Genomic DNA, 57,671 nt, shown 5'->3' with positions numbered 1-57,671 from the left:
CTACCTCGCCGCCCGGGCACGGCACCAGGCTGCCGGATATCCGCCCACGGTTCCCGTGGAGACCGAGTGGGTGAGTATCAACCGGTTGCGTCAGCCTGACGCGAGGGGGGTCGAGCAATACGAACAAACCGCCTGGGGCCGACGGTACGCCACCAAAGACGGTTTGGTGCGGGAAATTTGGATTCCCTCCATCGGCTCGGCCAAGAAGGACCGCTCAGAGGCAGAGATCGCGGCCGCCGCCGCGATTGCTGCGACCGGCGTCCCGGCACGGGCGGCGTTCGGCGAGCCATACCGGAAGGTCGAAGCCGATGCGGTCAAGCCGCAGCGAGTCCGTGTCATCGGTGTCGGCCTCGGCGACGGCGAACCCCGCGTCCTAGCGGACTGGGACGCTGAAGAGGCAGTGCGGCGGTTCGAGGAGCACGCGAAGAAGCGGTACGCCGCCGTCCTCGACGGCCGGGGGCTGCGCCCGGGCACGGACTGCACCGCCTGTGAAGGGCTTCTCGGCTGCACCGCGCTTCCCAGCATCCCAGGGCTGCTCGGTGTGCCCGCTCCCCACCGTCCCCGCAAGCGACGCAGTGTCTCCATCAGCGACCTGCGTGTCTACGCGTCCTGTCCGGCGCGATTCCATTTGACCCGGACGCTGTGGATCAAGGACGGCCGGGCCGAGAGCGAGGCGATCCGTCGTGGCCGCGCCGTGGACGCCTGGCTGAACGACCGGCACAGCAGTCATCCCCGAATCCCTTGTGGGAACGTTCCGCTGCCAACCGAGCTGCCGGGGTTGACCGGGGATGAACTGGGGCCCGCCGTCCGCATGGTGAAAAAGCATCACACCATCTGCCCGCTCGACGGGCTGCCGGAGACCGAACTCCTCCGCTCCCAGTGGCGCTTGGCCGCCTACGACCCGGTCGTGGACGTGGTCGTCATCGCCGACCCCGACCTGCTCTATACCGACGCGGACGGCTGGGTGTGGCGTGAGACGAAGACCGCATCGCGGCGCACCTGGGAAGGCCGCTCCCTACTTCGCGAATTTCCCCAGCTCGCGCTGGCCGTCCTGCTGATGGCTGCCGGTGTCCCTGCAGGCGATCCGCGCCGCTCGCGGATCGAACTGGAGATTCTCCGGGAGAGCGGATCGGCCTGCGAGGAGATCGACCCGTTCGACCAGGCGACATGGGACGAGGCGCGTGACATCGTCGCCGGACTCGCCTCCCGATGGGCGAACGATGAGACGTACTCCCCCAATCCCGGCGACCATTGTGCTGATTGCGAAGTCCGCCGCTGGTGCGCCGTCTCAGGAGAGTCCCGATGACCACCGGCACGCTGCCTGACGCCGCTTCGGACTGGGCCGCCCACAAGGGAGTCCCGCTGGTCCGCACCCTGGCCGGCGCCATGCTCGCACTCGACGCGCAGACCCGCCTCGACGCGTTCACCCTGCCCTATCCGCCGGAGGCTCAGCGGGCTCTGGACCGCACGGTCCTCGCCTGCCTGCTAAAGGAAGCCACGCCCCCGGCGAGCCTGCCCGAACTCGTGACGTGGTGCAAGGATGTCCCGCTCGTCGACTGGCCGGTCGACCTGCCCGCGGACGTGGTCGGCCCGGAGGACCGGCTGCTGGACGCGGACTCCGGGCGACCGACCGAGCTGTGCCACGAATGGGCCGAGCGCACCCGCGACAGTGCGCTGGTCTTCCGCGACCGCGAGATCATCCACACGGCCCTAAGCCTGTGCCGGGCGTTCGGCGAGGAGGACGCCTACACGGCCTTCCGCGGGCTCCTCGTCAACCGCCCGGTCCTGACCGCAGCGGAAAGCTTCGAGGTCCTCAACGACCTGATGCTGGAGCCGGTGCACGAACTGATCCGCCGCATCTACCTCCCGGTTCCCGACAGTTATCTGTACGACGGTGAATACGTCTGCTGCGGGCGTTGTCTCACGCTGCTCACCCCCGTACATGACGGGGAGTGGTGGTGCGAGCGCGACCGCTGCCGCCGCCAAGGGCCGGCTCCCCTGGGCAGACGCCTGCGCTTGGAGGACACGGGCGAGGTGCACCAGGTCGAACGGCCGCTACGGCAGTTCGTTACGGGTCCGGGACGTGCCGAAGCGGCGCTTGAGCAGGATTTGTCGGTGTTGGGGCTGACCGTGCAGATGTGGCCCGGCTATGACTCTTACGACCTGCTCGTCACCTTCCCCGGCGGCCAGCGCTGGGCGATCGACGTGAAGGACTGGGCGAGCCCGCTCTTCCTCGGCCGTTCGGCCCGCTCCGTGCCTCAGGAGCCTCAATACGACGAGGCCTTCTGGGTCGTTCCGCACCATCGGGTGGCGGCCAGGCAGGACTACATCTCGGTGTACGAGCGCAACCGCCCGCCCCATGCCCGCGATCTGCCCCTCCTCACCGACACCGAACTGGTCGGACGGGTCAAGGCCCGGATCCGCAAGCAGAAGGGGAATAAACGTGCGTGACCGCGAGAGCTGGCACCGCCCGGTCAGCCGCGAGCTCGGGCGGGTCTGGAACGGCCTCCCTGCCGCGTTGCAAGGCATGAAGCCGATCCACCTGTGCCAGGTCGAACTCGCCATACGGCTCTTGCAGCGCCTGGCCCCGAGGGAGCCGGCCGAGGGCGCCCACACTCTGCTCGGCGGCTATCCCTTCGCCCGCGCCGCCGGCCTGGTGCGAACCATTGAGCACGACACGATGCTCATCGCCGCCCGTCACCTGCTCTGGACGCTGCGCCGGCGCCGTGCCTGGCACCAGGCGCTGGAGCTGTATCGCCAGGTGCCGGCGAGGTTGCGCGCCTACGAGGTCCCGGAGGACAACAGCCCGGTCCTCGCGCTGACCCCAACGGTCGCATCCGACCGCATCGCGTTCTACGATGACGCGCTCGCCCGGTTGCCGCAGCACGCGCGTAAGCCGCTTCCCCTCGCCCCCGCCGGGCGGAGCGGCTTCATGGATCGCCGCCGCCCGACCTCCGTCACGATCCCCGAGGAGCTGATCTTCGATCCCGCCACTGGTCACGACCTGGCGAAGGGACGGCCGGGTGGGAGTGCCCCGCTGACGATCGAACGTGCCGAGCTGCTCGCCACCGCCATCTGGATGGATCAGCGAGAACGCGAGCTGGATGTGGAACGGCCGGGTAACTGGGAGGACAGGCTCAGCGAGCTACGCTTCGCGCCTCGCGACGCCGACGGCCGGAACTTCAGCGAACGCGACGACATCCACCTGAACGGGCTCATGCACCTGGTCGGCATGGTGGGCGCGGGCAAGAGCACACTGATGGTGCTCGTGGCGGTCTACGCCGCCCGGCGAGACCTGCGCGTCACCCTCGTCGTCGGCGACGTCGCCGAGCAGCTGCGGCTCTGCGAACTGCTGAGCAATCTGGATCTGCCCGCCGTGCCGGTCCTGGGTCCCACCACACGCGAAACCCACGTACAGCGGCTGCACCGCCGGCTCGCCTCGCGCGGTCTGGACAATCTCCTCGACCATGACGCGACGGGCTTCGACGACCTCAGCACGGCGTGCGTGGTCGATGCGCTACGGAGCACGGAGGCGATTCAGCCCCTCCGGTACGCCGACGCGCCATGCACCGCTCTCTATCCGGAAAAGCGAAAGGTCCAGCGCGGTGCGGAAATCGCCCTTCCCGAGCCGTACCAGCCGGGTGAGGCCGCGCAGGAGCGGGCGGCCGATGAGCTCCGGGGCGCCCAGCACGGCTGCCCGGTGTGGGCGAGATGTCCGCGCCACCGCGCGGCGCGCAATCTCGTGCAAGGGCTGATCTGGGTCGCCAACCCGGCGAGTCTCGTCCAAAGCGCCGTCCCGCAGCACCTGAACGAGGAGCAGCTGCGCTATCTCGAGCTCGCCTGCCTGCTCAGCGACATCGTCATCGTCGACGAGGCCGATTCGGTCCAGATGAAGCTGGACGAGATCTTCGCCCCCTCGGCGACGCTTGTCCGCCCGGGTCCCGAATCCTGGCTCGACCAATTGCACACCCACAAGATCGAGGAGCTCTCCAGACGGGGCCGACTACCCCTTACGGACCAGGAGATCGAGCGGTGGAACTCGGCACTGACCGTCGTCTCCGCCGCCACCGACCGGCTCTACCGGCTGCTGATCGCGGAAGAGGAGCTGCGCGACTGGGCGGACATCGAATACTTCAGCCCGTGGACTCTGCAAGAGAAACTGCTCGGGGACTGGTTCGACGAACAGCACTTGGGCGCCGAAGGCGTGCCCGACGAGCGGCAACTGTACGAGCCGTACGACGGCGATCCCCCAGAGGTTGACGAAAGTTCGACGTCCCTGGACTCCCTGCGTTCAAGGCTCAGGGAACTCCTGGACACCTTCCGCGACGATCCGCTGGGCGACTCAGGCCCGTACGACACGATGACCGATGACTTGGTCGACACCACGCGAGACCTTCTACACACCCTCCACACCGCACGTACCCGTGCTCGAGTCAGGGCTTTGCTGGACAAGCTGATCGAGGGCACGCCCGCCTCCGCCAAGGACGACCGCTGGCGTGACCTGACCTGCCGGCGGCTCGAGTTCCTGCTCGTGCTGTCGGCTCTCCACCAGCGGCTGGAACGCCTGACATTCCTCTGGCCTCAGGTGGAGGCGGCCCTGCGGCTGGACTCCACCGGTAACGAACTGGCCCGGCGGCCGCCGCTCGACTACGCACCGCTCATTCCCGAGGCGCCGATGGGCAACGTCCTTGGCTTCCAGTACCTGCCCGATGAGCGGGAGCGCGACGAGGACGGCAACAACAGCGGCACCCTGCGCTTCTTCCGGTGCGCTGGCGTGGGCCGGGAGTTGCTGCTCTCCCTCCACGAACTGGGCGCGGACCCGGGCCAGGGACGGCCGGGCCCGCATGTAGTGCTGATGTCGGGTACCAGCTGGTCCGGAGCGTCTACTCGGGCTCACGTCTTGGCATCGGTGGCCGCCGTACTCATGCCGTCGGAACGTTCGCTCAATGCGGTTGGGAAGTCACGGTTCGCCACACGCTTTCTCTACGACGCCGACGGGGCTCCGATGAGGCTCTCCGGCACCGACCCCAGGGTCAGGCCCGCAGCCGCCAGAGCTCTCGCCATGCGCTTGGGCAGCCCTGGACGAGGCGGCGGCGCGAGCCCGTTGGAGGAGGAGCTTGCCCTCGTCAGGGACGACAACCGGCGCCGGGCGATCCTGCTCGTCGGCAGCTACAAGGAGGCGAACACCGTCGCCGACACCTTGCACGGTCTGGACCGCTGGCGGGGCAGGGTGCGCGTGCTGGCCGCCGACGACGCCGATCTCGACCATTCCGTACGCGGCACGGATGCGGCGGGCGCGGAGCACGCCGTTACGTTGCGGCGGGGTGACCTCGCCATGTTCGCCGAGGACCCAGATGCCGAACTGCTGGTGGCGCCGTTACTGGCAGTCGAGCGCGGGCACAACATCCTCAATATCGAACGCAACGCGGCTTTTGGCACCGCCCTGTTCCTGGCCCGGCCGCATCCTCGTCCCGATGACCTGACACTGGCGATCTTCGCTGTGAACGACTGGGTCTGCCGCTTCGTCCGCGACCAGAAGCGGCCCGACAACCGCGAGGGTCCGGCCACGTTCAGCGAACTCGTCGCCAAGGCCACCGGACTCGACCGGGCTGGGCTCGACTTCCGCCACGAGGCACGGCAGGAGTGGCGCCGCCTACTATCCCGGCGCTACGTCTACTCACGGCTGTCACCCTGGGAGAAGCACGCCTTCGCCTGGGATCAGCTGGTCACCATGTGGCAGGTCATCGGCCGACTCGTCCGGGGCGGGGTGCCTGCCCGGGTCGTCTTCGTCGACGCCAGCTTCGCCCCGCGGCTGGCCCGCGCGCTGTCCCCCGGCTCCGCAGGACCTGCTCCCCTCGAAGACGGCCTCCTGGCCGCCCTCCGCTCCATCCTCGTCCCCTACTTCGCTACCGGAGCCGACCCGGCGAGCTTCCCGGACCCGGCGGACCCGGCCCTTGCCCAGCTGCTCTACAAGCCGCTGTACAACGCTCTGTCCAATCTCGAACACCACCGCTGAGGACTACCCGTGCCCGTCAGTTACGAGTTCATCCGCACAGCCTCCTGGCAACCCGTCTCGCAAGACGCCACCGTGGTAGCCCACTACCGCGCGCTGCGCTTCCCCGAGGCGTGGCGCGAGGCGATTCTCGCGCTCTGCAACCTGGGCCGCCCCGACGGGGCCGAGCCCTACCGCACGGTGCCCACCTACCGCTTCGAGCAGGTGATCCAGGCCTTCGCTCCCGATCTCCTGGTGCTTCCCCGCCCATCGGAGCACTGGCTGTATGTGCCCGAGGAGGTCGCGGATCCGCTGCCCGGCCCCGTGCTCCGCTCCCTGGTGGACCGGTGGCTGGGAGATCTGCGGCCGGAGCCAGAGCACCGTGCCTTTCTCAAGGATGTCCGCGCCGAGCTGTCGACATCCCCGCCCGTCTGGGAGCGGGTCGAAGCGGAGCTGCTCCGCTGCCCCACGACGCTGGGGGGTGGCACGGCCGCACCCTTTGAGCACCAGTTCCCACTCAGCCCCGACTGGCTTGCCAGGCGCGTGCTGGCCCTCGGCCCGTATGAGCATGCCGCCGGGCGGCTCCATTTCCGTGCCGTGCCCCGCGGTCCTCGCGACAAGGGCGCCGAGTTGGTCTCTCAACCGCTGCCGTTCCCGTCCGGCACGCGGACCTGGTGGTATTCAGTCGTCCTCAATATCACCCTCCACACCGTCCCCTTCGACCCTCTCCCCCGCTTCCATCTGCACTTCGGCATCCGCCGCTGGGCGACTCGTGTCAGCTCGACGACCGGCAAGGTCCGCCTGCCGTACCGGCGGAAGGCGACTGTGGTGTTGCGGCCCCGGGTGCCGTACCTGCCCGGTGCACCGCTCAGCGAGCGCTACGCATTGGCGAGGATGGAACGCCGATGGGACAGGGAGAAGGAGGAGTGGACGACCGACTGGGTGAACGGTGGCCCGGCCAGCATCCTGCGAGGCATCTCCCTGGCCGAGACCCTTCCTGGCGCGGACGAAATCCTCTCCAGCCCGGAGGAGTGGCTGGAGCAGGGGCTCCGGGCGGGCATCGTGTACAGCACGGCCATGGGTGGTCACGAGGTCAAGGCGGGCCTCATGTCACATCAGCGTTCTAAGCTCACCGAGTGGGCCGAGCAGGCCCTGCCCGCCGAACTGCGGGCGACCCCTGCCCTCGTCCGCACCCGGCGGTCGAAGTCTTCGAAGCCCCTCAATGCTCCTCCCGCCAGCGTGAAGAAGGAGGACAAGCCAGAAGAGAGCGCCCGCAGGGCGGCGGAACGCCGGGCCGGCGCTGCCTACGCGGTCTCCTGCCTGACCCCGGACGCGGATCCGGAAACGCTTCCCACGCTGGAGGCACGGCTTCTCTGGCAGACCCGGGAGCTACGGGAGGCCGGGGTCTCTCAGCTCGTCGAACATCTTGGGCTGAAGGGCGATGGCGGCGCCTTCACTGAGGCGCAGTATGAGGCCGCGCGTCCCGGCGACCCGGTGGTCCTGGAGTGGCAGTGCGCGGAGCTCACCGTACGGCTTCGCTGCATCAAGCTGACGGCCGGCCTCGGAGAGGGCCTCTCTCTTCCTCCGAAGGGCACTCGGCGCACGTCATCGGCGATCAGCGCTGCCGTGCATGATCGGCGTACCAACGCCCGCTCCTGGCTCGCGCAAGACATCACAGACAAAGCCCCCACGCTGGCAGTGGTGGAACTCGACCGGCGGGCCGACTTCGAAACTGGCGATCATGACCCCAAATTCGCGCTCAGGCTCGGCTTCGCGGACGCCGGCGCGATTACCCAGTTCGCGACGGTTCCCAAGAAGGACGGGCGATACGACTCATTGAAGAACCTCGACCACCGTGTCTCGATGGCTTGGGACGATGGTCTGCGTCAGCTCGGCATCCGTGTGCATCCCACGCACAGCCTCGGCGACAAGATTCCCGCCGGGCTGCGGTACGCCGCCGTCTGGCTCGTCAGGAAGAACCGCACAGCACGCAACCGGTGGGCGGCGTACGTTCCGATCGCTGTGCTGGTGACACCGCAGGACTTCGGCAGCGGCATCGCCAGAGTTCAGGGATGGGACCCCGAGGCGAACAAATGGATTCCATACCCTGCGTTGCTGCTAAAGCTGACGCGGCTCGCGGAGGTCTCCGTCGCCGACGCCGATAATGGCGGACGAGGCAGCTACTACCGCGACATGAACGAGCAGCGGCGCAACACGGAAGAGTGGCTGCAGAAGATGCTGCGCTCCCTACGTGGCACCCCAACGCTGCTCCTCGCCCATGGACAGAACGCCCGCTCACACTGGACGTGGCTTCAGGACGGCCGCGTGGAAGCAGACCGCATCCGTGACGGGCATGCGCTGGCTCGCAGGCTGCACCCCGATCTGAGGCTTGTTCGTGTGAGAACTGGGCGGGACCGAGAGACGGCTCAGTGGTGGGGGCTCAACCCGAAAGAAGAGGCGAACGGACTGCCGTCCCACCTGTGGGTCCCAGAGAGCGGCGGCGTCAGCCGCGTCTTCTATAGCACCACGCCCAAGCCTGCGCAGTTCAAGACGTCAGCCATAGAGGCCGACAAACTCGCCCCACGCCCCCGTCGCGCTGGAGAGCGCAAGGGCGAGACCACGATCGACACCAACATCCCGGGCTGGAATCCCGGTCTCGTGGAGATCGCTGTTCTCGGCTGTCACAAGAACGACGGCGACGATCCAGAATCGCTGGCACTCGCCGTGCATCAGCTGCGTCAACCACCGGACTACCCGCAGGCCCTCGCTCTACCCCTTCCGCTACATCTGGCAGGGCTTGGCCAGGAGTACGTCCTGCCGACGCTCGCGGAGGAGGTTGAGGACGAAGCTACCGCTGTCGCGGATCTGCATTCCATAGATGCCAGCGTGGTTTCAGCGGGTGACGGCGACCCGGACCCAGCTATGGCGGCAGGACTCTTTACGGAGCAAGATCCCGAGGAGGATCACGAGTCCACCCGTGTAGACGGCCTCCCAGAACCGACCCCACCGATGCCCCACGACTACGGTCGAATCCCGAACAGGTAGGTCAGCCGTGCTCGGTCCGTGCTCGTCCGTCCCGGAACGGGGCGTCAGGAGGCGTCACAGGCGGACACCTAAACATGCCCTACACGGGACGGACTGACACCAACTGACACGTCGCAACACTAAAAGATCTTGCTTCTAATCCGACGGTCGGGGGGTCGAATCCCTCAGGGCGCGCTTAGATCATGGCGTTGACCTGCGAAACGTGCGCCGCAATCACACTTAGAATATTATTCTAGTCGGGTCGTGCTCGCGCCGTGCTCGCCCGCACCTACCCCGCACACACCATGATCATCAGCGTCGCTGATCAACGACGGCTGGTGCTTCAGCCTATTTTCGACGAACACGCCGTACGTGATCACATCCCGATCAACATCACGGTGCCTCTCGCACCCCACTTAGTGATCTTGGAACGACCGTGACTATTGGGCGGTGGCGAGGCATAACTGAGTGTTTGAGAAGGGTGGATAACGGTCCGGACATTCGGTCACCACCCCGGACCGATGCCGGGCGATCATGGCAGGGTGCCGCGTGATCGCCGCTATCCCTCCGATCTGACCGACGCCCAGTGGGCGCTGATCGAGCCGCTGTTACCCGCGCCCAACAGCGGCGGACGGCCAGAGAAGCACCCCCGCCGCGACATCGTCGACGCCATCTTGTACGTGGTGCGCACCGGCTGCGCCTGGCGGCAACTGCCCTTCGACTTCCCGCCCTGGCAGACCGTGTACTGGTACTTCGCCCGCTGGGAGGAGGCCAAGGTCACCGAGCAGATCCTCGCTGTGCTACGCCGCCGCGTCCGCGCGCAGCAGGGCCGGGAAGACGAACCCTCGGCCGCCATCATCGACTCCCAGAGCGTGAAGGGTGCCGACACCGTCGGCCTCGACTCGCGCGGCTACGACGCGAACAAGAAGATCAACGGGCGGAAGCGGTTCATCGTCACCGACACCCTGGGCTTGCTGCTGGTGGTCTGCGTGATGGCCGCCTCGGTGCAGGACCGCGACGGGGCCAAGACCACCTTGCTGTCGCTGTACCTGGTCACGCCGGTCCGGTTCGTCTACGCCGACGCCGGCTTCGCCGGGATGCTGGTGGATTGGGCGCAGCGGATCTTGCGGACCACGCTGCACATCGTCCGCAAAGCGCCAGGCCAGGTCGGGTTCGCCGTGATCGCCCGCCGCTGGGTGGTGGAACGCTCGCTGGCCTGGCTGACCGCTCACCGCCGTCTGGCCCGCGACTACGAACGTCATCCGGCCACGTCCGAGGCGATGATCCGCTGGGCCGCGATCTCCGGTATGGCACGCCGTCTCACCCGCGGACATGCCGCCAGACGCCAGCAAAAGCTGACGCTCAACCCGTCAACGTGATCTTCTCAAACACTCACTAAGAAGTCGGCAAGATCATTCCGGCGGACGCTCCCGCATCGCAGCTAATGGGGCCAGGGTGTCCAGTTGTGCTCTTGTTGTAGCTGAATCTCAATTGCCGCCTCTATTGCATCGTTCGATGTCCTCATAGAGCATATGCATCACATTGCCCAGTATTCTCATGGATGACGTCGGTGCGTTCGTACTCATGGTGGCAGGATCGACTTGCGGAGCGGTTCTTCGGGTCTAACCAGGCTGGCCGTCCGCTCCTCTTCTTCGTGGATGACGACGAGGCTGCGCGCCTGCATCGCGAGGCCTCTGGAGACGAGCAAATCCATGATCTCTGTATGACGGTGGCAAGTGCGATCCATTGGGGGCGTGGCGCTTACGACGGAATCTATCGACAGGTGGTGTCCTGGCGTAAAACTGAGCGCGAGGACCCACTGCCCTGTCTTCCTCTCCTCGCGGTTGCTGTTCTCGCTGCGACCAGGATGAAGGGATCCGGCGGACGAGGTGCCCACGGCTTCTACCTTCGTTTTGCCGAGCTCCTCACCCGTGAGGGTATTGCTGTAGATGTCCGCCAAAAGTATCTTCAGGGTGATTTCGAACGGATCCGTCAGTTCTGGGTGAATCTTGACGAGTGGCTCAAGGAGCAGGCCGGTGCTCGGGGCGTCAGCACACTCGGTGCTAGCAAGGGCCGTGAGCTGATCGGGTACGCGCAGTCGCAGGCAATCATCTGTGCGGCAGACCACGACCGGCTTATTCCCTTCTTTCGTGATCACCGCGGGCAGGATGCTGGCACTCTCTTGAAAAAGCTCGGGAAGTGGACCGGGCAGTCACGGCTTTCTCGATCGTTGCAGAACGCGCTAACCAGTGGTGCTCAAGACGTCCTCCTCCAAGAGCTCCTAACGGCCCTATCGGCCGCCGACACCGCGCCCGCGACCCACAGGCGGCCCTCGGGCTTGGTGCCACTACGTCTCCGCTTCAGCATTACTGACGACCTTCGGAACGGCTGGACTCTGAAGTGGTACGCGGAGCGCATCCCTGGGATTGAGCACGACGAACTGGAGTATCCGGGCGGGCGGCTCGTCGTAACCGGTGGAGTTGGAACGCTCTATGGGCTCTCCGGCGATGTGCCCGACATCAAGAGAGCCCTAGAGCGAGGGCTGCATGCGCAAGGCAAGCACCTCCGAATCGATTTCGAACCGCAGCTCAAACCCCTCATCCTCCAAGCCGACACGCGCGTCGAGTGGGCCGTGGTAGATAGGCAGGAGCCGGGCGTTCCCTCCCTTCTTCTCTTCGACGCACCGCGAGAAGCGCAGGCAAAGGCTCTTGTAAAGGAGAACCACTTCGACTGGCTCGAGCCTGAGGAGAGCTCGGTCGAAGGCTGGTTCGTGGCGTCGGAACTGGAATTTGGGGATAGCCCCAGCGAGCCGGGGAGCGCACTCCGTCTCCTCGGAGGACTACGTGTCCAGGCCAAGAGTGAGCGGCAGCACTATCTCATCGGCGGCGAACCGGATATCGTGACGCCTCCTGGGGTTGCCGCGGTACTGCTGGATGGCCGATCCATCTCGACGAGCGGCGGAAGGACGCGACTGCGCGGCCGCGGACTCAGCGGCGGCAAGCATGTCCTCAAGCATGGATCGACACAGAAGATCTTCTACCTACATGAGCCGCAGTCGCTCGTTGCCGACATGAGTAACGCGTTTCAACACCCGACCTCGCCGACTATAGAGGGCGCCACAGTCATTTATGCTGACGGACACTTCACCGATCTCGCTCCAGCCAACCAACCGACATGGTGGAGCACCCGCGGAACTGGCCTCGGAGGTTCTGCACGGACGGAGATCCCCGAAGATGCAGTATGGCTTGTTATCGATAGGCCGGACGGGACCATCGAAGTCCGCCTTCTTCGCACCAAAGAGCCGTGCATAACTCAGATGACACCAAGAATGCGCAGTTTCTGGAGTCAGATGATCCTCATAGAACACCCTCCGGCCGAAGCGAAGCTCTGGCGCCGATACTGCGAAGCAGCTCTGCAGAAGGGACGAGGGCGTGTCTGACCTGCGCGGCATCAGCCCAATGATCCGTCGAGAGCGGAAGAGCCGACGTTTGAGTCCGGATGAGCTTCGCCGACTGGCTGCTGAGGCGCGGAAGGCAAACGAGGCCCCACGTGCGTCCGCCAACTCGAGACCAGCAGGCACTGCAGCATCGCAGCCAGCACCCGATTTCGATCCTGATCTCTTCGTCGCCTGGCTTGCAGAGACGGAGTCCGGCAGCATTGATCGACTCCGCAGTGATGTCGCCTGGGCCGCCGATACGACGACCGAGGATGCGTCGAACTGGATCTCCTTACTAGAGGATCTTGGTTGCCTTAAGATCGACTGGGCCATCCGGCGATGGTCTGCCGAGCCTGTGGGCGTGACCAGTTTGCCTGGGAGAACCAAGGTTGCGCTCATGACAGGAGCACGTCCGACACTGTCTTCTTGGCTGAATATGCCCGGCGTCGTGGCCCATAAGTCTCCCACCGACCGAGGCATCCCAATTCCTTCCACAGTATGGTTTGAGGGGGTCGAGACAGGAGAAAACGTCTTCGGAATGTCGGTCTCAGAGAGTATCGCAGAACTCGCAGCACGATCCCTTCAATTCTTGACATTGGAGTCGCCTTCCCCCGGCCCGTCCCGGCATACTCCATTGGCGCCGTTCGATAAGCGCTCTGCAGTCTTCGGACTCGCCCGACGCGTTTCAACTCCAGACGATGGCCTCTATCAGTATCTGGCTTCATGGCCAGATCAATCGGTATGCGATATACCGTCGCGGGGAATGGTATGAGGTTGATCGTCGAGAGGGCATTCACCTTGTCCTCGCACCCGGCGAGTTTCCGCTCCGCTGGCACGCCGACCGAGTCGCATCACGTGCGAAATCAGCGTATGGGCAACTCGTAGTGGATCAACGGACACCTTTACCGCGCGCACATCAAAGAGCGGCCATCCTGTCCACCGGCCTTCCGCCGCTCAGGACCACCGAAGGCCTGGCGTACGACGGTGTGCCGCGCTGGATCGCAGAGAAGATCTCGGTGTCGTTGCGACGGAGGCTGGAAGTCCGATGACTGAGCTCGATGTTAAGCAGGCGTTCGACGCCCTTCGCGAGGCGTACCTCCGCTACTACGACACCGCGTTCCGGCTTCGTGATCAGCGGCTGGCGGCTGAGCGCCGGGCGCTCTTGGACACGCCGGGCGGCATGTACGCCGAGCCATACGTCGAGACCAGGCCCGAGTACAGGCTCAGCGGCCGGACCCTGGCTGAGTCAATCGCCCGAGCTGGTGCTCCGGCAGAGCTGGCCAAGTTCGCCGAGTGCGGGCTGCTTGACCCGAGCCGACAGCTTTACACCCACCAGGAGCGGGCCCTCATCTCGGCTCTCGTGCCGGCCAAGAACGTGGTCGTTACGGCCGGTACTGGCTCAGGCAAGACCGAAGCGTTCTTGCTCCCCATTGTGGCCGATCTCCTCAAGGAATCCCGTTCCTGGTATGGGATTCCTGGCAAGGCTGAACAGTGGTGGAAGCGATCTCAAAGTCCGTATACGCCGCATCGGGCCAACGAGGAGAATCGCCCGCGAGCAGTCCGGGCCATGATTCTTTACCCGACGAACGCTCTCGTTGACGATCAGTTGGTGCGGCTTCGGCGTGCCCTGGACAGCGAGGCCGCTCACGCGTGGCTGGACCGCAATCGCGGTGGACACCGCTTTTATTTCGGTCGCTACACGGGCGCAACACCGGTACTGGGTACGCCTGATCAGGCAGGAGCTGTGACCCAACTGCGTGAGTACTTGCGCGAGTGCGAGAAACGGAGCCGCCAGGCCGCACTGGCGAAGGACGAATTTATTCGCTACTTCGCTCCTCGTCCTGGTGGCGCGGAGATGCTGTCACGCTGGGACATGTACGACGCGCCCCCAGACATCCTCATCACCAACCACTCGATGCTGAACATCATGCTGCTTCGAGACCGTGACCAGGGCTTCTTCAGCGAGACTCGGCGCTGGCTGGCCGAGACTCCTGGGGCACGATTCACGCTGGTGGTCGACGAGCTACACATCCACCGCGGGACGGCCGGAACCGAGGTCGCCTACCTCATCCGTAACCTCCGCCAGCGACTGGGGATCATGGATCGCCCGGACCAGCTTCGGATCGTTGCGACCACGGCGTCCTTGGATCCTGACCGGGACCGGCTCTTCCCTCAGGAATTCTTTGCGGTCAGTCAGGACTCGTTCGACTACATCTCCGGCGAGCTCACGGCCGGAGGCGGCCCTACCGTCCCATTGGAGCAGGCAACGATCACGGCAGGACAGAAGATCCGCACCCACCTGTTCTTCCGGAACGTCGCGGGTTTGTGGGCCTGTGCGGATTCCGCATGTTCGACAATCCCCGAGGCTGAACGGGAAGGACGTGGAATCGGCCGCCTCTACGCTCGCCCACGAACCTTCTGCAAATGCGGCGCACGCGTTCTCGAACTTTTGTTCTGTCGGTCGTGCGGCGACGTCTTCCTCGGCGGTTACGCACCCTGGGAATCCTTCGAGAACCCCACTTTCAAGGACGTCCATCTCCTTCCCGACACCCCCGACCTATCGCGGATCCCAGATCTTGCCCGTCCCGACCGGACGGCACACAACTACGTCGTGTACTGGCCGCGCACCGTCCAGCAGCAGGCGCATGATAAGAACTCCTACGACCGCGATCACGGCGCAGCCACGTTCTCGTTCCGCCGCTCCCTCCTTGACCCGCGGGCGGGAACGCTGACCAATCAGGAAGAAGGGGCCACGGGCTGGAGCTTCCACATCGAGGCAAACAAGAACTCGCAGGGTAAGCCTGGTGTTGACCTCGACAAGCTGTCGCCGTTCCCGACCCGCTGTCCCGCATGCTCAGCCGATTGGGAGCGCACTCGTCATCGGTCGACACCGCTCCCCCTAACGCATCCGGATCGCCAGCTGTCGCCGATCAGCCCGATGCGGACCGGTTTTGAGAAGGTGAATCAAGTCCTCTCGACCGAGCTCGCCGCCCAGTTCGAGGACGAGGCTGAGCGAAAGCTCATCATCTTCTCCGACAGCCGCCAGAACGCGGCAAAGCTCTCGGCAGGGTTGGCACTCCGTCACTATCAGGACCTGGTCCGAATCTTCGCACTGCAAGGCACCCATGAGCAGACCATCAGCGAGGAGGACATCGCCCGCGCCCAGACCTCGGGAAACCCCGCGGATCTGAAACGTCTCGAAGCCAAGGACCGAGAAGCACTCAGAGATCTCCGGCTCGCCTGGCTCGACGGCGACGAGCAGGCGGCGCTGGCAGCCCGCGCCAAGCTCACCGCGCCGCTACGACTCGATCTCCTGGCAAGGACGATCATCCATCGGCGCCTGATGGCACTCGGCGTCAACCCCGCCGGCCCCCGGCGATCGGTGCAGCAACCAGGCGGTCAGGACTGGCACAGCCTCTATGACTGGAAGGTCAACCCGCCCCGGCTCATTCCTCAGCTCTCCGACGCGATGCGCGACACCGTTCTCACGGCCGAAGAAGACCTACTCGAGAACGCTATCGAAGCCCTGTTCTCCGGATCGAACCGAGACTTTGAGTCACTCGGCATGGGCTGGGTCGACGCAGCGGATGCTCGCCCCGATACAAAAATCCCGGGTCTCGGTCAGGGAAGTCTCCGAATCCTCGCCGAGCTAAGGCGCTTCCCCAGCCTTCGCGACCCGTACACGAAGGCGCCCAAGCGGCTCAACGCCTACTGGAAGCGAGTCGCCCGTGAGCACGGTCTCGATACAGGTGACATTCAAGACCAAGCCGAGGCCTATTGGCGCGGAATCGTCACCGAGTTCCTCATCAATCCGACGCAGGTTGCAATCCGCCCCGCCAGCGATCAAGCCTGGCGCTGTGAGACTTGCGCCCGCCAGCATCTCTCCCCAAGCGCCAGCATCTGCACCGGGTGCTACGCCCGCCTGTCTCAAGAGCCCCAGCCACTAAGGGATGCCGGAGACGACTACTATGCGTGGAAAGCCGCCACCGGCGCAGGGGCCTTCCGCCTCAACTGCGCGGAACTAACGGGCCAAACTGGGCGTATCGAGGCGCAGCGACGCCAGGCTCGCTTCCAACGAGTCTTTCTCGAAGAGAGCGAGGAACCGCTCGTTCACGAGCTGGACCTCCTATCGGTCACCACCACGATGGAGGCCGGAGTGGACATCGGCCCTCTTTCCGCTGTCGTGATGGCCAACATGCCCCCGACCCGCTTCAACTACCAGCAACGCGTTGGCCGCGCGGGACGCCGGTCCTCACCCGTCGCCATCGCCCTGACCGTCTGCCGAGGCCGAAGCCACGATGAGCACTACTTCCGCAACCCTCATGCGGTGACCAACGATCCAGTCCCTGCTCCGTACCTGGCGCTCAATCGGCCGGAGATCTTGGAGCGAACCGTCACGAGTGAGATGTTGCGTCTGGCTTTCGCTGGAACAGGGCTCGCCAATCCCAAGAGGTCGGGTGTCCATGGCCAGTTCGGGGCTGCTGCTGATTGGCCGGATGCGGAACCAGCCATTCGCCAGTGGTGCCGCGACCATCACGATCGGATCGTCTCGGCTGTCCAGGCTCTTACGGCCTTCACGAAGTTCACCTCTGATCGTTTCGATGCGCGCTGGGTGCAGCAGCGCATCGATCGCGTGACGGAACTTGCCGGGTTGGCCGGAGAGACCGAAGATCTCGGTGAGCGCCTTGCTCATCTGGGAGTTCTGCCGATGTTCGGCTTCCCTACACGAGTACGCCAGCTCTACCTGGAAGAGCCGAAGCGCTCCTACCCATGGCCTCCCGACGAGACCATCGACCGAGACCTCGCTCTGGCTGTATCGTCCTTCGCTCCCGGCAGCGAGATCGTTAAGGATGGCCAGGTCTTCACCGTGGTGGGCGTGACCGACTTCATACCAAGCACACGTGGCAAGCCCACACCCGTACCCGACCCTCTAGAAAATCCGCGGACGATCGGGTTGTGCCCGCAGTGCAGCCACCTCAGCGAGGACGGCACCAGGAGCGCCTGCCCGCTCTGTGGTTTCACCGACTTCCGAGTTGTAGATCTTCGGGAGCCGGCGGGCTTCCGCGCGAGCCCGCCCGATGACTTCGACGGTAACTTTTCCTGGTCAGCACGGATGGTGGCCGCGCGAGCAACCACTACCTTCGACAAGCTGACTCACACCTCGTTGCGGGCGGCCGAGTTGTACTCGGGCCCGGGTAAGCGCTACGTCATCAACGACAACGCTGGCAACGGCTTCGTCTTCCGCCGTGCTACCGGTAGTTGGGGCGGCTATGTCGTTCCGACCGACGTAGATCCCACGGCGAAGGGTTTCGGCGAAGCCCTGACAGCAGCCATCGGTGCGGTCCTCCCCACAGATTTCCTCTTCATCGGACCTCGCACCACAATCGACGAAGTCCAGGGGCTGCGCTTGGGGTTGGAAAACCCCACGCCACGCTTCGCCGCCGATCTTCATCAAGGCCGCCGGGCAGCGTGGTATTCGCTGGCATTCCTCTTGCGGACTGCAGCCGCAGAGTTTTTGGATGTCGACCCGCGAGAGCTGATCGCCGGAGTCCACCCAGCTCCACATGCGGATGGCACTGCGTTCTACGCCTTTCTATCGGACGCCTTGGAGAACGGCGCCGGATTCAGCACCCACCTCGGGGAGGTCGCCCCTGCGTTTGCCCAGCACGTCGAGCAGTTCCTGGGCGGATTGGCTGAGAGCAAGCATGCGGACTTGTGCCAGACTTCCTGCTACGGCTGTCTTCGCGACTACGAGAACATGGTCTATCACCCCTTGCTCGACTGGCGTCTCGGAGCGGACCTTTTCAGGGTGCTGTCGGGCGAGAAACTCCAGCACACGCAAGCCACGCTTGCGCGGGAGCGGACCTCGTTGGGCGGTGTCCAGGCCTTGTTCGAGGGCGAATTCCTTCAACCGGATGCGGGCGTACTCGGAGTTCAGGTGCGGCGGAAGCCGTACGCAGTCGTGGTCCGCCACCCTCTGGAGGCGTGCGAAGTCAGTCTGACGAGTCCTCGTCTTCGATCCGCGCTTGACGCGGCTGCGGAGTACGCGGGAGACCCTTCGCGCGTCATCGTCAGTGACTGGTTCACCGCGGAGCGGAGCCCACTGCTAATCGTCGAACAGCTCACAGCCCGCCCGAAGCGATCCCGTCGATGATCAGGCCGGGGCTCGTTCGAGGATCGGCAACACCGGCACAGGCCATCACCACGCGGTACGGCCCGGCACGAGAATCGGCGAAGTCGCGGACAAACGGCACACCGAACCCATGCAGCCACACCGCGACACGAAACCAGGGAACTCATAATCTGATGTGCCCTGCCTTCCGTGGAGTCACTGATGTGCCCCGTCCTCTGTGGAGTCACTTTGGTTGACTTGTGTGCCATTGACCCCAGGAGAAGAGGTCGGCATGCCACGCAGGGGCTACCCTCCGGAGTTCCGTCGCAAGGTGTTGGATCTGGTCGAGGCGGGGCGTCCCGTCCGGGACGTCGCTCGTGATCTGGGGATCAGTGAGCAGACCGTCTATGCGTGGCGCAAGCAGGACCTGATCGACAAGGGCCAGTTGCCCGGCGTCACTTCGAGCGAACAGGTCGAGTTGCTGGCCGCCCGCAAGCGGATCCACGAGCTGGAGACCGAACTGGCCGTCACCAAGCGGGCGATCGAGCTTGTGCGAGGGGTGGTGCCCCCAAAAGACGGTTCGAAGCCATCGCGGTGATGGCCGGCGAAGGCATGCCCGTCCAGGTCGCCTGCCGGGTGCTGGGCGTCTCAGAGTCGGGCTACTTCGCCTGGCGCGGCCGATCGCCCTCGCCCCGCTCGCTGCGGCATGCCTGGCTGACCGAACGGATCAAGCAGATCCACGCCGCCTCCCGTGGCACCTACGGTGCTCGCCGCGTCCATGCTGAGCTCACCTTGGGAAGCGGCCTGATCGTCGCTCACTGCACTGTGAGATGCTCATGCGGCGCCACGGGATCTGCGGCCTGCCCGGCAATCGGCGCCGCCGCCCGATCCCGCAGATGCCGACCGCCGCTGACCTGGTCGACCGGGACTTCCACCGAGATGCGCCCAACAAGTTATGGGTTACCGACATCACCGAACATCCCACTCGGGAGGGCAAGGTCTACTGCTGTGTCGTGCTGGACGTCTATTCTCGCCGTGTCGTCGGCTGGTCGATCGACTCAACCCAGACCGCGACGCTGGTCACCAACGCGCTCGGTATGGCCATCCAGAACCGGGCCCCAGAGCCGGACGGCCTGATCCACTCCGATCACGGGGTGCAGTTCACCTCCTGGGCGTTCACCCGCCGCGCCCAGGAGTCCGGCCTGGTGCCGTCGATGGGGTCGATCGGCGACTGCTTCGATAACGCGGTCATCGAGTCGTTCTGGGGGCGTATGCAGGTCGAATTACTCAACCGACAACGGTGGAAGACCCGCATCGAACTCGCCAACGCGATCTTCGACTACCTTGAGATCTTCCACAACCGGCAACGCCGCCACAGCGCTCTCGGGATGCGCACACCCATCGAATACGAGATGCTTTACCCAGCCCGCCAACCGGCATGAAGTCCAGCAACGCGACTCTACGCAACACAGGGCACATCACTCAGCGTCTCAGCCGCTCGCCTGGCACGGTTAGAGCCGCACGATAGTTTGCGTCGAGTTCAGGCGCGAGAAGCACGAGCGCCGTGAGTCGACGCACGGTGTTGGTGAACTCGCGGGCTTCCGCAAGGGTGAGATCGCGACCGAGGACACGCTTGTCTCGGTAGCTTAGCCACTTGCGCAGCACCTGGAAGCCGCCGATCTTGTAGTCCCAAACTGCCGCTGGCACCCCGCGCCAGCGCGCTATCACGTTGAGATAGATGTCGAGTGTCTGTGTGCCGAGGACGTCGCTCTCTTCTTCGGTGGCCCCCTCGCTCTGGAGTGTGTCCCGTTCACGTACGTCGAACTTGCCGGCGCCCGGCATGACTGCGCGCTGCTGGACGATTCCCCAGCCAGCGGTGACGGCTAGGTCTCCCTTGCCTGGGTCCAAGGGCTTGCCGTCGATCCGCTCAATGACGGCTACTGTCCGCAGGAACGGCTTCAAGCGAGTTGAAGCGACATCGCTCGAGGGTTCGTCAAGGTTAAGCAGCGCCGCGACCTGCCGGCCGATGGCTGCTGATGCCCGCAACGCTGCTTCCGAGTTGGGCAGGGGGATGCGGGGCCAGTCGGAACGCACGGCCTCGCCGTTTTGTTCCCCGTAGAGGGGCGAAACGCCGATAGCAAGCGCATGGAACCAAATGAGGGTTGCGCTGTCTTGGGCGGATTTCGCGTCGTCGATTCCCAGTTGCCGCAGATAGGTCAATGCCTTATCGGAGAGGTTAGGTCTCCATGGCTCCGCCGATTCCTCTGTATCCAAGTCAAATAGTGAGGCAACCCCGTTGTCGTTCCTGTCTTGTCCAGCTGACAGCCAGAACGGGATGGCGTATGCGTCGGTAAACAGAACCTTTTGGTCTACGAGGGAGTCGGAGAAATGTAAGGTCGCGCCGTCGAGCACCCGTGGGGCGCGGCGGCGCACTAGAAGAAAGCCAGAGGAAGCCTCGGCAGCGGCGACGAGCAGTGGTCGCGACCGGTTCCACAAGGGCGCCACGGTCTCAACGTAGGCATATCGCATGTCGAGCGGACGGAACTGGAAGCGCTGGATGCGCTGCTCGTCGAAGGGCCGTGCGGTTAGCAGGCGCCTGCGAACCTTCTCGGGATCGAAGCCCGCGAAGGTTCTGCTCAGTCGAGGGTCAACCTGCTCCATTGGGACGTTGGGATTCAGGTAGGTACGGATACGGGTGGCCAGGGCGTCACGATCGCTGTCGATGAGGGCGAATTGGCGGTTCTCGTTGAGGCCGAGCATAGGAGCTTCGGAACACAGTTCGTTGATCGCCGGCCAATTGGTGTAACCCTCGCCCGTGCGCCAGCGCAGCAGACGGAACCAGTTAGATTGATCAGGCGCAAGGGGCTCGTAAGCTGGTCCGACCTCGGGTTGGGCGGTGGTGGCGGCGAGCTGTTCGCGCTTGTCTTGCCCCCAAAAATCGCGATACCGGATCGTGGCTGGCTCGTCGGTATGAGCCGCAACACGGATAAGGGTGCTGATGGCGACGCCTCGTGTGATCCCAGCAGGGTTAAGCTTCGTAGAGAAGATGGAGGGGTCCGGATCCCCGGCCGGTGTCTTCTTGCCAGTTTCGCGGCTATCGCCGTTGAGATGGTCGATGGTGATGTCGTCGAACTCCGTAAGGAGTCGCTTGCGCATAACAACTGCGGACGGATCGCCTAGCCACGAGGAATTAGTGACGAAGCAGATAATACCCTTTCCGGTCTGCTCTGCGATGCGGCGCTCTGCGATGCGAAAAAAGCGGATGTAAAGATCGTCAAGCTTGTTCTTGGTCACATTCCAGTCGTGAGCTAGTCCTTCTTTGTAGGGTTCGATTAGGCCGCCTTCTTCCTTTCCGGACACACCCGCGAAGCCGTTATAGGGAGGGTTGCCTAGAACGACGAGGATCGGTTGGTTACGCTTGACTGCTCGAGCCGCATTCCGCTCCGCGGCAAATTCAGGGAATAGCAGAAATTCGGGGAACGGCAGCTTTGCGCTATCACTATCTTCGACCCAACCGGTCAGGGCGTTTGTCAGATACACACTGGCACGCTCTCCAGCCTTTGCATCGAGTGGCACGCCGAGGCGCTGCAAAGCAAGCCCGAGTTGCAAATGCGCGATCACGAACGGCGCAGGCAACAACTCGAAGCCATGGATTCGTGAGAGCGCTGCCTCCTTGACGTCTGCCGCGATAAGCCCATCATCGCCGCACGCCTTCAAAGTAGTGACGATCTTTTCGAGGATGGCGGTCAGGTAAGACCCCGTTCCCGTACACGGATCAAGTACGTGAACTCTTGGGTCGGCAAGCCCTAAAGGTAAGCCGAAGCGTGTGCGCAGAGCTTGGTCGACACTGGCGACCATGTAGTGGACGACTTCTGGAGGGGTATACCAGACACCAAGTTCTCGCCGAAGTCCGGGATCGTATGCCTGTAGGAACGGTTCGTAAAAGGACTGGACGGCTTCAGCGGCTTCGAAGCGCTGGAAAAACAGCTTTCGGTCCACTCGTGCAAGGACGTCGTCAGTCCAGTCGAGTACCTCGTCAAGGCCAACCGGTAGGTTCGCAGGCGTGGTTAGTTGCTGGAAGAGCACGCGAACCATCGGCACAGGCAACGTCCACTGGGCCTGCCGCCAGGCGAAGCGCTCGGTGGTCTGCTCAGGCTGCTTTTCTGCCCAGAAGACCCATGCGGCGAAGACGCCGTAGAACAGCGTTTGCACGAGGGCCGATCGGAAGAAATGGTCACCGTGCTTATCCTCGAAACGCAGACCTAGGGCTTCCTCCAGTGTGCTCTGCAAGAACGAGAGGCTCTGCATGTCGCCTGTTGCCTCGACGCGTTTCAAGCCTGTGCGAGCGTAGGCAGCTAAAAACCCTGCGAGGTCGGCGGGGGAACTCAGTGGTGCGTCGCTCCAGAGCATGCGCTCCAGATAGCCGACAAAGTCGGCGCCTCGTTCGTTGTCGGTCTTTCGGGGATCGAGCGCCCAAAAGGACTCTTCGTCAGCCGCTAACGTGAAACGCTCACTCGCCTGGGCCACGCCGTTGGAGTCCAAGCGAAGGATGAGGAAGTCGCGGTAAGTGCAGACAAGGATTTTGCCGTAGCGCTCTAAGTAGCGCTTGATCTGGGCGGAGTGGGAGACGCGGATGATGTCATGGGACGGTCCCTTGGCCTCAACAACACCGCGCTCAGGAGCTCGCGCGAGAAGCGCGCTATCACCAGCCTCGGCGACTGCCTGGCCAGCGATGAACAGGCCACCGTCAGGCAGCCCTGCGCCCCGGTTCTTAGTGGTCAACACGCAGGTAATTGCGGGAGAGAGAGACTTGCCGACCTGATTGAGCAGCCCTTCGAGTTGCCCATAGTAAGAAGTTTCCTTGACAGCCTCGCCCGTCGCGTGGATGGCCTGCATACCTTCAAGGTAGGTGCGTAAGGCAGTCATCGTGGGCTCGTATAACCGTCAGACGTAACCTTTAGCACCCACACCCGGGACGTGTTATCGGTGTTGACCAGGTCGGGTAGTACTGACATGTGTTCCCATCGCCCACGTTCCCGCTTGCCCGGTCGCCAATATGGAGCCTCCTGGGCATTCCGATTCGGAGCTTTGACTTCTAGATGGGCGATCCTGCCGCTACCGACCTCGTCAGCATAGGCGGGGCGGGCATGTGTCTCTTTGAGATGAACCTCGCCATAAGCGACGGCATCGAGGCCGAACCTGGTAGCGACGCGTGTCAGCAGCACTTTGCAAGGTCTACGGATTTGGTCCTCTTGCGCGCCGCTTCTTTCGAGCTTCCCGCTCTCATCCATCCCGTACGCCATAATGGCGTCCAGATCGATACCGCCCGACAGTTGCTTCCCGCTTCGGGCGTAAGCCATCGAAGCTCCTGTCTCTTAGCCTCTGAAATGTCCTTCTCTTCTGGACTATGACTCTCGGATGCTCAATCGACAATGGGAACGAATGTGCGACTGATCGCCAAGGGCTTGCGGGTCGGTACAACCCTCCTGTCGGACTCTCGTGAAACTTGGGGACAAAATATTCTTCTGTGACTCACATTAGGGCCAGGGGGCGAATCCTGCTGTGATCAGGTCGGCGGTGTGGGGATGATCGGAGGGTAGGCGCAGGAGGGCGGGGGTGGTGGTGCGCAGTGTCGGGTGACGTTGGAGGATGAGCAGGCGCAGCCAGGCGAGCAGGTCGTCGGCGAGCATGGCGGCAGTGCTGAATCTGGCCTTGTGCAGCGGGCAAGGATACGACGCGGTCCTGGCCGCCACCAGAGGGCGGCTCGGTTCGGCCACGCCCGGCAAGAGCGCGCCGACAGCCCTGCTGGTGCTCGCCTATCTGCGCAAGGGCGAAACATTCACCGAGGTCGAGGAAGGTTTCGGAGCGTCGGTGGCCACCGCGTGGCGGTACGACGGCGACGGGCTGATCCAGGGGGTGAAGGCACGCACTGTATCATGAAACTGATAGGTTAGCTGTGCTTGGTCCGTGCTCGTCCGTCCCGGAACGGGGCGTCAGGACGCGTCACAAGCGGACACCTAAACCAGCCCCACACTGAACGGGCTAACACGAACTGACACGTCGCAACACTAAAGGATCTTGCTTCTAATCCGACGGTCGGGGGTTCGAATCCCTCAGGGCGCGCTTTTACGGTCAGGCTTATCTCCCCTCTGAACTGGAGCTACGCCCACTCTTCGCATGCTGGGATGTGCTGCGCATCACTCACCATCGCCGGGCACCAGCGACCACTGGGCGAGTTCACCCACCGTCTCCTGCTGGACTGGCTCGACGAGCCTCGCCCGCTGGCCGCACACCGCCAACCGACACCTGCTCATCTCTCGCGTAACCGCCATCGAGACCGGGCCGGTCAGCACCTACTACCTCAAGCAGGACCTCTTCGTCCGGCACCGCGTCCGCCTCGACGACATCCACGTCGGCCGGTTGATCGAAGAAGCCCTCCACCTGGCGGCGAGACACTGCAAACCCGAGGGTAACCATCGGTACGTCGCAGGGAAGCCGTGAACTTCGCAGACGGGCAGCTGTCAGGCCTTGAGGTAGGTGAGGACAGCGAGCACCCGACGATGGTGGGCGTCATCAGGCGGTAGGCCGAGCTTGGCGAAAACATTGCCAATGTGCTTTTCCACCGTGCTGGCGGAGACCACCAACCGCTCGGCGATGGCCGTGTTGGAGTGGCCCTCGGCCATCAGGGTTAGGAGTTGCCGTTCACGCGCGGTCAGCGTCCCCAAGGCGTTGTCTCGGCGCTGCCCGGCCAACAACTGCGCGACAACCTGCGGGTCGAGCACCGTCGCGCCCCGGGCGACCTGATCCAGGGCATCCAGAAACTCCTCGACCCTGGCGACCCGGTTCTTCAGCAGGTATCCGACCGCGCCAGAGCCGTCCGCGAGGAGATCGCCGGCGTAGGACGCCTCCACATACTGACTGAGCACCAGCATGGGGGTCCCGGGCAACCGCGAGCGAGCCGTGATCGCCGCGCGCAAGCCCTCGTCCGTGTAGCTCGGCGGCATCCGCACATCGACGACCGATACGTCCGGGCGGTAGCTGAGCACCGCCTCGACCAGGGCCAGGCCATCACCGACAGCGGCCACCACCTGATGACCGTCCTCGGCGAGCAGGCGGACCAAGCCCTCGCGCAGCAGTACCGCGTCGTCGGCCACGACGATCCGCAACGGACTACGCGCTGTTCCGTGCGGGTTCAGCAGCACGGCAGTTCCGCGGTGATCGTCGTCGGGCCGTCGTGAGGACTGGTGACCCGCGGTCGGCCGCCGACCGCGTACAGCCGGTCGTCCAGCCCTCGCAGTCCGTGTCCCTTGGCCATTGCCGCGCCGCCCACTCCGTCGTCCGTCACCGAGATCCGCAAGGTTCCCTCCCTGTGGCGCAGTATGATCGCACACCGGTCGGCGCGGCTGTGCTTGGCCACGTTGGTCAGGGCCTCGGCGATCACGAAATACGCGGCCGTCTCGACGGCGGCGTCCAGCCGGCGGTTCAGGGGGTCGGCATCGAGCTCAACGGGTACGGTCGAGTGCGCGGCCAGGGCGGTGAGCGCTTCGCGCAGGCCGCGGTCGACGAGGATCGGCGGGGCGATGCCACGCGATAGGGCCCGTAGCTCGTCCAGCGCCTCCTCGGTCTGGACGATCGCGTCGGCGAGCGCCGCGCGGACGGCCTCCGGTCTGCTGTCGAAGTGATGCTGGGCGCGGCCCAGTTCCATCGCCAGGCGGACCAGCCGCTGCTGGGGCCCGTCGTGGATGTCGCGTTCGAGCCGACGCAGTGCGGTCGCCTCGGCCGTCACCGCGGCGGCGGTCTGCGCGCGGGCGGTGTCCCGCTCCTGCTCCAGTCCGCTGATCCTGCGGTGCAACGCGGATGCCTCAGACAGCAGCATCTGCCCCAGCCCGGCCTGCGCGGCGACGCACGCCCGGGTCACCAGTGGCAGGGTGTACAACAGCAGCAGGCCGACCGCGGTCCCGAAGGCGAGCCGCTCGGTCGGCGACGTCAGTCCCAGGCTAAAGGCGATGTGGGACTGGGCGCTGCCCACGGTCAGAGTCATGGGCCGCATCGCCCCAGCGGACGAGTAGAGGTTGCGCAGGGCGGACGTGCCGGCAGCGAGGCCGACGAACCACCACAGCACCGTCACCACTGAGGTGACCAGCGCGACAGGGAACGCCACCACCGCGTGCGCCACGCCGAGCCACAACCCCGGGTCGGACGCGTCGGCTGTCTCCCTCGGTCTCGGCCGCCGGCCTCCATCCTCCGCCCCGGCGGTCAGGGAGCGCACCTTGGCGATTCGCCACCGTTCCACGTCGGCGAACCACCGCACCGGTGCCAGAGCGCCGGCCACGACCGGCGACCCGCCTGGCAACAGCAAACCGACCGTTCCAGCGCACAGACCACCGAGCACCAGTAGCAGCCCAGCCGCGGCGGTCACCGGCGCAGTGAGCAGGTACAGCGACTCCACGACCGTACGACGCACCACGCGGAAGCAGAACCCGGCACCCGACCGCCACCAACCCCGAACCGCGGAGGGCAACGACTCGGTCATGGCCCCAGCCTAATCCGGAGCCCCAGGACGGGCCCGGACCCCGGAAGCGTGCAGGCCATCGACCGCCACGGGTGTTCTCGCCGGAGAGCGTGCGGCTGATCGCCCACGAGGTGCGTCACCATCCGCCTTCGAAGAAGGCAAGGAGTGCCGGCGCCGGGTCTGCCGCGTTGGTCGTGTTCGCCCACGCGACAACGATCACGACCAGCGACAACAACGCCAAGAGAACGCCCGACGACCCCAACGCACGCTTTGTTCGCCTGTCGGACGACCCCGTTCTCGCAAACCTCTTCCACCCACCACGCTCGTGCCGATGAGGACGACCGCCACGGTCGCAGCAACCACGGCCATCGCGACGTGATATCGAGAAAAGTCGCTGATCATCACCTCGAGGGCAGGCGGGGTTCGGTCACCCGCGCTCAGGGAGTCAGCAAGTCGCTGCCTGATTTGATCGAGCGTATCGGCGAGTTCTCCGTCGGTTGCGCCGATCACCAGCATCGGCAGCAGCGAGGCGAAGGGCGCTACTGTGCCCTGGACGTTGGCCATCACCATCACCAACGAGAACAGCGCGAGCATCGTGACAAGAACGCGGGCCGACGCGAGGGCGGCCCTCCTTCCCGTTCCGAGACCGCCGGCCCTCAGAAACGCCTTCCAGAGAAGAACGCCGAGCGCAACGAGCACGATCAGCAAGATCGCAGCGATAACGGCCTTGGCCGCGTGGTAACGGAACCAGTAATCGACAACCCTCTCCAAGCCGTGGGAGAAATCCCGGTCGCCGGAATTCCAATACTCGACGAACGCCGCGCGGAGAGCTTCGATGATGTCGCGTTCATCGGCGAAGCCGCCGTCCAGCCTGCTCGCCGCCAGCGTGCGCGGGGCGACGACGAAGGCGGCGGCAAGGGCCACAGCGAGGGCGACGAGCACAGAGAGGGTGCGACCGGAGATACCTGCGGATCGCGACGGGGCTGCGGGACTGCGCATGGAGATTCCTTCGATCAACTGTGTAGACGGCGCGCCGACCTGCGGGTCCGCCGGTTGAGGAGTTCGGTGCAGCAGGGTCGGGCCGCAGCCAGGAGGGCCGCCGCTATCCTGAGGCGGTTACGGCGTCGGCGGTGAGCGGGTCGCGTTCGGGATCGTTCGTACGCGCTGGTGAGTGGTGATGTTGTTGTCACTCCGATCACCATTCCGCACCGGCGGTCGCCCGGTCATGGGGGTGCGCCGGACACTTGGGAGTGGGGCCTGCCCCACCTCTCGGGGCAGCCAACCCGCACGGAGGGATCAGGGCCGGCACGAACCACAGCGACGAAGATCAACAGTCGGCGAAGCTCGAGAACTCCCAGCTCAAGACCAATGTCCGCGTCAGCGTCCGCATGCCGCCCATGCTTTACCCCGCCCCTCCCCCGACGCGGTTCACCGCCCGCGTCTGGTGTCGCAGGCGGTGTTGGCGGGGAGCTGAACCGAGGTCAGTTGGCATTGTGGTCCATGGTGATGAGGACGCTGCCCTGCTTACGGCCGGAATCGACGCGTCGGTGCGCCTCGGCGGCTTCCGTTAGCGGGTAGCGCCCGTCGATGGCGGGCTTCATCTGGCCGGCTTCGGTGAGCTGGGTGAGGAAACGCAGGTCCATGGCCTTGTCGGTGGTGGGGCGCAGACCGGTGAAGGCGATGACCGCTCGCTTGTCACCGAATCGCCGCGTCCAGAACGACTGCAGCAAGATGCCGGGCGAGGGGGCGGTGGAAAGATAGACGCCGCCGCTCTTCAGCACGCGCTTGCTCCGGGAGAACGAGCTCTTGCCTGCGGCGTCGAAGACGACGTCGTAGGTGCGGCCGGGGCGGGTGAAGTCTTCCTTGGTGTAGTCGATGACCTCGTCGGCGCCCAGCGCTTTGACCAGCTCCAGCTTGGCGGTGCTGCACACCCCGGTGACCCGCGCTCCGAAGTGCTTGGCGAGTTGCACCGCGGCCGCGCCGACACTGCCGGCGGCGCCGTTGATGAGGATCTCCTGGCCCTCCTGCAGACGTGCGTTGTCTCGGAGGAAGGGCAGGGCCGTCAGCACGCCGTCCAGTACGGCGACGGCCTCGGCGTAGTCCACGCCGGTTGGCATGACCGCCAGTGCCCCGTCCTCGCCCACACACACGTACTCGGCGTGGGCACCGAGCGCCGGACCCGTGTCCCCGAAGACTCGATCGCCCACTGAGAAGCGGGTCACGTCCTTGCCGACCGCCACGATCTCACCGGCGAACTCGCCGCCCAGTGTCTTGGCCTTCGGTTTGATGGGACCGGTGAACATCCGCGAGAAGAAGAGGTCACCGGCACGGAAGATGGCGTCGGTCGCCGTCACCACCGTAGCGTGGATCTTCACCAGTACGTCTTTGTCGCCGGGAGTGGGGGTCTGCACGTCCTCGATGCCCAGGACCTCAGGGGTGCCGTACTTGTAGTAAGTCACTGCCTTCATGGGGGTGTCCCTTCTCAGTGGAGTTCGGTGGCGGGGAGTCTTCGACGTCACCGGCGGCGGTACGGCCGGCACGCTCACGCCGCGGCCAGAACTGATTCGATTCGCTTGCGGACCTCGACACGGCCTTGCTTCGGGGCCGGTACGGCTATTGCTCTCGGGCCTGCACAGCGTTTACTGGGGGAACCGGGCGGCGGGTCGCGTCAGCGCCGGGCTTGGGAACTGCACGGCCCTCGTCAGGGCTCCGGGTCGGGTCACCCGCACGCAGCGCTCGGAGGTGCAGCGCGCGGTGGCGGGTATGCGGTGGCGGTGGGGTGGTGATGATCGCCGGCGGGCGTCGCGGCGGTCAGTTTTCGGCGTCGGGGTACTGGAAGACCTCTTCGAGAGGTACCCCGAACACCCGAGCCAGCTGGAAGGCCATTTCCAGCGAGGGTGAGTAACGCCCCTGTTCGATGGCGATGATCGTCTGCCGGGTGACGCCGACGCGGGCCGCCAGATCCGCCTGGGTCATCTCGCCGGAGGTGAACCGCAGGTAGCGAAGCGAGTTGGCGATCTTAGTGGGCTTGGGCATGGTCAGAAACCCCGGCGATAGGCGACGATCTTGACGATCGAGGAGACCAGCGCATCCAGCACGAAGGCCAGATACAGCGCGTTGGCAATCCAGAAGTGTGTCACCCCTGCCAGCGTTAGCAGAAACGCCCCGCCGACACCCGTCGCCAGGACGAAGTATCCGACGTGCGTGCCGTACCGGAAGATGTCGGCGTCCCGTTCGTCACTGTGTCGCGCCCCCTTTGGCGCGCCGATCAGCATGGTGGTCAGTATGTTCGCGACGATCCCCACTCCGGCGGCGATCAGCAGCGGCAGCGCGTAGGAGATCTGCGCGACGTCGGTGCCGGCCAACCGCCCGAACATGGTCACCGCATAGACCACCGGCACCACGACCGCGACCGCCGCGTAGACCCATGCCCGCTTCTCTTCATACGACATCCCGTCTCCCGTGTACAGAATCTTTAACACGCTCAACGTAAAGCACAGCGAACCTGGTGTCAACTATTCTTAACTTGACTAATCATCCGGAAGCTATTTCCGCAGGTCAAAACAGGTCCCGCTACACTTAGCGGCGCCGACTCGGTCAGCCTCGACAGGGCAGTCATTCCAACGGCACAACGGTCCGTTCATCCTGATCGGGTGGTTGCTGCCGACGGGACCGTGGCGGCCGATGACCGTTCTTATTGATCGACATACTCGACCAGCATCGAGCGCAGATGCCGCTCGCCGTAGATCAGCAGGCGGTCGGTGAGGAACTGATCCGGTCACCGAGATTCATGAGCAGGTTGCGGTCCTGTAGGGATGTCCAGGCGTCGGTCGGGTTGGCGGTGACGCCGAGGATGTGTACGTGGCGGGTGGCGACTTCCCTCACAAACAGCACTGCAACCACAGGAGCCCGGCCCCGCTCACGCCCTGCGCCAGGCGCTGAGCAGTTCCTCGGGGCCGTATGCCGCCTGGAGCCCGGAACAGGTGGTCCCGTTTCGGGAGACCGCTACCAGCGGTACGGGCTCGTCGGTGATCGCCGCTCGGTGCTTCTGCAGCGCGGCCAGGTCGTGGCTGTCGAACGCGGAATTCTCCAGCCACTTGATCGAGCCGAGGAAGAGCAACTGCCTGGCCACCGGTTGCCGGTCGGCACCCACCAAGTCGATTTCGACGTCATTGCTACGGGTCCAGTACCCGCCGACCGCGGGGGCGGCGGGCAGGAGCCCGTCCGGCAGGAGACGGGCGAGGGATTCTCGGACGAGGGGCTCGATAGCGCGGCCCCGCCAGCTCGTCCACTGCTCCTTGATCCGGCTCAGCGTGAGATCTCCCCGCATCCGCTCGATCTCCGCCATGTGCGGATCCAGGAACGCGAGCCAGAACCGCAGGTAAGGATCGGCCACTCGGTAGCGGCGTTCCTTCGACGGCCGCAGTGAGAGTGGCAGTTCGGCTGCCACCACCCGTTTCTCGGTCAGGACATCTGTGGCTCGGGTGAGAGTGGTGTGGGCGATGCCGCCGGCGGCGCGCGCGATGTTGGTGAAGGTGCGCTCCCCGGCTCCGATGGCCCGCAGGACTTCCCTGCTCATCGCCTGCGGTGGGAACTCCGCGGCCAGTGAGCGCTCGGCGGAGACCAGTAGCGCCGAGATGGGGTTGTCCAGCGAGTCGCGGAGGAACTCCCAGACGTCTGCTCCGGCCTGCCACTCCGCGCAGATCAGCGGGAGACCGCCCGTGATCAGGGCGGCGTCGAAGGCGGCCGCCGGCGGAAGGCCGAGCATCTCACCGATGTCGGCCGGGTTCAGCGGCCCCACAACCATTTCCCGGCCCCGCTGATGGAAGGGCCGGTCGTAGCTGTTCAGCGCCTCCATCATCGACAGGTCGGATCCGACCAGGAGGAGAAGTACCGGCTTGCGGCTCAGCAGACGGTCCCATGCCCGCTGGAGCATGCCCTCGAAGGCGTCGATGCGGTCCATGAGATACGGAACCTCATCAATGACGACCACGCTCGGGCTGTCATCGGGCAGGATCTCCGCAAGCAGCCTGAATGCCGCATTCCACTGCTCCGGGGTCTCCTCCGAGAACAGTTCTCGCTCCGGCAGCGTGGATCTGGCGACGGCGTCGAGCAACTCCGTCAGTTCGTTCTCCGCCGTGCCACCCGCCGCGGTGAAGAAGAGATTCGGCGTCTCTGTGCGCCGGAGGAACTCCTCCACGAGGCTCGACTTGCCGACCCGCCGCCTCCCCCGAATGAGGATGCATTGACCCGGTCTGGCCGACCCGGCGGCATCGTGAACTGCTTGGAAGGCGTTACGGAGCACGTTCAGCTCCCGGTCCCGCCCGATGAAACGGCGCATGACCACACCCCCGTAATGATGGTATCGATAGAGATACTATCGATACCGATACCATCTTGCCCTGCCGGGCGTGACGCTGTGGATGCGGGAGAGGGTGGAACATGTTCGGTGTCCCGTAAGTGGCGCCGGGGTTCGACGCGTCCACCCATGTAGACCGCCTCCCAGAACCAACCCCATCGACGCCCGACGACTACGGTCGAATCCCGAACAGGTAGGGCAGCCGTGCTCGGTCCGTGCTCGTCCGTCCCGGAACGGGGCGTCAGGACGCGTCACAGGCGGACACCTAAACCCGCCCAAACGGGACGGACTGATACCGACTGACACGTCGCAAACACTAAAGGATCTCGCCAAGCCGGCTTCACAACCAACCCATCCACTGATCGACAGAACCGCGCCCGCACCCCGGTCGCGACACCCCGCCGCGACCGCAGCGTGACCTATTCGCGCAGGCTCTTACAGCGGCGTCTGAAGATGGACAGGTCCGGCTCGTCGGCCAAGTCGTCGTTCTTTCTCAGGAAAGCCAGGTGAGCACCGTTGCCGTGTCCGGCGTCGCCGCGCACAGGCGCCGCGCGTAGTCCAGCGCGAGCAGGTGGTATTCGCGCGTGAAGTCGGCAATCGCGTCGGCGACGAGGAACGGTTGCACGCCGTTACTGAAAGCGTCGTTGGCGGTCACCAGGCAGCCGACGTGCGCGTAGACACCACAGACGACCAACTGGTCCCGGCCGAGCGACGTCAGCTGGTCGAGCAGCCTCGAGTGGTGAAAGGCGCTGTATCGCCACTTGACGAGCACCTGATCTGCGTCGACGGGGGTCAGCTCCGTGATGATGTCCCGGTCCTGTGGGCTGTCCGTCATGCCTGGTCCCCACACATCCATGAGCAGGCCACGCTGTTGTTCGGTCATCCTGCCGGGCTGAGCCGTGTAGAAGACCGGGATCCCGAGCTCGGCACAGCGGGTACGCAGAGCGGCCACGTTGCTCACCAGCTCAACCCGCGGTGAGCTGCCCTCGGGGAAGAAACCCAAAAAATAGTTCTGCATGTCGTGCACGAGCAAGGCCGCACGTTCGGGGACCAGCCGCCAGGACACCGTGTCGGGGGGAAGCTCGGCACGGACCGGCATGGGGTACGGGGCGATGGCAGGGATACTCATCCGCTCCCTCTCAAGATGGGTGAGACCAATGGGGGCAAAGGGTGTGATACGTGCTATTGCGCCCACAGAGGCGATATAGCGTGCGTACCATAACAAGGAATAATGATGGACCGACAACACGTCGGAACCTCTCGGACATCTCCCGATTCCCGATAAACACCAGATCCTCCAGGAGGTGTCCGTGCCAGCCACCCCGTTCGTGATGGAGCGCTTAGCCGACGCCGCGGCATCACCTTTCGCGATGCTGTACCGGCCCACATCGAACACCGACGTCGAAGTCCTGCTGGGCGAATCGATGGCGGTGCCGTCCCTGGCGGACATCCCCGACGGAAACGTCCTGGTCTCCGTGCCCTACCGTCAGCTCACCGAACGAGCGCTGCCCTGCCCGGACGATGGTGCCCCGCTCCTCGCACTGCGCATACACCAACGCGCGACCGTGCCCGTCGCCGACGCGCTGCGTGAGCTGCCCGCCGACGAAGTCCCGCTGACCGACGGTGGCTTCGACCTGTCCGACCCGGACTATGCCGGCGTCGTGCGTTCCGTACTGACCTACGAGATCGGGCGCGGCAGAGGCGCGAACTTCGTCATCAAACGGGTGTTCCAAGCCCGCATTCCGGATTACTCGCTCCGCTCCGCGCTGTCGATCTTCGCCAAGCTCCTCAAAGTGGAGCAGGGAGCGTACTGGACCTTCCTCGTGCACACCGGCGATCTCACCCTCGTCGGCGCCAGCCCGGAACTGCACATCGGCCTGCGCGCCGGCGTGGTCACGATGAACCCGATCAGCGGCACGTATCGCTACCCGCGCCAGGGGCCGGACGTGCGCGGAGTCCTGGACTTCCTTGCCGATCAGAAGGAGTCCGACGAGCTGTCGATGGTCCTGGACGAAGAGCTGAAGACCATGGCCCGGATCTGCCCGTCTGGCGGCAGGGTGATCGGTCCCAGGATCCGGGAGATGGCGAAGCTGGCGCACACCGAATATCTCCTGTCCGGTATCACCCCGTTGAGGCCACTCGAGGTGCTGCGGCAAAGCCTGTTCGCACCGACCGTCGTCGGCAGTCCGCTGGAGAGCGCATGCGAGGTCGTCGCACGGTACGAGCCAGGCGGTCGCAGCTACTATTCGGGGGTTCTCGCCCTGATCGGCGACGATGAGCACGGCAGGCCCACGATGGATTCGACAATCCTCATCCGGTGCGCCGAGATCGATCGCGGCGGTAACCTCCGCGTCGGAGTCGGCGCGACACTGGTGCGGCATTCCGATCCGGACTCCGAGGTGGCGGAGACCAAGACCAAGCTCGCAGGCCTGCTCTCCGCCTTCGACGCCGACCGTCCACACGTGAGAGGTCCGGTCCCGTCTCTGTCCGCCGAACCGTCCGTACGACAGGCCCTCGGCAAACGCTCCCAGCGGCTTTCGCCGTTCTGGCGAATGGATCAGCACAGGAGTGTTGCTCCGCGCTTCCCCGGTCACCGTGTGCTGATCGTCAACGCCGAGGACGATTTCGCCCTGATGCTCGGGCAGCAACTCTCGGCGCTTGGACTGCGCGTGACCGTCCGGGACCACACCGACCACCTCCCCGTGGCCGACTACGACCTCGTCGTGCTGGGCCCCGGCCCCGGAGATCCCCTCGACCGGACCGACCCGAGGATCGCGGTTCTGCACGACCTGACGAATGAGCTGCTGAGGTCGGCGAAGCCGATGCTCGCCGTGTGCCTGAGCCACCAGATCCTCGCGTCCGTGCTCGGACTCCCCGTCATTCGCATGTCGGAGCCCAACCAAGGCCGACAGCGCACGATCAAACTGCTCGGCGCCGAGCACACCGTGGCGTTCTACAACAGCTTCGTCGCACGCTGTCCACGGACGCAGGAACCCGAGCTCGTACAAGTCGTTCGCGACGACGACAGCGACGAAGTCCATGCACTGCTGGGCCCGGCGTTCGCCTCGCTCCAGTTCCACCCGGAGTCGGTGCTCTCCCTGGACGGACCACGCCTGCTCGGGGACGTCCTCGCACCACTGTTACCGGCCCGTCGGTTTCTCACCGCGTCCGCGGCCCCGGCTCAGTCGGTCGCGGCAGCCCGCCCGGCCAGATGACCGAAGACGAGGGCCTGCCCCAGTGTGGTGCCCGTACCGGGATAGGCCATGCCGAAGGGACTGGCGGCCGCATTACCGGCGGCATAAAGGCCGGGAAGATGCCGGCCCCTGAGATCGAGCATGCGGCCTTCGTCATCTGTACGCGGTCCGCCTTTGGTCCCACCGGCACCGGCGTGCACCGGCACCGCGTAGTAGGGAGCCTCCAGCGGCCGCAGGATCGCCGTCGTCCCGCTGAGTGCGGCGATCGCCCGGTCGTAGGCACCGGTGCCGCGGCCGAACTCGGGGTCCGTTCCGGACTCGGCGCCTTGGTTGAAATCACGCACGGTATGTTCCAGCACCTCGGCAGGCACGCCCAGGTGCCCGGCCAGCTCGCGTACCGTGTCAGCGCGGATCAGCCAGGATGGATCGGGCGCCTGCGGTGCGAGTGTGCCGATCGCACCTCCGCGGCGGGCCGCGGCGTCGAAGACCAGCCAGGCCGGATCGGCGCCGGGGAAGAACCCCGCGGGCGAGAACGCGTGCAGGGCACGCCCGACCTCGTTGTAGTTCCGTGCCTCGTTGGTGAACCGCCGGCCGTGTGCGCCGACCATGATCGTGCCTGGCCGGGCACGTTCGGTGAACAACATGCGGTGCAGCACATGGCCCTCGATCTCCTCACCGGGCATGCGGACGGTGGGACACCACCACGCCTCGGCCATGTTGCCCAGCTCAGCTCCCGCAGCCATGGCCATCCGCAGACCGTCACCGACGGCACCTGGCGCGCCGATCAGACCAGGTAGCGGCGAGCCCAGAAAGCGCTGGACGAGTACCGGGTCACGCTCGAAACCACCGGTGGCAAGCACGATCCTCGACGGGCCACCAGCGAGTTCCTCCGCACTGGACAAGGTCCGCACTCTGGTCGAGGTGCGGATGTCCACACCCGCGGCCAGCGCGGCGGTGGTCAGCGCGGCGATGAGCGCCTGACCACCGACCACGGTGCCGGTCCTGGCCCGGTTCTCGGCGAGTTCCGGCGACGCCTCACCGCCCGCGAGCTCGGCCAGGGTGAAGGGCGGACGCTTCGGCAACGCCCCCCGCATCCTGCTCGACACGGCGACGTCGACCCGCACAGGTGCTGGTTCCAACGATCGGACGCCCGCCTTCGAGCCGCCTGGCAGCTCGCGGTAGCAGTCCGGCAAGGGAAGCGGCTGCCAGCACAGGGAAGCGTGCTCGCCGAGCCAGGTCACGACGCGTGGCGCTTCCGTGAGGTAGCGGTCCAGCAGCGCGGGTGCGACATCCCCGTACGCCAGCGACCGCAGGTACCGGCGGGCGAGTTCGGCGCTGTCCGAAGCGGCCTGCGGGGACGCTCCGTTGTTCGGCGCCCAGACCGCGCCGCTGGACAGGGCGGATGTGCCGCCGATCGTCGTGGTCGCCTCGGCGACGAGCACTTCCGCGCCCACGGCCCGCGCCACCAACGCCGCGCTCAGACCCGCCGCGCCAGAGCCGAGGACGACCACTCTCACCGGCACGGCAATCCCTTACTTCGGAATTCCGCTGCGCTTCACCTCAGGAATCTCGATCCCGAGTGCGCGCATTTGTTCACAGGGATTCATGAATTCGCGCATTTCAACGACGAGGCCGTCCCGCAGCTTGAACGAGTGAATGAAGTGATTGCGGTAGTAGCCGGGCGGGTAATCGGCGAACAGGATCTGTCCTTCACCGTCGCATTCGACCCAGAAGTGGTTCGGGTCCTGGGTCTCGAACACCTGGATGTTCGTCCACCTCCAGTCCGGGAAGCACTCCAACGACCACGCCGCCATCTCGGCGAGCTTGTCCCTGCCCTGGACCGCAGCGGGTTCACCGGTGTCGGTCGTCCACAAACCACCCGTCGCGTCCTCGGCGTACAGCCGGTGGCGCTGAAGCCGGGACGGCCCTTCAGTGACGCGGAGGTACTCCTCGACAACCGCCCGGTTGCGCTTGCGCAACTCGGCTTCGGAGGTGGGATCGTAGCTCCGCTCCGATGGTGCGGACATCCTCGACCTGCCTTTCTCGATTACGCTCTCGCCGAATCGGTCTCCGCCGAAAGCGGGGCGGCTAGGCTGGACGCTATCACGATTCGGTTCGCCCAAAAAGGGCCAAACATGGTTGCCTGAATAACTCCCTCGATTGGAGAACGCATGTATCGCTATGTGGTGGCGGACGTCTTCACCGACACCCCCTTGCGGGGAAACCCGGTGGCTGTCGTGCTGGACGCGACCGGGCTGTCCGTCGAGCAGATGCAGCTTTTGGCCCGGGAGACGCATCTGTCCGAGACGACCTTCGTGTTCCCCCCGAGCGATGGAGGCGATATACGCGTCCGGGTCTTCACGCCCACCGTCGAACTGCCCTTCGCCGGCCACCCACTGCTGGGCACCGCCGTCGTCCTCGCCCACGAGCAGGCCTGCCAGACCCTGGGCATGGAGACCGAGCAGGGGTTGATCCGCTTCACGTTCCGCCGCGATGCATCGGGGACGATCGCAGCGACGATGGACCAACCTGTGCCGACGTGGGAACCGTACGAGCACGCGGAAACCCTCGTCTCCGCGCTGGGCGTGACGGCTGTCGAGCCGGTGCTGGCGTACCGCAACGGACCCCGGCATGTCCTGGTGCGGGTGGCGGACACCGCCGCTCTCTCGGCCATCAGGCCGGACCTGCGCGTGCTCGCCACCTTGCCGGACATGAGCGCGTTCTGTTTCGCGCCGGCGAACACGCATTGGCGGGCCAGGATGTTCTCGCCGGCCTATGGCGTGGAGGAGGACGCCGCGACCGGATCGGGGGCGGGCGCCCTCGGCGTACACCTCGCCCGGCACTCCGTCGTCCGCTACGGCGAGGAGATCGAGATCCGGCAGGGTGTCGAAATCGGGCGGCTGTCGTCCATGTTCGTCACCGCCCGAGGCAAGGGCGACCAGGTGTCCTCGGTGGAGGTGTCCGGGCAGGCCGTCATCATCGCCAGAGGCGAGTTCCTCCTCAAGGGCGCGGCGAACGGCTCGTGACCGGCGTGCCCAGCCGAGGCAGCCTGGGCCCCGCGTCCGGGCAGTTCGGGGGGCTGATGCCCTCCCGGACAAAGAGAGCACCTACCAGCCGGGCTGATCCGCGCTAAAGGTGATAACCAATTTTCCGGGGGCGTGGCTTTTTTCCCGATACGTGATTACCTTTGGGATTTCCTCGAAGGGATAGTGACGGTCGATCATCGGGATTCCCCGTCTGTCGTTCAGGAATGCGCTCAACGTCTGAAGGTTCTGTTTGGGGCTGGGGTACTTGAGGGCTTCTGCCAGCGCTATTCGCTGGGAAATGAAGCGGGAGATCGCGAGGGTGGCGAGGCGAGAGCGTTCGTGACGGTCAGATAGGCCAGGCGAAGGAGCACGACCGGTCATCCTGCCGTACCGGCTCCTCTTCAGGAATCGAAGTCTGCGTACCGGAGAAGCCCTGCAAGGCCGTGACCTGGGTGGATGGAATTATCGGCAGGTGCATGCCTGGATCAGTACGAGGACAGCTATCGGCTCTGCTACATCCGCAGCCCCGAGGGCACTATTGTCGCACTGGTCGAGAAGTTCAGCTGAATCAGTTTGGGGGCGCAAATTGCTTGAGAGAATCCGGCAGGCCGTGGACGAAATCAAGGCCGCTGATAACGACTTCGTCTTTCTGGCTCCGATGAGTGAAGCGGAGGTCGGTGAGGTCGAAGAACAGCTCGGGGTGCGGCTGCCTGCGGACTACCGGATGTTCCTCACCTCGGTGACCCGCGGTGAGGAAGACACGGGTTATGAGCCGCTGTGGCCTCCGGCGGATGGACTCCTGCTGCTGACACCGGACCAGGACCGGCCGAGTGCGCCGTTTCCCTTCTCCCCGCAGCAAGCCGAGGACCTGGTGAAACGTATCCGCGTGGGCGAGATCCGCGCCCTCGACGGGCCGCGCGACGGTGTGCTGCCGATCTACGGTGGTTCGGACGGCGAATTCAAGTGCCTGGTGCTGAGCGGAGCACTCCAGGGCACGGTCTGGTCGTACTGGGACCTGGGGTGGACCCCTGAATTCAACGACGAGACGGGCCAGATCGAGACATTCTTTGAATTCGCCGAGCGCGTTTTGCAGGAGTATCTCGATTGAGGCCGTGCTGGGCTCCCAGGGTCCAAGCGGCCTGGCACCTTGTCTGCCGCAAGATGGCGGTCAGGCCTGACCAGCATCGTTACGGATCACTTCACCGCCGTGAGGTGGGTCAGAAGGCCGGCAGGGGCTGGGTGCCCCCGGCGGTTCTGGGAGCTCAACGGCCGCGCCACAGTCTGCGGGTGGCGGCGACGGCCACCAGGAGGCCCGCTGTGGTCAGTGCGCCGCCCTCGCCGACGAACCAGGATCCGGTGGTGGTCGGGGCTGTCATCGCGCCGGCCACGAAGTAGATCGCGGCGTTGACGGTGGCGTGCAGGACGAGGACCGGCCAGATGCTGCCCGTTCTGATCCGCAGCCAGACCAGAGGGAAGGCCAGGGTCACCGTCTGGAGCAGGAACATGGTCAGCGCGTACGGGACGGGGATTCCCTCGTCCACGGCGCCAGGGACGAAGAGCATCAGGGGGATGTGGAACGCGCCCCAGGCCAGGCCGACGATCAGGGCGGTGGCGTCGGTGCTCCGGGTGGTCGCCAGGCGGGTCGCCAGGAAAGAACTCCAGCCGATCTGCTCGCCGAAGGCCAGCAGGATATAGGGGATGATTCCCGGCACCAGGCCGAGGACGACCGCCAGGGCCGGGCGGAGGCCGGTCGTGTCGGTCAGGTTGCCCGGGGCGAAGTCGGCCAGGCCGGTCAGCCAGGCGGTGCCGTACCCGAGGGCGATACCGACGACGGGCACCGCCCAGGCGGTCGCGATGACGCGCCACGGTACCCGGCGCAGTCCCCAGTCGAACCCGCGCAGGCCCCTGCCTCCCGCAAGGTAGGCGCCCAGGCCGGCGATCAGGGGTGCCAACGCCTGGCTGTAGACGGCGATCTGGGCGCCGACCGGGGCATCGTTCAGGTGGTTGAGGTCCAGCCCCTGGGCCACCGCGTAGGCGAGGGCAGGCAGGACCAGGCCGGTGAGGAGCACGGCGAAGACGACGAGTTGACGATGTACCGAATAGGTGGTGTTCATGCCGGTAGTCCAGCGGCCGAGAGGTCCCGACCGCCTGATCACGAAGTCCTGATCCGGTCCTTGGCCACGGGCTCCGCTCGTTGCCGTCCAACCGGCCCGGGCCGCCGGAGAATCTCACGGCCGGAAAGCGGGCCCGGCGCCACCTGGCCGGGTCCACCTGACACTCGGCTTGCCGGGCCTGGTGCCGAGCGCGCTCCGGCCGGCCGAGGTGGGTCGGGAAATAAGGGGATTTCCAGCTGGGTGGCGCCGACAACATCGCCGCGATCGAGGACGGTCCCGAGGAGAGGGGACTCCAGTCCTATTCTTCTCGTGTCATGAAATGTCTCATGATGTCGTAATGCGTAGTACGGGCTCTCGGTGGACGTGGGCGATCCCCCTGCTCTGCGCCGCCGCAGTGGCCGGTGGTGTCGTGTTGACTCTCCAGGTGCCCGGTGCCGACCTGGCCTACCTCAGCCTCGATGTCGTGGTGGGCCTGACGTATCCGCTCATCGGAGCGTTGATCGTGACCCGGCTGCCGAAGCATCCGGTGGGCTGGCTGTTCTGCGTGGGGGGCGCCGGGATGGCGCTCCAGGCTCTCGCCGGCGGGTACGCGGCCTATGGCGAGCCGCGCGGCTGGCCGGGCACCGATTTCAGCGCGTGGACGATCAACTGGGTGTTCTTCACCGGTTTCGGACCGCTCCTGCTGCTGCCGTTGCTCCTGCCCGACGGGCGGCTGCCCTCCCCCCGCTGGCGGCCGGTGATCATCGTGCTGGCCGGCGGGATGGCCGTACTGGAACTGCTGCTGATGTTCCGTGACCGCGTCTGGGTCTGGGGTCGCGAGCGGCCCAACCCGATCGGCTTCGTGCCCACGGAACTGGCCGCGGTCGTCTTCGCCGCGGTGATCGTCGTGCTCGGCGTGGCCGGGGTGGCCGCGCTCGCCGTACGGCTGAAGAAGGCCGATCCGGACGGCGACCAGCGCCGTCGGCTGATCCCGGTGTTCGGCGCCGCCGCCGCCATCGCCGCCGCACTGGTCGCCGACTCCTCGATGCCGCCGGAGTCGCCGGTCGGCGTCTGGCTGATGGGTGTCGCGCTGCCGCTGCTCCCGGCCGCGACCGCGATCTCGATCTTCCGCTACCGCCTCTTCGAGATCGAGGTGCTGATCCGGCGGACCGTCGTCTACGCCCTGGTCACCGCCGTCCTGCTCGCCGTGTACGTGGGCGTGGTGGCCACCGCGCACGAACTGTTCCGGCTCGGCGAGGGCGCCCTGGAACCCGTGCTCGGGACGGCCGTGGTGGCCATCGCGTTCGCCCCCGTCCGCGATCTGGCGCAGCGCGCCGTCGGGCGGCTCCTGTTCGGCAACCGCAGCGACCCGGCCGCCGCGCTCTCCCGGCTCGGCCAGCGGCTGGAGGCCTCCGCCGACCCCACCCGCCTGCTCGACGGCGCCGCCGACACGATCGCCCGCACCCTGCGGCTGCCCGCCGTCGCCGTGCTGGCCGCCGACGGCGCTCCGCTCTCCGTCGTGGGCGCCGTGCCGGTCGACGGCGTACGGCTCCCGCTGATGGCCGGCGGCCGGCGCGAGGGAGAACTCCTGGCCGCACCGCGGTCGCCGGGAGAAGCCCTGTCCCGCGCCGACCTGGCCGTCCTCGACGATCTGGCCCGCCACCTCGCCGTGGCCGTCGCCGCCGTACGGCTCACCCGGGAAGTCCAGGCGTCCAGGGAAGGGCTGGTGATCGCCAGGGAGGAGGAGCGGTGGCGGCTCCGCCGCGATCTGCACGACGGTCTCGGCCCCGGGCTCGCCGCGATCGGCGTACGCCTGGATCTGATCGAGGCGAAGGCTCCCGAGGCGTTGCGGGAACCGCTGGCCGACGTGCGCGAGCTGACCCAGGGCCTGATGGGCCACGTACGGCGGATCGTGCACGACCTGCGGCCCCCCGCGCTGGACGAACTCGGCCTGGCCGGAGCCCTGGAGGATCTGGCCCTGGACGCCGAGGGGTCCCCTGAGATCGCCGTGTCCTCGCCGGACCGCCTGCCCGAACTGCCCGCCGCGGTGGAGGTCGCCGCGTACCGGATCGCACAGGAGGCCCTGGCCAACGCGCTTCGTCACGCGGAGGCGTCGAGAATCGAGATCCTGGTGCAGGCCGGGCCGCGCCGACTGGTGCTCCAGGTACGCGACGACGGACGCGGGCTGCCGGAGCCACTGGTCGAAGGGGTGGGCTCGGGGAGCATGCGCGAGCGCGCCGCCGAGCTCGGCGGAACCCTGGAGCGTCGTTCACCGCGCGGCGACGGGACTGTCGTCACCGCGGTGCTGCCCCTGTAACCGAGGAGGAGAGCGTGGTGGAGAGACCGATCCGGGTCGTCCTGGTGGACGACCACCCCCTGTTGCGGCACGGGCTTCGTGCCCTGCTGGAGGAGGTCGGCGGCGCGGAGGTGGTCGGCGAGGCGGACGACGGTGAGAGTGCGGTCGAAGTGGTCCTGGCCACCGCGCCCGACGTGGTGGTGATGGACCTCGTGATGCCCGGAACCTCCGGCCTGGAGGCGACCAGACGCCTCATCGACCGCCGTCCCGACCTGGGCATCCTGGTGCTCACCATGAGCGAGGACGACGCCTCCGTGTTCGCCGCGCTGCGCGCCGGAGCCCGCGGTTACGTGCTCAAGGGCACCGGCGGCGCCGACTTCATCGCCGCCGTCCGCACGGTGGCCAGGGGCGAGGCCGTGTACGGCGCCGCCGTGGCCCGGCGCATCCGCCGCTTCCTGACCACCGGCCCCGGCAGCGGCCCCTTCCCCGAACTGACCCAGCGGGAACGCGAGATCCTCGACCTGCTCGCCTCCGGGAAGTCCAACGCCGACATCGCCCGGATCCTGTTCCTCAGCGTGAAGACGGTGAAGAACCACCTCACCAATATCTTCGCCAAGCTCCAGGTGGCCGACCGGGCCCAGGCCGTCGTCCGGGCGAGACAGGCCGGCCTCGGGGACTGAGCCGGGCACCCCGAGTCCCGTTTCAGGGAGCGATCAGAACCGGAGTTCCCAGAGGCATGCGTGCCAGCACCTTGAGGGCCTTGGCAGGCACCCTGATGCAGCCGTGCGTGACCGCCTTGCCGAACACCTTCCGGTCCGGCCAGCCGTGGAAGGCGACCGTGCCGGGACCGCCGCCGAAGGTGTCGAGTGTCGTCGAGTGCGTGCCGAGCGGCAGGATCAGCGGGCTGTAGGTCTTCTTCTTCGGCGACATCAGGGCCAGCAGGAAGGTCCTGCCCACCGGAGTGGGCGTGTCAGGTCCGCCGATGGCCACCGTCCAGGTGCCGAGCTTCTTGCTCCCGTTCATCACGGTCAGCCGCTTGGTGCTCAGTTTCACGATGGCGCGGTAGCTGCTGCTCGCCTGCTTCAGGCCCTTGGCCCTGATCCAGCCGGTCACGTGGTTGGGCTTGCTGGGCAGGAGTACGCGGTGCCAGCCCTTGCGTGACTCCACGACAGGCACCCAGGTCTGGCTGCCGAGCTGCTTCGCGGGAAGGGTGGCCACCGGCTTGCCGCCGGGCAGGGCGTAAACGGCCACCGTGCGTACGGGGTGGACCACGATGCCGCTCAGCTTTCCGTACGTGTCGGTGTCCTGCGGGAGGCCGCTCAACTCCGTGAACGTGGTGGCCTGCGGGAGCGCGGTCACCGTGGCCGAGGCGCCGACGGCGAGGGTGACGGACGACGCTGCGACGCCGGCGGGGGTCGAGGCGACGAGGCCCATGGCGACGAGCGTGGCGCCGATGAGTCGGCGGGGGGCATCAAGCGGCACGATTGGCTCCTAGGCGCTATGACGCATACGACACGAATGCGCAACTATCCGGCCTCACTGGATAACGGTTTGGACCGTTGCAGGATTCTCGGCCAGCGAATGTGACATTTTTACACAGATGAGCCTAATGAGGCTCTAGCTCTCCCATACACCCGAGGTACGGCCGTGACACCCCTCAGACTCTCTTTAGCCCGTCGCTGGACCACAGCGGCACTCATGCTGGCAGTGGCAGCGCTCGTGGCGGTCGCCATCTCCAATACGGCCTCAGCGGGAGCGTTCCAGAGGGCGCCCGGCGACAACGGCGACGTCAAGATCCACTCGTGGACGACGCCGGAGGACGATCAGCGCAACGAGCCGCAGGTCTGCGTGTTCTATCTGGTCGGGTTCAACTTCGACTCGATCCAGCAGGTGAGCTGGGAGATCAAGTCCTGGCCGCCCACGGGCGACAAGACCACGGTGAAGAGCGGCACCCTCGTGCTTGACGGCAACGGCCATGGCCGTACCGCCGACATGACGCTGCCGGATGGGCACTACAAGCTGTTCTGGACCTTCGTGGGCCAGAAGGGCGCGGCCAAGCAGAAGGTGTTCTGGGTCGAGTGTGAGTCCACGCCTTCCCCGTCGCCCTCGCCGTCTTCCCCTTCTCCGTCGCCCTCGCCGTCGCCCTCGACGTCGCCCTCGAAGTCGCCGTCGCCCTCACCCTCACCCTCGAAGTCGCCTTCCCCGTCGCCCTCGCCCTCGAAGTCGCCTTCGCCGTCGAAGTCGCCGACCCCGCCTGAGAAGGTGACCCAGGTATGGATCGAGTGGGACGAGAACGTCACGCAGGACAAACCTAAGCCCGCGCCCACCCCGACGCCGGTGAAGACCAACATCCCGGTCACCGGCTGACCCGCGACACCGAACAACGTAGGGCCTGGATCAACGCGATCCGGGCCCTTCGTCGTCTTCTCAACTCCACGCGGTGAATCCGCCGGCGATGCGGTGCGCGCCAGTTTGTCAGTCGTACGCGCAATACTCGGCGCTGGCGATCACGAGGCATCGGAGATGGCGCGGCCTCTCCTTCGCTCTAACAACGAGCCCTACATCAAACCCAGCGTGGAGGTATCGGCATGAGCGCAGATCGGCTGCTGACCTATGTCGGCGGCGGTTCGGCGAAGTTCTGGGAAGTGCGGCAGAACGGTACGGAGCTGAACATCCGGTATGGGCGGCTGGGCGCGGCCGGTCAGACGCAGGTCAGGTCGTTCGACTCCGCCGACGCCGCCGCGGCGGCGGCCGACAAACTGGTGGCGGAGAAGTTACGCAAGGGCTACACGGAAGACGAAGCGGTCGCCGCGCCGGTGACCTCCCCGGCTGAGATCGACAGCGCCGAGGATGAGGATCGGCTGACGATGCCGACCGCGTGGCTGCGCGCTCTCCATCCGCGGCGGGGTGGAGTGAAGGTCGCCGCGAGAAGGCCGGACGCCGGCGCGCCCAAGAAACTCGCCGCATGGTTGGACGAGCGCCGGCAGACGATCATTGACTCGCTGGCGCAGTGTTCCGACCCGGAGATCGCTGCTGCGGGCGCGGCGTACCTGGCCGGGGAGCCCACCGCCACGCCGCTTGGCGCTGCGGTGGTCGCGAAAATGGTGGCCGCATTCCTGCCATGGGACAATCAGTCGTCGCTGCGCCTGTTCGCCGACGTTTGGCTGGTCGAACGTGGCCTGATGTTCGCGGCAGTGGCCGTGGCCGAACTGTCCTCGCTGGATTGCATGGCTGTCGACGAGCACACGCGAGCAGTCCGGCGGCTGGCCAACGGTGAATCCCCCAACCACTGGGTCGACTGGAATCGGACGGAGATCGCCGCGCGGGTCCGTGTCGCCCTCGCGGCCGCATCGGATGCCGAGTATGCCGAGGTCGTCGCCGCACTGGCCGAAAGCCGTGACGGCGGGCTCCATCATCGAGCGGCGGCTTCCTACCTGGCGCCGACCGAGGTCGACTGGGTTGCGGCCGACTGCGCCGAAGTGAGCCGCGTCAATCCGCATCTCGCCCTCGGCCTGATCGCCGCGATCAGCACGCCGGAGCATGCGGCGCTCATCGTGAGCCACCTGCCGGGTTACGGCATGATTAGCCCCCTCACTCTGCCTGTCACGATCGTCGACGGCATGGGTGACGCGGCCGTGCCGGTGCTGGCCGGCTGGTTCGACGAACTCTACGACTCGGAAAGCCAGCGGCGGCTGCTGGGTGTGCTCGCCGAACTGCCGACAGACGCGGCGATGCGGGCACTCCTCGACCGGATCGAGCACAAGTACACCCAGCCGGCCCTCCTGCGCGCGGCGGCCCGCTTCCCGCGCCGGGCGATGCGGATGCTGGCCACCACCAATGGCAAGGTCGCGGACCTGCTGCTGCGCGCCCACGTGCTGGCCCATCCCGACCTGGTGGCCGAGGTGCTCGCGAGCGTTGATGGTGCCGCCGCCGATCGAATCAACAAGATCGCAACAGCCGCTGCCGTCCCCACTGCTCCGCTTGAGGCCTTGCCCGAGGTACTGGTCAGCCCTCCTTGGACCCGTCCGCGTACGGCCCGCAAGCCGGTCGTCGTGAGTGGCCTGGTGTGTGCCGATGAGCCGACCCTGGTGTGGGGGCCGGACGAGCGGGACAATTGGCGTTCCGCCCGGCCTGGGCACGGTTCATGGAGTCGGCCCAGCCGGAACTGGAAAGAGATTGCCGACCGGATCGCCAATGCCCGAGAGAGCTACTGGTACGACGAAGTTGCCCTGTTCGTCTCCGGGCCCATGGAGCTGGCCGAACCGCTGATCGAGAAGTGGCGCTGGGCTGACCCGTATGGAGCCTCCGAATGGATGCCGAGGGTGGTCGCCAGGTTCGAGCTGGCCGCGCTGCCCATGGTGCTGGACACCGCCCGGCGCAGCCCGACCGCGATCGCTCCGGCGCTGCTTCCGTTCACCGGCCCGGAGATCGCTGTGCTGATGGCCGAGTGGCTGGCCCGGCTGAAGTCGGTGCGGGCCACCGCGCTGGCGTGGCTGGCACGCCACCCCGAGGCGGCTGCGCGGGCGCTGATCCCGGCGGCTCTGGGCAAGCCCGGGCCGGCCCGGCGACAGGCGGAGCAGGCGCTGGCCGTGCTGGCCGCAGGCGGTGGCCGCGACGCTGTGACGGAGGCCGCCGCGGGTTACGGCCCAGCTGCCGAGGCCGCGGTCGCCGACCTGATCTCGGCCGACCCGCTCGACGCGCTGCCTGACAAGATGCCCGTGCTGCCCGAATGGGCGGAGGTCGCGATCCTGACACCGATCCACCTGCACGGCGACGCGGGCGCGCTGCCGGCCGAGGCGGTCCGCCATGTGATGACGATGCTGGCGATCTCCCGGCCCGGTGATCCGTACGCCGGTCTCGCCCTGGTCAGACAGGCCTGCGACAGCCGCAGCCTCGCGGACTTCGGCTGGGCGCTGTTCCAGCGCTGGCAGGCGGCCGGCTACCCGGCCAAGGAGAGCTGGGTGATGGACGCGCTGGGGCTGCTCGGCGACGACGAGACCGTCCGGCGGCTGACGCCGTTGATCAGGGCCTGGCCCGGTGAGGGCGGACACGCGCGTGCGGTCACCGGTCTTGACCTGCTGGCCGGCATCGGCTCCGAGGTCGCGTTGATGCACCTGCACGGCATCGCCGAGAAGGTCAAGTTCAACGGGCTCAAGAACCGGGCCAGGCAGAAGATGGACGAGGTGGCCGCGGAACTCGGCCTGACGTCGCAGGAGCTGGCCGACCGGCTGGTGCCGGACTTCGGACTGTCCGCCGACGGCAGCCTGACCCTCGACTACGGCCGCAGGCAGTTCGTCGTCGGTTTCGACGAGCAGCTCAAGCCGTACGTGGCCGACGCCGCGGGGAAGAAGCTCAAGAACCTTCCCAAGCCAGGGGTGAACGACGATCCGGAGCTCGCGCCTGCCGCCTACCAGCGGTTCGCCGGGCTGAAGAAGGACGTACGCGCCGTGGCCGCGGACAACATCCACCGGCTGGAGCAGGCCATGGTGAGCCGGCGCCGCTGGAGTGGTGCGGAGTTCAGGCGGCTGCTGGTCGGTCATCCCCTGCTCTGGCACATCGTGCGACGGCTGGTGTGGGGAGTCTACGACCCCTCGGGCCTGCTCACCGGCGCGTTGCGCGTGGCCGAGGACCGCAGTTTCGCCGATGTCGAGGACGACACGCTGACGTTGCCCGACGAGGCCGTCATCGGGGTGGCGCACCCGCTGGAGCTGGCGGAGGAGCTGGCCGCCTGGGCCGAGGTGTTCGCCGACTACGAGATCCTGCAGCCGTTCCCGCAACTGGGCCGGGAGACCTATCACCTGGATGAGACGCTGCTGGCCGAGATCAGCGCCACCAGAGTCCCCACCGTCAAGGTGGTCGGCCTGGAACGGCGCGGCTGGCGGCGAGGCGCGCCGCAGGACGCCGGTTGGCAGGGCTGGATCGAGCGGGACGTGCCCGACGGCAGGACCATCACGATCGGCCTCGATCCGGGCATCGCGGTCGGATACCTCGACTTCGCCGACGAGCAGACCCTGGTGGGGATCGCCCTCGACGGCCTCGATCCGATCACCGTCTCCGAGATCCTGCGGGACCTGCGGGAGGTCACCCGATGAACGAGCACGTCCAGCGGCCCCCGGCGGAGATCCGCTACGCCGACGAGCTGGCCCGGCTGCGGGAGCACGACGCCGACGACCGGCCGCCCGGCTGGGCGTTGAGCCTGCGGGCCGCCCGGCGCTTCGTCCTCGGGGACGAGAAGCTGGGCATCAGCCGCAAGTTCGTGGGTGATCCTTCACTGATCGACCGATCCCTGGTGACGCTCGCGACCAACCGCGGGCTGATGCTGGTGGGTGAGCCGGGCACCGCGAAGTCGCTGCTGTCCGAGCTGCTCGCCGCGGCGGTGAGCGGAACCTCGACGCTCACCGTCCAGGGCGGCGCGGCCACCACCGAAGACCAGATCAAGTATTCGTGGAACTACGCGTTGCTGGTCGCCGAGGGCCCGTCCACCCGGTCGCTGGTGGCCGCTCCGCTGCTGCGCGGCATGGCCGAGGGCAAGGTGGTGCGCTTCGAGGAGATCACCCGGTGCCCGCTGGAGGTGCAGGACTGCCTGCTGTCGCCTCTGTCGGACCGCGTGCTCGCCGTACCGGAGCTGACCGGTCCGGAGGCCATGGTGTTCGCCCGGGAGGGGTTCACCGTCATCGCCACCGCCAACACCCGCGACCGCGGCGTCAACGAGATGAGCGCCGCGCTCAAACGCCGGTTCAACTTCGAGACGGTCTTCCCGATCGCCGACTTCGACACCGAGCTGCGACTGGTGGAAGCGGAGGCCACCGCTCTCCTGAAGCGGTCGGGCGTCGGCGCGCCGCCACGGCGCGACGTGCTGGAGGTCCTGGTCACCGCGTTCCGGGAGCTGCGCGAGGGGCAGACCGCGCGCGGTGACGCCACCGACCGGCTGTCGGGGGTGATGAGCACCGCCGAGGCCGTCTCGGTCGCGCACGCCGTCGGGCTGCGCGGCTGGTTCCTGCGCGGCGAGCCCGGCACCGCCGCGGACCTGGTCTCCTGCCTGGCCGGCACGGCGGCCAAGGACAACCCGGAGGACCTGGCGAAACTCCGCAGATATCTGGAGCAGCGACGGCACGGCGACCAGTGGAAGGCCTTGTACGAGGCCCGTCACCTGCTGCCGGGCTGACGATGACGGTCACCTTCCTGGGCGTGCGGCACCACAGTCCCGCCTGTGCCCGGCTGGTCGCCGAGACCGTTCATTCCGTACGGCCCGCGTATGTGCTGGTCGAGGGCCCGGCGGACATGAACCACCGGATGGATGAGCTCCTGCTGGATCACGAGCTGCCGATCGCGGTCTACACCAGCTACCGGGATTCGCAGCGACGGCACGGTTCATGGACGCCGCTGTGCGACTACTCCCCGGAGTGGACGGCGCTGACGGCGGGCCGTGACGTCGGCTCCGAGCTGCGTTTCATCGACCTGCCCGCCTGGCATCCGGCGCTGGCCGAAGTCCGCAACCGTTACGCCGACGCCGAGGCCCGCTACAACGAGGTGACCGGACGGCTGTACCGTACCTTCGCCGTGGACAACGTGGACGCGTTGTGGGACCACCTGTTCGAGATCGAGCCGGCCGACGGGCTGGCCGAACGGCTGGGCACCTACTTCGAACTGGTGCGCGGCGACACGCGGACCGGGCCGGACGACGTGGCCCGCGAGGCGTACATGGCCCAGTGGATCCGAGCCGCCGTCGCCGACGCGGGCGACCGGCCGGTGGTCGTGGTCACGGGCGGCTTCCACCGCCCCGCGTTGATCCGGCTGGCCGAGCAGGGTGACCGGAGTTGGCCTGAGGTGCCGCAGCCGCCCGAGGGCGCGGCCGTCGGCAGCTACCTGGTGCCGTACTCGTTCCGGCGGCTGGACGCCTTCGACGGCTACCAGTCGGGGATGCCGTCGCCGGGCTACTACCAGGACCTGTGGGAGTCCGGTCCCGCCGACGCCGCCCGCAGGCTCACCGAGGCGGTGGCGGCCCGGCTGCGCGGCCGTCGTCAGCCGGTGTCCACCGCGGACCTGATCGCCGCTCGGGCCATCGCGGACGGGCTCGCGTTGCTGCGCGGTCATCCGCATCCGGCCCGGGTCGATGTGCTGGACGGCCTGGCCAGCGCGCTGGTCAGCGAGGCGCTCGAAGCCCCGCTGCCCTGGGCGACCCGTGGCCCGCTGCAGGCGGGCAACCATCCGGTGATCGTGGAGATGATCGCGGCCCTCAGCGGTGACCGGGTGGGCCGCCTGCATCACTCGACTCCGTTGCCACCGCTGGTCCGGACGGTTCTCGCGGTCTTGGGCGGTCCGGGTGAGGAACGGCTCGACCTCGGCAAGGAGGCCGACCGTGATCGCAGCCGGTTGCTGCACCGGCTGCGGGTGCTGCGGATCCCCGGCGTGACGCGCATCTCGGGACCTGGCCCGGCAGGCGGTACGGAGCTGGTCGAAAGATGGACGCTGACCGAGTCCGACGACCGGCTGCCCGCGCTGATCGAGGCCGGTGGGTATGGCGTGGACCCGCAGGAGGCGGCGGCTGCCGCCCTCGCCGAACGGATCGCGGGCGCGGATCTGGACCAGTTGGCCGACGTCCTGTTCGACGCGGCGCTGTGCGGCATCGGCGAACTGACCGGACAGGTGCTGGACGATCTGGCGCGGGCTGTCGGCGCGGCGGCCGATCTGGGATCGTTGGGCCGCACCCTCACCGTCACCCTGGCGATGTGGCGCCACGACGGCCTGTTCGGCACCAGCGGCAGCACCACCCTGGGCACGGTGGTCCAGGCCGCCACCCGCCGGGCGCTGTGGCTGGCCGAAGGTGTGCGCGGCGGCCCCGCACCGGCCGACCTCCAGCGCATCGACGCGGTGACCGCCGTCCGCGACGCTCTCAGACACGCCGGTCCGTCACTCGGACTGGACACGGACGCGGCGCTGGGCGTCGCGGACCGGCTCGCCGCCCGCCAGGAGGCGCCACCCGACCTGCGTGGAGCGTCGTTGGGTCTGGGCTGGTCACTGCGGGGCACGGCGGCCGCGGACCCCGCCCGGGCCTTGCGCGGCGCGTTCGTCCCGGCGTCGGCCGGGGACTGGCTGGCCGGGTTGTTCGCGCTCGCCCGCGAGGAGGTGCTGCACACCGCCGGCATGCTGGAACTGCTCGATGAGCTGGTCGGCGGGATGACCGATCACGACTTCCTGGTGGCCCTGCCCGCGCTGCGCCAGGCGTTCGGCTTCTTTTCGCCCCGCGAGCGGCACCTCATCGCCACTCGTCTGGTCGAACGGCGCGCCGGCGACGTGGCCGGCTGGGATCTGATGCGGCTGGAGGCGGCACCGGAGCTGGTGGCCGCCGGTAGGGCACTGGACGAGCGGGTCGAGGCGGCACTGCGCCGGGAAGGACTGATCGCGTCATGACCGACCCCACCCTGGAACGGTGGCGCCTGCTGCTCGGCGAGGCGGGCAGCGCCTGCCTCGGCGGGCAGCAGCTCGACGCAGAGGCCGCCGCCCGTGACGCGGCAATGGACTGGCTCTACGGCCGCGACGAGGACCTGCGCCGACGTGGGGTACGGCGCGGCGGGACGGGCGAATCAACGCTGACCACCGTTGACTGGCTCGACGACATCACCCGGCTGTTCCCCAAGGAGACCATCGAACGACTGCAACGGGACGCGGTCGAGCGTTACGAGATCCATGACGTGGTGACCGACCCGGCCGTGCTGGCGCGCATCGAACCCAATCCCGCGCTGCTCAAGGCGGTGCTGCGGACCAAGCACCTGATGAACCCGCAGGTGCTGCGGCTGGCCAGGCGGATCGTGGAGCAGGTCGTCCGGCAGCTGATGGACAAGCTCGCCACCGAGGTGCGCAGCGCGTTCTCCGGCACCAAGGTGCGACGGCCCGGCCGGATGCGGCTGGCCCGCAATTTCGACATGGTCAGGACCCTGCGCGCCAACCTCGGCCGCTACCAGCCGGAGACCGGCAAGGTGGTGATCGAGACCCCGTACTTCTTCTCCCGCACCCGCCGCCACCTTGAGCAGTGGCAGGTGATCCTGCTCGTCGACCAGTCCGGGTCGATGGTCGACTCAGTGATCCACTCGGCGGTCACCGCGGCCTGCCTGTGGGGGTTGCCCGGGGTACGCACCCACCTGGTCGCCTTCGATACCGAGGTGGTGGACCTGACCGCCGACGTCGACGACCCGGTGGAGTTGCTGATGAAGGTCCAGCTCGGCGGCGGCACCGACATCGCCCGCGCGGCGGCGTACGGGGCCGGCCTGGTGGATCAGCCGCGCCGGGCGATCGTCGTGCTGATCTCCGACTTCTACGAGGGCGGTGATCCGCACCGGCTGGTGCGCATCGTGCGCGACCTGGTGGCGCAGGGCAGCAAGGTGCTGGGATTGGCCGCCCTCGATGAGCAGGCCAATCCCGCCTACGACCGGGAGCTGGCGCAGCGCCTGGCCGATGCCGGAGCCTACGTGGGTGCGATGACACCCGGCGAGCTGGCGTCCTTCGTGGCGGAGCACGTGGGCCGATGAGGACGGATCTGCTCGGGCTCACGGCGGACTCCCTCGCCGCGCTCACCAATCGCGGTCTGGTCAAACGTGCCGGCAAGGAAGCCGCGCCCGAGCTTTCGACCGACGCTGACGGCACCGTGCACGGCAGTTTCCCCGACGGGCTGACCGCGACCCTGCCTCCCGGCGGCCTCGACGTGGCCCGCTGCACCTGCGGCGCCACCGGCGTCTGCCGGCACGTCGTCGGGGTGATCCTCGCCTACCAGCGTCAGCCCGCTGAGGCCGCCCCGGAGCCCCTGCCCTGGTCACCGGGGCAGGTGACCGACGACGAACTCACCGCCAAGATCGGGGCCCGGTTGATGGCCGCCGCTCGCCGTACGGAAAGAACCGGATTCACCGCGCGGGTCCGCCGCGCGACCTCCACCGATCCGGTGCCGCAGGTCGAGCTGGCTACCGCGACCGTGCGCTTTCTGGTCCCCGGCGACCTCGGGTTCGTGCACACCGACACCGTGGCCGGTAGTCGCGATGACGTGATCGCCCTGGCGGTGTGGGCGTTCCGGGTCGCCGACGAGCTGCACCCGGGCGTGCCCGAGGTGCGGGTCGACGTCGGTGGCGAGGCCGAAGCCGGTACCGGATCCGGGCTGGAGCGGGCCCTGGGCCTGGCCGGCACGGTCCTGCGCGAGGGTGCGGCGCATCTCGGTCAGGGCCTGGAGGCCACCATCGCCGACGTGCAGCGCCACCTGGACGGCGCGGGGTTGCGCTGGCCGCTGCTGGCCGTCGGCGACCTCGCCGAGCAACTGGCTTCCTATCGTGACCGTAGCGCCCACTACCGTCCCGAGCTGCTCGCGAGCCACCTCGCCGAGTTGCACGCCCGGCACCGGGCGGTGACGCGGCCGGACTCCACCCTGCGCAGCAGCGTGCTCGGCACCGCCGAGGCCGCCGAGACCCCGTTGCGCCGGGCCCGGCTGGAGAGCCTCGGCTGCCGGATCCGCGGTCTCGGCGATCAGCGGATCGCCGAGGTCTATCTGGCCCACAGCGACAGTGCCATGGTGCTGGTCCTGCGCCGTAGGTGGGACGGCGACGAGGACGGGGAGGCGCTGGCGGGGCGGCGGATCGCCACGTCCACGCTGGCCGCGCTGGCCACCGGCAACCTGGTCACGGAGTCGGCCGTCCGCAGCGCCAGCCGTACGGTGCGGCTGGCCACCGGGCGGATCTCCAAGACGACAGTCAGCCCGTCCCGGGGCGACTGGGGTGAACTGTCGCCGTCGCTGGTGGTGACCGACTTCGCCGTGCTCAGCCGTGAGCTCGACGCCCTCACGCTCCGGCCCATCCGCCCGCGGGTGGAGGCGGAACTGGTCAGGGTCGTCGCCGTCGCTCGGGTGGAAACCATCACCTACGCTCCCGGAGACCAGCGTCTCGACGCGGTCATCGTCGACCAGGCGGGGAACACCGCCACCGTCAGAGCCACGCACACCGGCGCCGCCCTCGGACGCCTCTACTCGCTGGCCGCCGTGCTCGCCGGCGAGGAGGGCGAACTGCGTTTCGTCAGCGGCGTGGTCGGGCGGACCGCGGGCGGTGTCGTCATCGAACCGGTCGGTCTGGCGGTCGGCGGCCGGGTCGTCGTCCCCGACCTACAGCCTGCCGTGGGAAGCGGCAGGCTCCTGGTCGCCGAGGACGACCGGCACGGACCACTGACCGCGGCTCTGATCGACACCCGGGGGCTGCTCGCCGAGGTGGCCCATCACGGTTTGTCTCACCTGTTGCCGACCTACGACGTCCGGCTCGCCGCCGCGGCACGGCGGTTGAGCGTGCTCGGACTCCATCGCATCGCGCAGGCCGTCACGGCCTTCGCGGCGAGGCGGAGCCACGACTCCGACGAGGCGGTGGAGGAGGCCTGGATTGACGCTTACCTGCGCCTGGAGGTTGCTCTGGACCTGAACTGACCGCCAAGCGGCGACCGAATTCCGCGCACTACCTGGGCGTCTTTCTGGCGATTATTGGTACGGCTTGGAATATGGCCGACAGTCGGCTTTGATGTGCGTTTGTTCGATGATGGGGCGCACCTTTTGATCTCCTGGCGAAATTCCTTGCGCTAAGCCTTAAGAATGGCCGGGTAGGCACGGCTGCAGTGCATCCGGAGCATTCGGTCGGGGAATTCGGATCAATTTCCCGAATCGCTATGGAATTGCTTCTTGATGCGGATATGTCCGATCTCACTTCGTGTGAGTTCATACAGGAGAGTCCGTGCAGCTTCTATCTCGGCATGCGCTGCTGATCGCCGCTGTCGCCATCGGTGCCGGGGCGTTCACCGCCACCCCGGCCCACGCCGCCGCGCAGGTCGTCACCAGCCCGCCGCCCGCGCCCGCCCCCGTCGCGAACGAAGAGCCGGAAGACCGGAAAGAGGACCCGCCCGCTACCCGGACGCGGGCCGAAGTGGGTGAGGCGTCGAGGGTCCGGCAGCCCCCGGGTATCGTCTGCGGCCCGCCGTACGTGATGGGGGACCAGAAACTCGGCCCGAAGTACCTGCCCAAGACTGGTGTCATCGGCAGAATTCTCAGGGGATACGTACCCTTCGGGGGATTGTCGCCGCAGAAGTTCCTCTACCGCTACTTCAACCAGGAGACCGGTTTCTATCGTTTCCCGCCCGACTTCGGATTCGCCCATGCGGGGGGCTGGCCCAATGCCAAGCCGCTTGTTTCCACGCGGACCCTGCCGGTCGGAATGTTGGTCGACCGTTTCGGTGGTGAGGGTGGCGCGTTCCTTGCCCCGTTCGGCACGCCGTACGTGGAGCGGGGGCTGCCGCCGAGCAATCTCAACACCTTCTCCGACGACAAGGCCCATGTCTGCAACTACCACGTCTACCGGGTGATGAAGGAGTTCAAGGTAGACGCCGGACCGACCTCCCGGGCATTCCAGATGTGGGGGCAGGGCAGGCAGTACCACACGCTGGCGAAGCACATTCAGGGGGCGCCGCCGTCCAACTCCGCCGGCGAGCTCGCCATCGCCTGGCTGGCTGACCCTGAAAACGGCTACTTGAAGCGCGTCAACTAACCGCACTACACCGGACGCGACGGCCCTCCCGCACATCCGCCGGGAGGGCCCCGGCTCCCCCGGCACCGTCACATGAAATAGATGTGCGGTTGCAGACCCTTCCTACAGGGGGTGAAGTAGAAGGGCTCACCGACGCCGATCCTGGAACCCGCTGCCGACCGGTCAGCGATGATGCCGCCTCGGCGGGCCGCCATCCCCGAAGACCCCGAAAGACCCGAGGACCCCGAAGAATCGGACGCCACTGTCAGGTGGTCCGCCGTTCGCTTCGCCCCCAGTGCGGTGATCCCGGCCGCCACACCCGCGGCCACGCCCAGCGCCCCGCCTATCGCCCCAAGAAGGTCTGTCCACTCGATCTCGTTCACAGTGGGTTACGGTAAGGCGGCCTGCCGCCTCCTTGAGCAGGTACGACGAACATCAGGCACACCTACTACTCACAATCGAGATTACGCAAAAGCCCAGTTGACCTTTTTCGACGATGATCTACCTGATTCACTAGCTGACTTTCCTTTACGATCGAGCGTCCGGAAGGATCTCGAGAAGGAAACGGCGTGGCTTCGACAGGTCGCAGGAACGTGCAGGCAGGCCCGCAGGGGGAGAATCGTTTCGCTCACGGCCTGACGGAGATATTCGCGCCCGCGCATTTCGTCATAGCGCTGCCCTTCGTGGTGGGCGCGCTCACCGGCGGTTGGTACGGCCTGGCCTGGGGCGCCCTGGCCGCTTCGCTGTGCGGCGGCATCCCCCTCGCGGTCATCATGGCGGGCGTACGGTCAGGCCGGTTCGGCGACAAGCACATCAGCGACCGCGCCCAACGTCCATGGCTGATCGGAGTGATCGTCGCCCTGGTGGTAGCCGCGCTGGCCCTGCTGGTCGTTCTCGGCGCCCCGGACGTGATGATCGCCTGCGTGGCCGTCATGCTCGCCACACTGGCCGTGACCGGCCCGATCACGTTCTGGTGGAAGATCAGCTTCCATACGGCGGTGGCGACCGGCAGCGTGGTGATGCTGGCCAGGCTCCTGCCACCGGCCCCGGTCTACGCGGCCGGTGCCGTACTGGTCGGGGCGATCACCTGGTCCC

39 protein-coding genes and 1 pseudogene (2 of these 40 running past the window's edge) are annotated in these 57,671 nt (G+C 66.7%); 23 read left to right on the top strand and 17 right to left on the bottom strand.

Going from position 1 to position 57,671, the window contains the following annotated elements; genetic code table 11:
* The 8 genes and pseudogenes from KIP79_RS13330 to KIP79_RS13295 form a co-directional block, all read left to right on the top strand.
* Window positions 1–1,306 carry the 3' portion of a PD-(D/E)XK nuclease family protein gene (locus KIP79_RS13330; RefSeq protein WP_214105071.1) on the top strand. 149 nt of this gene lie to the left of the window's left edge, so the window shows 1,306 of its 1,455 coding nt (coding positions 150–1,455); its start codon lies beyond the left edge, outside the window; the stop codon is at window positions 1,304–1,306.
* Window positions 1,303–2,451, top strand: coding sequence for a pPIWI_RE_Y domain-containing protein (locus KIP79_RS13325; RefSeq protein ID WP_214105070.1), 1,149 nt, complete (start codon window positions 1,303–1,305; stop codon window positions 2,449–2,451). The genes KIP79_RS13330 and KIP79_RS13325 overlap by 4 nt, the downstream gene beginning before the upstream one ends.
* Window positions 2,444–6,016 carry a pPIWI_RE_Z domain-containing protein gene (locus KIP79_RS13320; RefSeq protein ID WP_214105069.1) on the top strand — a complete coding sequence of 1,191 codons (3,573 nt, stop codon included), beginning with the start codon at window positions 2,444–2,446 and terminating at the stop codon, window positions 6,014–6,016. Before KIP79_RS13325 ends, KIP79_RS13320 begins: the two co-directional genes overlap by 8 nt.
* A 9-nt stretch (window positions 6,017–6,025) precedes the next feature.
* Window positions 6,026–9,037: a pPIWI_RE module domain-containing protein gene (locus KIP79_RS49410; RefSeq protein ID WP_214105068.1), complete on the top strand. Its 3,012-nt coding sequence runs from the start codon at window positions 6,026–6,028 to the stop codon at window positions 9,035–9,037.
* Window positions 9,038–9,558: 521 nt separating this feature from the next.
* Window positions 9,559–10,395, top strand: a complete 837-nt coding sequence (locus KIP79_RS13310; protein WP_308169705.1) for an IS5 family transposase — start codon at window positions 9,559–9,561, stop codon at window positions 10,393–10,395.
* Between the two features lie 275 nt (window positions 10,396–10,670).
* Complete coding sequence (locus tag KIP79_RS13305) at window positions 10,671–12,455, top strand: hypothetical protein (protein ID WP_214105066.1); 1,785 nt, start codon at window positions 10,671–10,673, stop codon at window positions 12,453–12,455.
* 1,042 nt (window positions 12,456–13,497) lie between these two features.
* Entirely contained in the window at window positions 13,498–18,606 is a 5,109-nt protein-coding gene (locus KIP79_RS13300) for a DEAD/DEAH box helicase family protein (RefSeq protein ID WP_214105065.1), read from the top strand.
* Between the two features lie 250 nt (window positions 18,607–18,856).
* Window positions 18,857–20,006: pseudogene (locus KIP79_RS13295) on the top strand (IS3 family transposase).
* A gap of 40 nt (window positions 20,007–20,046) precedes the next feature.
* Here the strand turns inward: KIP79_RS13295 and KIP79_RS13290 are convergent.
* Window positions 20,047–23,460 carry a type ISP restriction/modification enzyme gene (locus tag KIP79_RS13290; protein ID WP_214105064.1) on the bottom strand — a complete coding sequence of 1,138 codons (3,414 nt, stop codon included), beginning with the start codon at window positions 23,458–23,460 and terminating at the stop codon, window positions 20,047–20,049.
* 641 nt (window positions 23,461–24,101) lie between these two features.
* Window positions 24,102–24,254: a hypothetical protein gene (locus KIP79_RS13285; RefSeq protein WP_214105063.1), complete on the bottom strand. Its 153-nt coding sequence runs from the start codon at window positions 24,252–24,254 to the stop codon at window positions 24,102–24,104.
* Between the two features lie 7 nt (window positions 24,255–24,261).
* Between KIP79_RS13285 and KIP79_RS50045 the strand changes: the two genes are divergently transcribed.
* Together KIP79_RS50045 and KIP79_RS13275 are read left to right on the top strand one after the other, a co-directional pair.
* A complete protein-coding gene (locus KIP79_RS50045) occupies window positions 24,262–24,504 on the top strand; it encodes a helix-turn-helix domain-containing protein (protein ID WP_214105062.1) in 243 nt (80 codons plus the stop codon).
* Between the two features lie 237 nt (window positions 24,505–24,741).
* A complete protein-coding gene (locus tag KIP79_RS13275; protein ID WP_214105061.1) occupies window positions 24,742–25,065 on the top strand; it encodes a hypothetical protein in 324 nt (107 codons plus the stop codon).
* A 20-nt stretch (window positions 25,066–25,085) separates the two neighbouring features.
* Here the strand turns inward: KIP79_RS13275 and KIP79_RS13270 are convergent, their stop codons facing one another.
* The 9 genes from KIP79_RS13270 to KIP79_RS13230 form a co-directional block, all read right to left on the bottom strand.
* Complete coding sequence (locus KIP79_RS13270; protein WP_214105098.1) at window positions 25,086–25,730, bottom strand: LuxR C-terminal-related transcriptional regulator; 645 nt, start codon at window positions 25,728–25,730, stop codon at window positions 25,086–25,088.
* Window positions 25,731–25,756: 26 nt separating this feature from the next.
* On the bottom strand, window positions 25,757–27,097 hold the full coding sequence (locus KIP79_RS13265) for a sensor histidine kinase (RefSeq protein WP_214105060.1): 1,341 nt from the start codon (window positions 27,095–27,097) through the stop codon (window positions 25,757–25,759).
* Window positions 27,098–27,292: 195 nt separating this feature from the next.
* Entirely contained in the window at window positions 27,293–28,018 is a 726-nt protein-coding gene (locus KIP79_RS13260; RefSeq protein ID WP_214105059.1) for a hypothetical protein, read from the bottom strand.
* 539 nt (window positions 28,019–28,557) lie between these two features.
* Entirely contained in the window at window positions 28,558–29,544 is a 987-nt protein-coding gene (locus KIP79_RS13255; protein WP_214105058.1) for an NAD(P)-dependent alcohol dehydrogenase, read from the bottom strand.
* A 343-nt stretch (window positions 29,545–29,887) separates the two neighbouring features.
* A complete protein-coding gene (locus KIP79_RS13250) occupies window positions 29,888–30,112 on the bottom strand; it encodes a helix-turn-helix transcriptional regulator (RefSeq protein WP_214105057.1) in 225 nt (74 codons plus the stop codon).
* Between the two features lie 2 nt (window positions 30,113–30,114).
* Window positions 30,115–30,528 (bottom strand): hypothetical protein, encoded by a 414-nt coding sequence (locus KIP79_RS13245; protein ID WP_214105056.1) that lies wholly within the window; start codon window positions 30,526–30,528, stop codon window positions 30,115–30,117.
* 295 nt (window positions 30,529–30,823) lie between these two features.
* A complete protein-coding gene (locus KIP79_RS13240; protein WP_214105055.1) occupies window positions 30,824–30,961 on the bottom strand; it encodes a hypothetical protein in 138 nt (45 codons plus the stop codon).
* Window positions 30,962–30,995: 34 nt separating this feature from the next.
* On the bottom strand, window positions 30,996–32,417 hold the full coding sequence (locus KIP79_RS13235) for an ATP-binding protein (RefSeq protein ID WP_214105054.1): 1,422 nt from the start codon (window positions 32,415–32,417) through the stop codon (window positions 30,996–30,998).
* Window positions 32,418–32,928: 511 nt separating this feature from the next.
* A complete protein-coding gene (locus tag KIP79_RS13230; protein WP_308169708.1) occupies window positions 32,929–33,462 on the bottom strand; it encodes an isochorismatase family protein in 534 nt (177 codons plus the stop codon).
* A 283-nt stretch (window positions 33,463–33,745) separates the two neighbouring features.
* Between KIP79_RS13230 and KIP79_RS13225 the strand changes: the two genes are divergently transcribed.
* Window positions 33,746–35,650 (top strand): anthranilate synthase family protein, encoded by a 1,905-nt coding sequence (locus KIP79_RS13225; RefSeq protein ID WP_308169704.1) that lies wholly within the window; start codon window positions 33,746–33,748, stop codon window positions 35,648–35,650.
* On the opposite strand, the gene KIP79_RS13220 is transcribed toward KIP79_RS13225, so the two are convergent.
* Entirely contained in the window at window positions 35,617–37,146 is a 1,530-nt protein-coding gene (locus KIP79_RS13220) for an FAD-dependent oxidoreductase (RefSeq protein WP_214105052.1), read from the bottom strand. The two genes, KIP79_RS13225 and KIP79_RS13220, sit on opposite strands and share 34 nt — an antisense overlap.
* Before the next feature lie 15 nt (window positions 37,147–37,161).
* A complete protein-coding gene (locus tag KIP79_RS13215) occupies window positions 37,162–37,656 on the bottom strand; it encodes a PhzA/PhzB family protein (protein WP_214105051.1) in 495 nt (164 codons plus the stop codon).
* A gap of 144 nt (window positions 37,657–37,800) precedes the next feature.
* On the opposite strand from KIP79_RS13215, the gene KIP79_RS13210 reads away from it, so the two are divergent.
* Complete coding sequence (locus tag KIP79_RS13210; protein ID WP_214105050.1) at window positions 37,801–38,655, top strand: PhzF family phenazine biosynthesis protein; 855 nt, start codon at window positions 37,801–37,803, stop codon at window positions 38,653–38,655.
* A gap of 81 nt (window positions 38,656–38,736) precedes the next feature.
* Here the strand turns inward: KIP79_RS13210 and KIP79_RS13205 are convergent, their stop codons facing one another.
* Complete coding sequence (locus KIP79_RS13205) at window positions 38,737–39,036, bottom strand: zinc-binding dehydrogenase (protein ID WP_214105049.1); 300 nt, start codon at window positions 39,034–39,036, stop codon at window positions 38,737–38,739.
* A 229-nt stretch (window positions 39,037–39,265) separates the two neighbouring features.
* Between KIP79_RS13205 and KIP79_RS13200 the strand changes: the two genes are divergently transcribed.
* Window positions 39,266–39,763, top strand: a complete 498-nt coding sequence (locus KIP79_RS13200) for an SMI1/KNR4 family protein (RefSeq protein ID WP_214105048.1) — start codon at window positions 39,266–39,268, stop codon at window positions 39,761–39,763.
* Between the two features lie 154 nt (window positions 39,764–39,917).
* On the opposite strand, the gene KIP79_RS13195 is transcribed toward KIP79_RS13200, so the two are convergent.
* Window positions 39,918–40,769 (bottom strand): CPBP family intramembrane glutamic endopeptidase, encoded by an 852-nt coding sequence (locus KIP79_RS13195; RefSeq protein WP_214105047.1) that lies wholly within the window; start codon window positions 40,767–40,769, stop codon window positions 39,918–39,920.
* A gap of 337 nt (window positions 40,770–41,106) precedes the next feature.
* Between KIP79_RS13195 and KIP79_RS13190 the strand changes: the two genes are divergently transcribed.
* Both KIP79_RS13190 and KIP79_RS13185 read left to right on the top strand, forming a co-directional pair.
* Window positions 41,107–43,065 (top strand): sensor histidine kinase, encoded by a 1,959-nt coding sequence (locus KIP79_RS13190; protein ID WP_214105046.1) that lies wholly within the window; start codon window positions 41,107–41,109, stop codon window positions 43,063–43,065.
* A 17-nt stretch (window positions 43,066–43,082) separates the two neighbouring features.
* Window positions 43,083–43,724: a response regulator transcription factor gene (locus KIP79_RS13185; RefSeq protein WP_214105045.1), complete on the top strand. Its 642-nt coding sequence runs from the start codon at window positions 43,083–43,085 to the stop codon at window positions 43,722–43,724.
* Window positions 43,725–43,746: 22 nt separating this feature from the next.
* Here KIP79_RS13185 and ldt-CoaP read toward each other — a convergent pair whose 3' ends face one another.
* Entirely contained in the window at window positions 43,747–44,526 is a 780-nt protein-coding gene (ldt-CoaP, locus tag KIP79_RS13180) for a L,D-transpeptidase (protein ID WP_308169703.1), read from the bottom strand.
* A 216-nt stretch (window positions 44,527–44,742) separates the two neighbouring features.
* Here ldt-CoaP and KIP79_RS50375 point away from each other — a divergent pair, with 216 nt between their 5' ends.
* The 7 genes from KIP79_RS50375 (at window position 44,743) to KIP79_RS48285 (ending at window position 56,597) form a co-directional block, all read left to right on the top strand.
* Complete coding sequence (locus tag KIP79_RS50375; protein ID WP_214105044.1) at window positions 44,743–45,411, top strand: hypothetical protein; 669 nt, start codon at window positions 44,743–44,745, stop codon at window positions 45,409–45,411.
* 221 nt (window positions 45,412–45,632) lie between these two features.
* Entirely contained in the window at window positions 45,633–49,136 is a 3,504-nt protein-coding gene (locus tag KIP79_RS13170) for a WGR and DUF4132 domain-containing protein (RefSeq protein ID WP_214105043.1), read from the top strand.
* A complete protein-coding gene (locus KIP79_RS13165; protein ID WP_214105042.1) occupies window positions 49,133–50,209 on the top strand; it encodes an ATP-binding protein in 1,077 nt (358 codons plus the stop codon). Before KIP79_RS13170 ends, KIP79_RS13165 begins: the two co-directional genes overlap by 4 nt.
* A 2-nt stretch (window positions 50,210–50,211) precedes the next feature.
* Window positions 50,212–52,455, top strand: a complete 2,244-nt coding sequence (locus tag KIP79_RS13160) for a DUF5682 family protein (protein WP_214105041.1) — start codon at window positions 50,212–50,214, stop codon at window positions 52,453–52,455.
* Window positions 52,452–53,570, top strand: a complete 1,119-nt coding sequence (locus KIP79_RS13155) for a VWA domain-containing protein (protein WP_214105040.1) — start codon at window positions 52,452–52,454, stop codon at window positions 53,568–53,570. Before KIP79_RS13160 ends, KIP79_RS13155 begins: the two co-directional genes overlap by 4 nt.
* Window positions 53,567–55,489 carry a YehQ family protein gene (locus KIP79_RS13150; RefSeq protein ID WP_214105039.1) on the top strand — a complete coding sequence of 641 codons (1,923 nt, stop codon included), beginning with the start codon at window positions 53,567–53,569 and terminating at the stop codon, window positions 55,487–55,489. Before KIP79_RS13155 ends, KIP79_RS13150 begins: the two co-directional genes overlap by 4 nt.
* Window positions 55,490–55,790: 301 nt before the next feature.
* Complete coding sequence (locus KIP79_RS48285; RefSeq protein WP_214105038.1) at window positions 55,791–56,597, top strand: TNT domain-containing protein; 807 nt, start codon at window positions 55,791–55,793, stop codon at window positions 56,595–56,597.
* 68 nt (window positions 56,598–56,665) lie between these two features.
* On the opposite strand, the gene KIP79_RS13140 is transcribed toward KIP79_RS48285, so the two are convergent.
* The gene (locus KIP79_RS13140) at window positions 56,666–56,959 is read right to left on the bottom strand and encodes a hypothetical protein (protein ID WP_214105037.1); all 294 of its coding nucleotides are present in this window, start codon (window positions 56,957–56,959) and stop codon (window positions 56,666–56,668) included.
* A 186-nt stretch (window positions 56,960–57,145) separates the two neighbouring features.
* Between KIP79_RS13140 and KIP79_RS13135 the strand changes: the two genes are divergently transcribed.
* A protein-coding gene (locus tag KIP79_RS13135) for a hypothetical protein (RefSeq protein WP_308169702.1) crosses the window boundary here: on the top strand, window positions 57,146–57,671 show its 5' portion. The gene runs 98 nt beyond the window's last position; 526 of the gene's 624 nt are visible here — the first part of the coding sequence; the start codon lies at window positions 57,146–57,148; the stop codon falls past the right edge of the window.

Source organism: Acrocarpospora catenulata (genome assembly GCF_018476525.1).
Lineage (GTDB): Bacteria > Actinomycetota > Actinomycetes > Streptosporangiales > Streptosporangiaceae > Acrocarpospora > Acrocarpospora catenulata.
The sequence above is the reverse complement of the archived record's forward strand: the minus strand, read 5'-3'. Positions and strand labels throughout refer to the sequence as shown.

What these genes read in the sequence shown, in the direction of transcription:
- KIP79_RS13325 (WP_214105070.1), top strand. Translation starts at nt 1,303, where the DNA reads ATGACCACCGGCACGCTGCCTGACGCCGCTTCGGACTGGGCCGCCCAC.
- KIP79_RS13300 (WP_214105065.1), top strand. Translation starts at nt 13,498, where the DNA reads ATGACTGAGCTCGATGTTAAGCAGGCGTTCGACGCCCTTCGCGAGGCG.
- KIP79_RS13290 (WP_214105064.1), bottom strand. Translation starts at nt 23,460, where the DNA reads ATGCAGGCCATCCACGCGACGGGCGAGGCTGTCAAGGAAACTTCTTAC.
- KIP79_RS13285 (WP_214105063.1), bottom strand. Translation starts at nt 24,254, where the DNA reads ATGCTCGCCGACGACCTGCTCGCCTGGCTGCGCCTGCTCATCCTCCAA.
- KIP79_RS13275 (WP_214105061.1), top strand. Translation starts at nt 24,742, where the DNA reads ATGCTGGGATGTGCTGCGCATCACTCACCATCGCCGGGCACCAGCGAC.
- KIP79_RS13265 (WP_214105060.1), bottom strand. Translation starts at nt 27,097, where the DNA reads ATGACCGAGTCGTTGCCCTCCGCGGTTCGGGGTTGGTGGCGGTCGGGT.
- KIP79_RS13255 (WP_214105058.1), bottom strand. Translation starts at nt 29,544, where the DNA reads ATGAAGGCAGTGACTTACTACAAGTACGGCACCCCTGAGGTCCTGGGC.
- KIP79_RS13250 (WP_214105057.1), bottom strand. Translation starts at nt 30,112, where the DNA reads ATGCCCAAGCCCACTAAGATCGCCAACTCGCTTCGCTACCTGCGGTTC.
- KIP79_RS13245 (WP_214105056.1), bottom strand. Translation starts at nt 30,528, where the DNA reads ATGTCGTATGAAGAGAAGCGGGCATGGGTCTACGCGGCGGTCGCGGTC.
- KIP79_RS13235 (WP_214105054.1), bottom strand. Translation starts at nt 32,417, where the DNA reads ATGCGCCGTTTCATCGGGCGGGACCGGGAGCTGAACGTGCTCCGTAAC.
- KIP79_RS13215 (WP_214105051.1), bottom strand. Translation starts at nt 37,656, where the DNA reads ATGTCCGCACCATCGGAGCGGAGCTACGATCCCACCTCCGAAGCCGAG.
- KIP79_RS13210 (WP_214105050.1), top strand. Translation starts at nt 37,801, where the DNA reads ATGTATCGCTATGTGGTGGCGGACGTCTTCACCGACACCCCCTTGCGG.
- KIP79_RS13205 (WP_214105049.1), bottom strand. Translation starts at nt 39,036, where the DNA reads ATGACCGGTCGTGCTCCTTCGCCTGGCCTATCTGACCGTCACGAACGC.
- KIP79_RS13195 (WP_214105047.1), bottom strand. Translation starts at nt 40,769, where the DNA reads ATGAACACCACCTATTCGGTACATCGTCAACTCGTCGTCTTCGCCGTG.
- KIP79_RS13190 (WP_214105046.1), top strand. Translation starts at nt 41,107, where the DNA reads ATGCGTAGTACGGGCTCTCGGTGGACGTGGGCGATCCCCCTGCTCTGC.
- KIP79_RS50375 (WP_214105044.1), top strand. Translation starts at nt 44,743, where the DNA reads ATGCTGGCAGTGGCAGCGCTCGTGGCGGTCGCCATCTCCAATACGGCC.
- KIP79_RS13170 (WP_214105043.1), top strand. Translation starts at nt 45,633, where the DNA reads ATGAGCGCAGATCGGCTGCTGACCTATGTCGGCGGCGGTTCGGCGAAG.
- KIP79_RS13165 (WP_214105042.1), top strand. Translation starts at nt 49,133, where the DNA reads ATGAACGAGCACGTCCAGCGGCCCCCGGCGGAGATCCGCTACGCCGAC.
- KIP79_RS13160 (WP_214105041.1), top strand. Translation starts at nt 50,212, where the DNA reads ATGACGGTCACCTTCCTGGGCGTGCGGCACCACAGTCCCGCCTGTGCC.
- KIP79_RS13155 (WP_214105040.1), top strand. Translation starts at nt 52,452, where the DNA reads ATGACCGACCCCACCCTGGAACGGTGGCGCCTGCTGCTCGGCGAGGCG.
- KIP79_RS13150 (WP_214105039.1), top strand. Translation starts at nt 53,567, where the DNA reads ATGAGGACGGATCTGCTCGGGCTCACGGCGGACTCCCTCGCCGCGCTC.